This is a genomic window from Escherichia sp. MOD1-EC5433 (assembly GCF_002966005.1).
Lineage (GTDB): Bacteria > Pseudomonadota > Gammaproteobacteria > Enterobacterales > Enterobacteriaceae > Escherichia > Escherichia ruysiae.
In genome coordinates this window covers 576,715-633,600 of record NZ_PTRL01000001.1, presented here as the reverse complement: position 1 = coordinate 633,600, position 56,886 = coordinate 576,715, and the positions used below count along the sequence as shown (strand labels likewise).

Sequence of the window (56,886 nt, the reverse complement as noted above, 5' to 3'; positions counted from 1 at the left end):
AAAGAGGTGATTGCCAGCAACGGCGAGAAGCTTTGATTAGATGACATGACGGATGCGACGCCGATTGCGTTGCATCCGCCCAGACCACTTTCTCATCTTATTTTCCACCCGCCAAATCGATAAAACTTCCCGTGACATAAGAGGCTTTATCGCTTAACAGCCAGACAATGGCCTGCGCGACCTCTTCCGCCTGTCCGCCGCGCTGCATGGGGATGTTCGACTTAACGCGATCGACGCGTCCAGGTTCGCCACCGCTGGCGTGCATTTCGGTATAAATAAACCCTGGTCGCACGCCGTTAACGCGGATCCCCTGCGCGGCGACTTCCAGCGATAGTCCGGTGGTTAACGTATCAACCGCCCCTTTCGATGCCGCATAATCAACATATTCCCCCGGAGATCCCAGCCGTGAGGCTACCGAAGAAACATTGACGATAGCGCCGCCGCTACCGCCGTTTTTAAGCGCCATGCGTTTTACCGCCTCGCGGCAGCAGAGAAAATATCCCGTCACATTGGTGGAAAGCACCCGGTTGATTCGCTCTGCGGTAAGGTTTTCTACAGTGCACTGGGTAAACAAGATCCCGGCGTTATTGACCAGCGCAGCTAGCGGTTCATCGTGCTGGTCGATTGCTGTAAACATCGCGACAACCTGGTTTTCGTCGCTAATATCCGCAAGGAGCACAAATGCCTTGCCACCCGCTTTAGTTATTAAGTTCACCACTTCCTGCGCCGCATGAAGGTTTTGCTGATAATTAACCGCCACCGTATACCCTTCTTTTGCCAACAGCAGCGCAGTTGCCCGCCCGATGCCGCGACTGCCACCAGTCACAAGTGCTATAGCCATTTGTTTTTCCGAGAAAAATTAAGTCGTTGACGTATCTTTGAGATTGCTAACAAACTGGCTCAATCTTCAATGTTGGCACGCTTTTCCCCCTCACCCTAACCCTCTCCCCGAAGGGGCGAGGGGACTGTCTGAGCACTTTTGTACTTTGTCATCTGACTAAAAAGGCGCCGAAGCGCCTTTAGAAGATAGTCGAATCAGTAAATTACTGGTATTCGCTAATCGGTACGCAGGAGCAGTACAGGTTACGGTCGCCGTACACATCATCCAGACGTTTCACCGTCGGCCAGTATTTGTCTGCCACACCTGCCGGGAATACCGCAACTTCGCGGCTGTACGGATGCACCCACTCGGCAACCAGTTCGCTCTGAATGTGCGGCGCGTTCACCAGCGGGTTATCTTCCAGCGGCCAGACACCGGCTTTCACCTGGTCGATTTCTGCGCGGATAGCCAGCATCGCGTCGATAAAGCGATCCAGCTCTACTTTGCTTTCAGATTCAGTCGGTTCAACCATCAGCGTACCCGCCACCGGGAACGACATGGTCGGCGCGTGGAAACCGTAGTCGATCAGACGCTTGGCAATATCCAGCTCGCTGATGCCGGTTTCTTCTTTCAACGGACGAATATCGAGAATACATTCGTGCGCCACGCGACCGTCGCGACCGGTATACAGCACCGGGAAGGCATCCTGCAGGCGGCTGGCAATATAGTTGGCGTTAAGAATTGCCACCTGACTTGCTTTTTTCAGCCCTTCTGCGCCCATCATGCGGATGTACATCCAGCTGATTGGCAGGATGGATGCGCTACCGAACGGTGCCGCAGAAACCGCGCCCTGACGGGTTAACATGCCTTCGATTTGCACCACGCTATGACCCGGTACAAACGGCGCCAGATGCGCTTTCACGCCGATCGGTCCCATACCTGGACCGCCACCGCCGTGCGGAATGCAGAAAGTTTTATGCAGGTTAAGGTGCGAAACGTCCGCGCCAATAAAGCCCGGCGAGGTGATGCCAACCTGGGCGTTCATGTTCGCGCCATCAAGGTAAACCTGACCGCCGAACTGGTGTACAACTTCACACACTTCACGGATCGTTTCTTCATACACGCCGTGGGTGGAAGGATAGGTCACCATGATGCAGGAGAGGTTATCGCCCGCCTGTTCCGCTTTCGCGCGCAGATCAGTCAAATCGATATTGCCGTTTTTATCACACGCCACAACCACCACTTGCATCCCCGCCATATGCGCGGAAGCGGGGTTAGTGCCGTGAGCAGAAGCCGGGATCAGGCAGATATCGCGATGCCCTTCGTTGCGGCTTTCGTGATAATGACGAATCGCCAGCAGCCCCGCATATTCGCCCTGAGCGCCAGAGTTCGGCTGCATACAGACGGCGTCGTAACCGGTCAGTTTCACCAGCCAGTCAGCCAGTTGCGCGATCATCTGCTGATAACCTTCGGCCTGTTCCGGCGGGCAGAACGGGTGCAGTTCAGCAAATTCCGGCCAGGTGATTGGGATCATCTCAGCGGCGGCGTTCAGTTTCATGGTGCAGGAACCCAGCGGGATCATCGCCTGATTCAGCGCCAGATCTTTACGCTCCAGCGAGTGCATATAGCGCATCATTTCGGTTTCGCTGTGGTAGCGATTAAACACCGGATGGGTGAGGATTTCGTCGTCGCGCAGCATTGCAGGCTGAATAGAACGGCTGTCGTGAGCCACGTCTTTGTCCAGCGTGTCGATGTCCAGCCCATGATTATCGCCCAGCAGTACGCTGAAAAGCTGCATCACGTTTTCGCGCGTGGTGGTTTCATCAAGGGTGATCCCAACCGCGTTCAGAATATCGCTACGCAGGTTGATTTCAGCCGCTTCGGCACGCGTCAGTACGCCCGCTTTGTCTGCCACTTCCACACACAAGGTGTCGAAATAGTTCGCATGACGCAGTTTCAGACCTTTTTGTTGCAGGCCTGCCGCCAGGATATCGGTCAGACGGTGGATGCGGTTAGCGATACGTTTCAGGCCAACCGGGCCGTGATAAACGGCATACAGGCTGGCGATGTTTGCCAGCAGTACCTGGGAAGTACAAATGTTGGAGTTCGCTTTCTCACGACGAATATGTTGCTCGCGAGTCTGCATCGCCATGCGCAGCGCGGTGTTGCCAGCTGCATCTTTCGATACACCGATAATACGGCCCGGCATTGAGCGTTTGTATTCATCTTTCGCCGCAAAGAATGCCGCGTGTGGGCCACCGTAGCCCATCGGTACACCGAAGCGTTGCGCCGAACCAAAAACAATATCCGCGCCCTGTTTACCCGGCGCAGTTAACAGCACCAGCGCCATAATATCGGCGGCAACGCTGACCACGATTTTGCGTGATTTCAGTTCGCTGATAAGCGCAGTATAGTCGTGGATTTCACCGGTAGTGCCGACCTGCTGTAACAGCACGCCGAAGACGTCCTGATGATCGAGCACTTTTTGCGCGTCATCGACAATCACTTCAAAACCAAAGGTTTCGGCACGAGTACGGACCACATCCAGCGTTTGCGGATGCACATCGGAAGCCACGAAGAAGCGGTTGGCATTTTTCAGTTTGCTGACGCGTTTCGCCATCGCCATTGCTTCGGCGGCAGCGGTGGCTTCGTCAAGAAGAGAAGCCGATGCCATATCCAGCCCGGTTAAATCCAGCGTTACCTGCTGGAAGTTGAGCAGTGCTTCAAGGCGGCCCTGGGAGACTTCAGGTTGATACGGAGTATACGCGGTATACCAGCCCGGATTTTCCAGCATGTTACGCAGGATAACCGGCGGTAACTGCACGGCGGTGTACCCCATGCCGATGTAAGACGTGAAGCGTTTATTGCGACTGGCAATAGCCTTGAGTTCTGCCAGTGCGGCGTATTCGGTCGCCGGTGCGCCAACCTGCGGCGGAGTCGCAAGCTGAATATCTTTCGGCACAATCTGGCCGGTCAGCGCGTTTAATGATTGTGCACCAACGGCATTCAGCATTTCTTGCTGTTGCGCGGCATCCGGTCCGATATGGCGTTCAATAAAAGCGCCGCTATTTTCAAGCTGGCTTAACGTCTGTGTCATGAGCGATGGTTCCTGAAACGTGCAGTGAATTGTGAACCTCTCTCCTTGCGAAGAGAGTGAGGGTGAGGCGTAAATTTCCTCACCCTGATCCTCTCCCGCAGAAGAGGAATAAAGCCGTTACTCGTCTTCTAACAATGCTTCGTATGCGGTCGCATCCAGCAGTGATTCCAGTTCGCTTTCATCGCTGGCTTTGATTTTGAAAATCCAGCCGCCTGCATACGGTTCGCTGTTCACCAGTTCCGGAGAATCGCTCAGTGCGTCGTTTACCGCCACGATTTCACCGCTTACTGGCGCATAAATGTCTGACGCCGCTTTTACCGATTCGGCAACCGCGCAGTCATCGCCCGCGCTAACCGTCGCGCCCACTTCCGGCAGGTCAACAAACACCATATCGCCTAACAGCTCCTGGGCATGTTCGGTAATACCAACGGTGTAAGTGCCGTCGGCTTCTTTACGCAGCCATTCGTGTTCTTTGCTGTATTTCAGTTCTGCTGGTACGTTGCTCATCAATCAATCTCCAAAAAAGTAAATCACGCGACGGCTTTGCCGTTACGCACAAAAACAGGTTTAGTCACTTTTACCGGCATTTCACGGTTGCGAATTTGCACAATCGCCGTTTCGCCAATGCCTTCCGGCACACGCGCCAGTGCAATGCTGTAACCCAGCGTCGGGGAGAAAGTGCCGCTGGTGATAATGCCTTCATGCTGGTTGCCCTGCGCGTCGGTAAAACGTACCGGTAGTTCATTACGTAGCACGCCTTTTTCGATCATCACCAGACCAACCAGTTTTTCTGTGCCATGTTCACGCTGCGCTTCCAGAGCTTCACGACCGATAAAGTCACGATCTGCCGGTTCCCAGGAAATGGTCCAGCCCATGTTGGCGGCTAAAGGAGAAATGGTTTCGTCCATCTCCTGACCATAAAGATTCATGCCCGCTTCCAGACGCAGTGTGTCACGCGCGCCCAGGCCGCATGGCTTAACGCCCGCTTCCACCAGCGCGCGCCAGAAATCCGCCGCTTTTTCATTGGGCAGCGCAATTTCGTAGCCCGCTTCACCGGTATAACCAGTGGTGGCAATAAACAGATCGCCCGCCTGCACGCCAAAGAACGGTTTCATCCCTTCCACCGCCTGACGCTGGGCGTCATTAAACAGTGTGGCAGCTTTTGCCTGCGCATTCGGCCCTTGCACGGCAATCATGGAAAGGTCATCACGAACGGTAATTTCGATGCCGAAAGGTTCAGCGTGTTGGGTAATCCAGGAGAGGTCTTTTTCGCGGGTGGCGGAGTTAACAACGAGGCGGAAGAAATCTTCAGTAAAGTAGTAGACGATGAGATCATCTATCACACCGCCAGAGGCATTCAACATCCCCGAGTAAAGGGCTTTGCCGCTTTTGGTGAGCTTCGCCACATCGTTCGCCAGCAGATAACGCAGAAACTCCCGGGTGCGGCAGCCGCGAAGATCGACGATGGTCATATGTGACACATCAAACATTCCGGCATCGGTACGTACCGCATGATGTTCGTCGATTTGCGAACCGTAATGCAGCGGCATCATCCAGCCGTGGAAGTCCACCATGCGAGCGCCGCAAAGCGTGTGTTGTTCGTACAAAGGAGTCTGTTGTGCCATCTTGTCCTCATTGAATAAGCGGGGCTGACAACTTTTCATGGCGAAATTATCACCACGAAACCCAGCATCGGAGCCACTCCCGGTCCCCAACGCAATCGTTCTCTTTTCCCTGAACTTACCACCGAAACAGACGGTTAACCATAAGGTAAAATTGATCATCACATTAGCTTATGGTTAAAAAATACAAAAATCTCAACAGAATAAAAAACCAAAAATTTATTTTATTTTTATACAAATATGATGCTTTCAGGAAACAGATTTGGATAAACCAATATTAAGAACTGAAAATATGTCAAAAATCACTCAATGAAAAAATCGTAACATTAGAAAATATAATGCGAAATTGATGGTGAAATTAGTTTATTTCAAATGAGGAAAATCTCCCGGCGAAAAAACCGGGAGATGAAAGTGTGATGGGTATCAAATAAACAGTTGAGGAGAAATTTTTAACGCAGCCATTCAGGCAAATCGTTTAATCCCATTGCCTGGCGGATAAGTTGCGGCTTAACGCCAGGAAGCGTGTCGGCCAGTTTCAAACCAATATCACGCAGCAGTTTTTTCGCCGGATTGGTACCGGAAAACAGATCGCGGAATCCCTGCATACCAGCCAGCATCAGCGCAGCACTGTGCTTGCGGCTACGCTCATAGCGACGCAGGTAAATATACTGCCCGATGTCTTTACCCTGACGATGCAACCGTTTCAGTTCAGCAATCAACTCTGCGGCGTCCATAAAGCCGAGATTAACGCCCTGCCCCGCCAGCGGATGAATGGTATGCGCGGCGTCGCCCACCAGCGCCAGACGGTGCGCGGCAAACTGGCGCGCATAACGCCCCGTCAGTGGAAACACAAGGCGCTCACTCTCAACCTTGCATAAGCCCAGGCGATTATCAAAAGCGATATTTAACGCGCGATTAAATTCGTCTTCCCCTGCCTGCTGCATCCGCTGCGCTTCCTCTGGCGACAGTGACCAGACAATCGAGCAAAGATGCGGATCGCTAAGCGGTAAAAAGGCCAGAATGCCTTCGCCATGGAAAACCTGGCGCGCCACCGCATCATGCGGTTCTTCCGTGCGAATGGTCGCTACCAGCGCGTGATGCTGATAATCCCAGAAAGTCAGCGGGATATCGGCTTTGTTGCGCAACCAGGAATTAGCGCCGTCCGCACCAATCACCAGACGCGCCGTTAACATACTGCCGTCTTTCAGCGTCAGGAAGGTTTCGTTCTCTCCCCAGGCGACCTGCTGTAATTCTGCGGGAGCCAGCAGGGTGATATCTGACGACTGCTGCGCTTTGTTCCACAGCGCGTAGTGAACTACTGAATTTTCAACAATATGCCCAAGATGGCTATAGCCCATGCTTTGATCGTCAAACGAGATGTGACCAAAGCTGTCTTTGTCCCACACGTCCATGCCGTGATAGCAACTGGCTCGGCGAGAGAGAATGTCCTGCCAGACACCAAGACGGGTAAGTAATTTTTCGCTGGCGGCATTGATAGCCGAAACGCGCAGTTGTGGTGGTGCATCCGCCGCCAGAGGTTCCGGTACGCGCTGCTCCAGTACGGCGACGCGTAAGCCGCTACCCTGTAAGCCGCAGGCAACCGCCAGCCCCACCATGCCGCCGCCAACAATGGCTACATCAACACTTTGCATTGTTTATTCCTTAAAACCGCCTTCAACGCGCCACCCAACCGAGGGTGCGCTGCGCCAGCACATCGCGTGCCGGGGTGAATAATTCCATCGTCATCAGCCCGATGTTACGCCCAACAACCAGCGGCGCCCAACGGTTGGCAAAAAGATGTACAAGGCTGTCCGTGACACCGATAGTTGCTTCGCGATCGCTCTGCCGACGCTGCTGATAACGGCACAAAATGCCATAATCACCGATATCCTCTCCGCGTTCCTGCGCCTGAGTCAGGGTTTCGGCAAGGCTCATAACATCACGCATACCGAGGTTAAATCCTTGCCCGGCAATCGGGTGCAGGGTTTGCGCCGCATTGCCCACCAGCACGGTGCGATGGGTAATAGGTTTGGCGGCGCGGGTTAACGCCAGCGGATAAGCACTGCGTTTTCCGGCGTGGGTAATTTGCCCCAGCCGCCAGCCAAACGCAGCCTGGAGTTCACAGCAAAACTTCTCGTCGCTCCACGCCAGTACCTCTTCGCGCCGTTCCAGTGGATGACACCAGACCAGCGAACAACGTCCGTCAGACATCGGCAACATCGCCAACGGACCGTATTGCGTGAAACGTTCAAAAGCACGGCCTTCGTGCGCAACGGAGGTCGCAACGTTGGCAATTACCGCCAGTTGTTCGTAAGGCTCCTGCTGCCAGTCAACGCCGCAGGCGCTGGCTAATGCTGAATGGGTGCCGTCAGCGGCTACCAGCACGCGCCCCGTCAGCGTCCCGCCGCTCTCCAGCGTCACTTCAACGGTATCCTGTGTACGGGCAACGTTAGCAACGCGATCCGGGCAATGCAGCGTTACGCCTGGCGCTTTGCGCAACAGCGCAAACAGCCGTTGCCCGACATTATGCAACTCGACAACCTGCCCCAGCGCCGCCAGTTGGTAATCTTCTGCGGCGAGGGTGACGAATCCGGCATGACCGCGATCGCTGACATGCACGGTAGTGATGGCGGTTGCGCAATCAGCCAGAGATTGCCAGACGCCGATACGTGCCAGCTGCTGGCAGGTGCCCGCCGCCAGCGCAATAGCTCGTCCATCAAAGCCCGGATGTGCATGAGACTCTGGCGCGGTCGCTTCAATCAGATGTACCGGCAGCGCCCCATGACTTAAACGGGAAATAGCCAGCGCCAGCGTCGCGCCCGCCATGCCGCCACCGACGATGATTACGCTCATTGCTTTCTCGCAGCTGCCATCAACGCTTCGATTTCTTCCGGCTTTTTCACCACGCTGGCGGTGAGGTTTTCGTTGCCAGTTTCGGTAATCACAATATCGTCTTCAATACGAATGCCGATACCGCGATATTGTTCTGGCACATCTGCATCCGGCGCAATATACAGCCCTGGCTCTACGGTTAACACCATACCAGGTTCAAGAATGCGCGAGCGATCCTGGCCATAAACGCCAACGTCATGAACATCCAGACCTAACCAGTGGCTAAGGCCATGCATAAAGAAAGGACGATGTGCGTTCTGGGTGATCAGTTCATCGACTTCACCTTTCAGGATCCCCAGTTTTACCAGGCCGCTAATCATGATGCGCACCACTTCACCGGTGACTTCCTGAATGGAAGTTCCCGGACGATACAGGCGCAGGCTGGTTTCGAGAGACTCAAGCACAATGTCGTAGATTTCACGCTGAGCCTGGGTGAATTTGCCGTTGACCGGGAAGGTGCGGGTAATATCGCCAGCGTAACCTTTGTATTCACAACCCGCATCAATCAACACCAGATCGCCGTCACGCAGTTCACACTCGTTTTCGGTGTAGTGCAGAATGCAGCCGTTTTCACCGCTGCCGACAATAGTGTTATAGGAAGGATAGCGCGCGCCGTGGCGGTTAAATTCGTGGTGAATTTCGCCTTCCAGATGGTACTCGAACATCCCAGGACGGCATTTTTCCATCGCACGTGTGTGCGCCAGGGCGGTGATTTCCCCCGCGCGGCGAAGTACGGCAATCTCTTCTGCCGATTTGAACAGGCGCATTTCATGAACAATGGGACGCCAGTCGATCATCGTTGCCGGAGCGGTGAGATTTTGCCGTGAGCCTTTACGCAGTTTTTCCAACGCGCTGTTCACGATTTCATCAGCATAGGTATATTCGCCCTGAGCGTGGTAAACCACATCCAGACCGTTGAGCAGTTGATAAAGTTGCTGATTGATTTCGCTGAACGCCAGGGCGCGGTCAACGCCTAGTTTCTCTGGCGCGGCATCCTGACCTAAGCGACGGCCAAACCAGATCTCCGCCGTCAGGTCGCGAACGCGGTTAAACAGAACGCTATGGTTATGAGTGTCATCGCTTTTAATCAGCACCAGCACCGCTTCCGGTTCGTTAAAGCCGGTGAAGTACCAGAAGTCACTGTTTTGACGATACGGGTATTCGCTGTCGGCGCTACGGGTCACTTCCGGGGCGGCAAAAATCAGCGCGGCGCTGCCGGGTTGCATTTGCTCCACCAGAGCCTGACGGCGACGCTGAAATTCTTGCGGGGATATATCACTCATAACACTCTCCTTACGTTTTTTGTTTTTAGTGTAGAGTCGGTTTTTGTACTTCTGGCGCGGTCGGTTGCGGATGAGTAAAAGTGTCGTGGCATAACAGCGCGGCAACACGGACGTACTCGATGATCTCTTCAAGCGACATTTCCAGCTCTTCCTGATCTTCGTCTTCGTCATATCCCAGTTGCGCAATGTTACGCAGATCGTCGATGGCTTCACCGGTTTCGCCAGTCACTTTATCCAGCTTCGGCTGAGTCACACCAAGACCAAGCAGGAAGTGATTTACCCAGCCTGCCAGCGCATCAGCGCGATCGAAAACGCTGACATCATCGCCATCAGGCAGATAAAGCTGAAAAAGGAAGCCGTCATCCTGCAGGGCATCGCTGGTGGCTGAGTGCATTTTGCGCAATGCCTGTGCCAGCTCATGACCGAAAGCCATGCCTTCGTTCGTCAGGTCGTGAAGCAGCGGCAGCCATGAACTGTCATCATTGCCACCGCAAATCATCCCGCTGATTAAACCGTGCATCTCAGCAGGGGTCAGACCCGTCCCTTGTTGGTTCAGATACTGGTTCATTTCGTTGTAACCAGGCATTTCGTTCTGTATAGACATAAGCATTCGTCATCAAAGGGAGGAAGATTCATGATATGCTACCACTTTGGACCCTGGTGAACCAGAAAAGGGCTTGTCTCTTCTCATCAGGGTAGCTATAGTTCGCCCCTTCGCAGACCATGGGTCTGAAGACGAAGGAAGCGCAGTCAATCAGCAGGAAGGTGGCATGTCTGCACAACCCGTCGATATCCAAATTTTTGGCCGTTCACTGCGTGTGAACTGCCCGCCTGACCAAAGGGATGCGTTGAATCAGGCCGCAGACGATCTGAATCAGCGGTTGCAAGATCTGAAAGAACGCACTAGAGTCACAAATACTGAACAGTTGGTCTTCATTGCTGCATTGAATATCAGCTATGAGTTAGCGCAAGAAAAAGCGAAGACCCGTGACTACGCGGCAAGTATGGAACAACGTATTCGGATGCTGCAACAGACCATAGAACAAGCGTTACTTGAACAAGGTCGCATCACCGAAAAAACGAACCAAAACTTTGAATGACACTTTTCGGTTTACTGTGGTAGAGTAACCGTGAAGACAAAATTTCTCTGAGATGTTCGCAAGCGGGCCAGTCCCCTGAGCCGATATTTCATACCACAAGAATGTGGCGCTCCGTGGTTGGTGAGCATGCTCGGTTCGTCCGAGAAGCCTTAAAACTGCGACGGCACATTCACCTTGAACCAAGGGTTCAAGGGTTACAGCCTGCGGCGGCATCTCGGAGATTCCCTTCTTATCTGGCACCAGCCATGACGCAACTACCAGAACTCCCACAGACATTATCCCGACAAGAAATCCGTAAAATGATTCGGCAACGTCGTCGTGCGTTAACGCCGGAACAACAGAAAGAAATGGGTCAACAAGCCGCTACCCGGATGATGACTTATCCCCCGGTGGTGATGGCGCATACGGTCGCTGTATTCCTCTCTTTTGATGGCGAGCTCGACACCCAACCGCTCATAGAACAACTCTGGCGTGCCGGTAAGCGCGTGTATCTTCCAGTTTTGCATCCCTTTAGTGTCGGTAACTTACTATTCCTGAATTACCATCCGCAAAGTGAACTGATAGTGAACAGGTTAAAGATCCACGAGCCGAAACTGGACGTGCGCGATGTGCTTCCTCTTTCCCGGTTAGATGTGCTGGTCACACCGCTGGTCGCCTTTGATGAGTACGGTCAACGCCTGGGAATGGGCGGCGGTTTTTATGATCGGACATTGCAAAACTGGCAGCACTACAAAATGCAGCCAGTAGGTTATGCGCATGATTGTCAGTTAGTAGAAAAACTGCCGGTTGAAGAGTGGGATATCCCACTGCCTGCGGTGGTTACACCGTCGAAAGTCTGGGAGTGGTGAGGGCGATACTCCCGCATCGCCCTGATTGACATCGTTGATTCTTTAACCTAATTTAGTGAGTAAGGGTAAGGGAGGATTACTCCTCCCCTGAGACTGACTGTTAATAAGCTGGCAAACTTATCAGTAACAGTACAATCAGTATGATGACAAGTCGCATCATAACCCTTCTCCTTCAAGCCCTCGCTTCGGTGAGGGCTTTACCGTTACAGCCCTGTGCTGCCCCGCCATCGTAAACTCTCTTTAAATAAGCACAACGCTTTGATCTGGCTTTAAATCTTTTCTTCGAGCGCGCTCGTAAAACGTCATGCAAGGTATGAATACATTGTGGGCAAAAGAGATTTATTACGGCAGTAAACGAGGACAGTGATGTGACTATCAAAAAGATCGGTTCAGGCGACGCCTCCCGCATCGCCCTGATTGACATCGTTGATTCTTTGACCTAATTTAGTGAGTAAGGGTAAGGGAGGATTGCTCCTCCCCTGTGACTGACTGTTAATAAGCTCCGAAACTTATCAGTAACAGTACAATCAGTATGATGACAAGTCGCATCATAACCCTTCTCCTTCAAGCCCTCGCTTCGGTGAGGGCTTTACCGTTACAGCCCTGTGCTGTCCCGCCATCGTAAATCCTCTTCGAATAAAGGCAACGCATTGATCTGGCTTTGATTTATTTCTTCGAGCAGACTCGCAAAGCCGATTGCAGCACACTGCAAATGCAGTGATAAGCGCGGGAAAAGGGATAAAAAAACGGGCAAGTCAGCGACCTGCCCGTTGTTTGTCAGAGAAGGGAATCAGTACAGCAGACGGGCGCGAATGGTGCCCGGAATCGCTTTCATTGCCTGTAATGCTTTTTCAGCAACGTCTTCATCTGCTTCAATATCAATAACTACGTAGCCCATCTGAGCAGATGTTTGCAAATACTGCGCGGCGATGTTAACGCCCTGCTCTGCAAAGATTTTGTTCAGCGCAGTCAGCACGCCCGGACGATTTTCGTGGATGTGCATCAGACGGCGGCCACCGTGCAGCGGCAGCGAGACTTCCGGGAAGTTCACCGCAGAGAGCGTGGAGCCATTGTCAGAGTACTTGATCAATTTACCCGCAACTTCCAGGCCGATATTCTCCTGCGCTTCCTGAGTCGAACCGCCAATGTGCGGCGTCAGCAGGACGTTGTCGAATTCGCACAGTGGTGAGGTAAACGGATCGCTGTTGGTCGCTGGTTCTGTTGGGAATACATCGATTGCCGCACCAGCCAGATGTTTGCTCGCCAGTGCGTCACACAGCGCCGGAATATCAACCACAGTACCGCGCGAGGCGTTAATCAGCAGCGAGCCGGGCTTCATCAGCGAGATCTCTTTCGCGCCCATCATGTTTTTGGTGGACGGGTTTTCAGGCACATGCAGGCTCACCACGTCACTCATATTCAGCAGGTCGGAAAGATGTTGCACCTGCGTCGCGTTGCCCAGCGGCAGTTTGTTTTCAATATCATAGAAGTAAACATACATCCCCAGCGACTCCGCCAGAATGCCAAGCTGCGTACCGATATGACCATAACCAATGATACCCAGCTTTTTGCCGCGCGCTTCAAAAGACCCCGCTGCCAGTTTGTTCCATACGCCACGGTGCGCTTTGGCGTTGGCTTCCGGCACTCCGCGCAATAGCAGCAGAAGTTCGCCAATCACCAGCTCGGCGACAGAACGCGTATTCGAAAACGGTGCGTTAAATACCGGAATCCCGCGTTTTGCCGCAGCATTTAAATCAACCTGGTTTGTGCCTATGCAGAAACAGCCAATAGCGACCAGCTTTTCTGCGGCATTAATCACTTCTTCGGTCAGATGGGTACGGGATCGCAGGCCGATGAAGTGGGCATCGCGGATGGATTCTTTTAATTGTTCATCATCCAGCGCGCCTTTATGAAATTCGATGTTGGTGTAACCTGCCGCGCGAAGACTTTCCAGCGCCTTTTGGTGCACGCCTTCTACCAGCAGAAACTTAATCTTGTCTTTCTCCAGCGATACCTTTGCCATTTACCCAATCCTGTCTTTGAAATGTTGTGTGTGGATTTACATCCGCCTTTCAACATATCAAAAAATAATAATGCGGCAATATGAACGTTTGCGTCGCGATGTTGAGGAAATATCACGAGAGGTTGATTAACAGAAGAAAATGCTGAAGATGAGACTTTCTTTAGCGTGTTAGGCAAAAGTGAGTTAAAAACGTGATAGATGTCACCAAATTTAACAATGCAAAAAATTTTTAACGGGGGAACGAACTCCCCCGTCAGATCATTTCACAATGGTTTTAACGCCGTCAGGCGTGCCAATCAGCGCGACGTCCGCGCCACGGTTGGCAAACAGACCAACAGTAACTACACCCGGAATTGCGTTAATCGCATTTTCCATCGCCACCGGATCAAGGATTTCCATACCGTGGACGTCGAGGATTACGTTGCCGTTATCAGTCACCACGCCCTGACGATATTCCGGACGACCGCCAAGTTTCACCAGTTGACGAGCCACTGCACTACGCGCCATCGGAATCACTTCCACCGGCAACGGGAATTTGCCCAGAATATCGACCTGCTTGGAGGCGTCCGCGATGCAGATAAATTTCTCTGCAACCGAGGCGATGATTTTTTCACGCGTCAGCGCCGCACCGCCGCCTTTGATCATCTGCATATGACCGTTGATTTCATCTGCACCGTCAACGTAGATGCCGAGGCTGTCAACTTCATTGAGGTCAAATACATGAATGCCAAGACTTTTTAGTTTTTCAGTGGATGCATCCGAGCTGGAAACTGCCCCTTCAATCTGACCTTTCATCGTGCCGAGTGCATCAATAAAGTGTGCGGCGGTGGAACCTGTACCAACACCAACAATGGTTCCGGGCTGAACATACTGAAGTGCCGCCCATCCTACTGCTTTTTTCAATTCATCCTGCGTCATGATCGTTTCGCCTGTGGTATGAAATTTCAGACGCATTATATACAAAAAAAGCGATTCAGACCCCGTCAGCAAGTCGTACGGATAACTCATCCATGAAATAACAGACAATGGCGGGCATCCCCTTTCACCCCGGCAAATCTGGGTATCAGGAGGCATCAGAATTACCCTTCTATCCCCCAGTCTGCATATCTGAAACTACGCCGATAAAGGTGAAGCTCTGTAATACAATTAATTGATAATATTACCAATAAAAATCACATCCAGTGCCAGTAACTCGCCCACAGAACCTTGCCTGTACGCTCCACAAAGCCTAAAAAAACACGGTGTTGTCAGTCAAAATTTCCATTATGGCTGCTTTTGTATACGTTAAATGCTCTGTACCCAAAGCAAAATTATGTCATAGTTCGGCATAAGAAAATTTGAGGAGCAGGTTAAAGCAATGAAACGCCCGGACTACAGAACATTACAGGCACTGGATGCGGTAATACGTGAACGAGGATTTGAGCGCGCGGCACAGAAATTGTGCATTACGCAATCAGCCGTCTCACAGCGCATTAAGCAGCTGGAAAATATGTTCGGGCAGCCGTTATTAGTGCGTACTGTCCCGCCGCGACCTACAGAACAAGGGCAAAAACTGCTGGCACTGCTTCGCCAGGTCGAATTGCTGGAAGAAGAGTGGCTGGGGGATGAACAAACCGGTTCAACCCCGCTACTGCTTTCACTGGCGGTCAACGCTGACAGTCTGGCAACCTGGCTGCTACCGGCGCTGGCTCCGGTGCTGGCTGATTCCCCTATTCGTCTGAACTTGCAGGTGGAAGATGAAACCCGCACCCAGGAACGTCTGCGTCGCGGTGAAGTGGTTGGCGCGGTGAGTATTCAACATCAGGCGCTGCCCAGTTGTCTTGTCGATAAACTTGGCGCGCTCGACTATCTGTTCGTCAGCTCCAGACCATTTGCTGAAAAATACTTTCCCAATGGAGTAAGCCGCTCCGCGCTGCTCAAGGCTCCGGTGGTGGCGTTTGACCATCTCGACGATATGCACCAGGCCTTTTTACAGCAAAACTTCGATCTGCCGCCAGGTAGCGTGCCGTGCCATATCGTTAACTCGTCTGAAGCCTTCGTTCAACTCGCTCGCCAGGGAACAACCTGCTGTATGATCCCACACCTGCAAATTGAGAAAGAACTGGCGAGCGGCGAGCTGATCGACCTTACGCCAGGGCTGTTTCAACGGCGAATGCTCTACTGGCACCGCTTTGCCCCAGAAAGCCGCATGATGCGTAAAGTCACCGATGCTTTGCTCGACTATGGTCACAAAGTGCTTCGTCAGGATTAATCAATCACTTAATGCCTGGTAGCACATATCAGGCATTTTCCTTTTTTCTTTTTACCTTCTTTGAACAACGTCACGAAACAGACAAATCTCACGCGGCAAAAAACGACGTCCCAATGCATTTTTTTTGCTGGCGACAACCCCGTGTAAAAAGCTCACCGTAAGCGCATCCCACCATTTTGATTGCGTTTTATGGAGCAAATAATGTCTAACGTGCAGGAATGGCAACAACTTGCCAACAAGGAATTGAGCCGTCGGGGGAAAAACGTCGACTCACTGGTACGGCAAACGGCGGAAGGGATAACCATCAAGCCGCTGTATACCGAAACCGATCTCGACAATCTGGAAGTAACCGGCACCCTTCCAGGCTTGCCCCCCTACGTTCGTGGTCCACGTGCCACCATGTATACCGCTCAACCGTGGACCATTCGTCAGTATGCTGGTTTCTCCACGGCAAAAGAATCTAACGCCTTTTATCGCCGTAACCTCGCTGCCGGGCAAAAGGGCCTTTCCGTTGCCTTTGACCTCGCCACCCACCGTGGTTACGACTCTGACAATCCGCGCGTTTCAGGCGACGTCGGTAAAGCAGGCGTCGCTATCGACACCGTTGAAGATATGAAGGTGCTATTCGACCAGATCCCGCTGGATCAAATGTCGGTATCGATGACTATGAACGGGGCGGTGTTGCCAGTACTGGCGTTTTATATCGTGGCCGCTGAAGAGCAAGGCGTTACACCCGATAAACTCACAGGCACCATCCAGAACGACATTCTGAAAGAGTACCTCTGCCGCAATACCTATATTTATCCGCCAAAACCGTCTATGCGTATTATCGCTGACATCATCGCCTGGTGTTCCGGCAATATGCCGCGCTTTAATACCATCAGTATTAGCGGTTACCACATGGGCGAAGCGGGAGCCAACTGCGTGCAGCAGGTGGCATTTACTCTCGCTGATGGAATTGAGTACATCAAAGCTGCACTTTCTGCTGGCCTGAAAATTGACGACTTTGCCCCGCGCCTGTCGTTTTTCTTTGGCATCGGTATGGATCTTTTCATGAACGTCGCCATGCTGCGCGCCGCACGTTATCTCTGGAGTGAGGCGGTAAGCGGATTTGGAGCCAAAGATCCAAAATCACTGGCACTGCGCACCCACTGTCAGACCTCAGGCTGGAGTCTCACCGAGCAAGATCCCTATAACAACGTTATCCGCACCACCATTGAAGCGTTGGGCGCCACACTTGGCGGTACACAATCACTGCATACCAACGCTTTTGATGAGGCACTTGGACTGCCAACCGACTTCTCGGCACGTATAGCCCGTAATACTCAGATAATCATTCAGGAAGAGTCAGAAATCTGCCGCACCGTCGATCCACTGGCCGGATCTTATTACGTTGAGTCGTTGACCGATCAGATCGTTAAACAAGCCAGAGCTATTATCCAACAGATCGATGAGGCTGGTGGCATGGCGAAAGCGATCGAAGCGGGTTTGCCAAAACGAATGATCGAAGAGGCGTCTGCGCGTGAGCAGTCACTGATCGATCAGGGCAAACGCGTGATTGTTGGTGTTAACAAGTACAAGCTGGATCACGAAGACGAAACCGATGTCCTTGAGATAGACAACGTGATGGTACGTAACGAGCAGATTGCTTCACTGGAGCATATTCGCGCCACCCGCGATGATGCTGCCGTAACCACCGCACTGAATGCTCTGACTAATGCGGCACTGCAAAACGAAAACCTGCTGGCTGCTGCTATTAATGCGGCACGCGTTCGCGCGACATTGGGTGAAATCTCCGATGCGCTGGAAGCCGCTTTTGACCGTTATCTGGTGCCGAGCCAGTGTGTTACTGGCGTGATTGCGCAAAGCTATCATCAGTCGGAAAAATCAGCTTGCGAATTTGATGCGATTGTTGCGCAAACGGAACAGTTCCTCGCGGATAACGGCCGTCGCCCGCGCATTCTGATCGCCAAAATGGGGCAGGATGGACACGATCGCGGGGCCAAAGTCATTGCCAGCGCCTATTCCGATCTTGGATTTGACGTTGATTTAAGTCCGATGTTCTCGACACCAGAAGAGATCTCCCGCCTGGCGGTGGAAAACGACGTTCATGTGGTGGGCGCGTCCTCACTCGCTGCCGGGCATAAAACACTGATCCCGGAACTGGTAGAAGCCCTCAAAAAATGGGGACGCGAAGATATCTACGTAGTCGCTGGCGGCGTTATTCCACCGCAGGATTATGCCTTCCTGCAAGAACGTGGCGTGGCAGCAATTTATGGTCCGGGTACTCCCATGCTCGACAGCGTACGTGATGTACTGAATCGGATTAGCCAGCGTCATGATTAACGAAGCCACGCTGACAGACAACATTCGGCGCTTACGTCAGGGTGAGCGTGCCACGCTCGCCCAGGCGATGACGCTGGTAGAAAGCCGTCATCCACGTCATCAGGAACTAAGTACTCAGTTGCTCGACGCCATCATGCCGTTTTGTGGAAATGCACTGCGCCTGGGCGTTACCGGCACACCTGGCGCGGGGAAAAGCACCTTTCTTGAAGCTTTCGGTATGTTGCTGATTCGCCAGGGGCTGAAAGTCGCGGTAATTGCCGTCGATCCCAGCAGCCCAGTGACCGGTGGCAGCATTCTTGGCGATAAGACCCGGATGACCGAACTGGCGCGTGCCGATACGGCATTTATTCGCCCGGTTCCATCATCCGGTCATCTGGGCGGCGCCAGCCAGCGGGCGCGGGAGTTAATGCTGTTATGCGAAGCGGCGGGTTATGACGTGGTGATCGTTGAAACCGTCGGCGTCGGGCAGTCGGAAACCGAAGTAGCCCGCATGGTGGACTGTTTTATCTCACTGCAAATCGCCGGTGGTGGTGATGATCTCCAGGGCATTAAAAAGGGGCTGATGGAGATGGCAGATCTGATTGTCATAAACAAAGACGATGGCGATAACCACGCGAATGTCGCCATTGCCCGCCATATGTACGAGGGCGCTCTGCATATTCTGCGTCGCAAATATGACGAATGGCAGCCGCAGGTTCTTACCTGTAGCGCGCTGGAAAAATGCGGTATTGATGAGATTTGGCACGCAATTATCGATTTCAAAACCGCACTTACCGCCAGCGGTCGTTTGCAACAAATGCGGCAACAACAATCGGTGGAATGGCTGCGTAAACAAACCGAAGAAGAGGTGCTGCACCACCTGTTCGCGAATGAAGATTTCGATCGCTATTACCGCCAGACGCTATTAGCAATCAAAAACAATACGCTCTCGCCGCGCACCGGCTTGCGGCAGCTCAGTGAATTTATCCAGACTCAATATTTTGATTAAAGGAATTTTTATGTCTTATCAGTATGTTAATGTCATTATCATCAACAAAGTGGCGGTCATTGAGTTTAACTATGGCCGCAAACTCAATGCATTGAGTAAAGTCTTTATTGACGACCTGATCCAGGCGCTAAGCGATCTCAACCGACCCGAAATTCGCTGTATCATCCTGCGTGCCCCGAGTGGTTCCAAAGTTTTCTCCGCAGGCCACGACATCCATGAACTGCCATCAGGCGGTCGCGATCCTCTCTCTTACGATGATCCGCTACGGCAAATTACCCGTATGATCCAAAAATGCCCGAAACCGATTATCTCAATGGTCGAAGGTAGCGTCTGGGGAGGTGCTTTTGAAATGATCATGAGTTCCGATCTGATCATCGCCGCCAGCACATCGACCTTCTCAATGACCCCAGTTAACCTTGGCGTACCGTATAACCTGGTGGGCATCCACAACCTGACCCGCGACGCGGGCTTCCACATCGTCAAAGAACTGATATTTACTGCTTCGCCAGTCACCGCCCAACGCGCGCTGGCTGTTGGCATTCTCAACCACGTTGTTGACATCAGCGAGCTGGAAGATTTCACCCTGCAAATGGCGCACCACATTTCCGAAAAAGCACCGCTGGCGATCGCGGTAATCAAGGAAGAACTGCGCGTGCTGGGCGAGGCGCACACGATGAATTCAGACGAATTTGAACGTATTCAGGGGATGCGCCGAGCAGTTTATGACAGCGAGGATTATCAGGAAGGTATGAACGCTTTCCTGGAAAAACGTAAACCTACTTTCGTCGGGCATTAATGCTCAGCGAATGAAGGAGCAAAAGATGAATATGATCTGGGCAAGGATGACCGCCGATGAAGCGGCGGAAATTATCCAGCACAATGATATGGTAGCATTCAGCGGCTTTACCCCTGCGGGTTCACCTAAAGCTCTACCTGTCGCTATTGCTCATCGTGCCAACGAACAACATGAGGCGAAAAAACCGTACCAGATTCGCCTGCTAACCGGAGCGTCAATTAGCGCCGCCGCCGATGACGTGCTCTCTGAAGCTAACGCCGTTTCATGGCGCGCTCCGTATCAAACATCATCTGGGTTACGCCAAAAGATCAATCAGGGGGCAGTCAGTTTTGTTGATCTACACTTGAGCGAAGTCGCGCAAATGGTTAACTACGGCTTCTTCGGCGACATTGATGTTGCGGTAATTGAAGCCTCAGCCATCGAGCCGGATGGACGTGTCTGGTTAACCAGTGGGATCGGTAACGCTCCGACCTGGTTACTGCGGGCCAAGAAAGTAATCATTGAACTCAATCACTATCATGATCCGCGCGTTGCGGAACTGGCGGATATTGTGATTCCTGGCGCACCACCGCGACGCAATAGCGTTTCGATCTTCCATGCGATGGATCGCGTCGGTACTCGTTATGTGCAAATTGATCCGAAAAAGATTGTCGCGGTCGTGGAAACCAACTTACCTGATGCAGGTAAGCTGCTGGATAAGCAAAATCCCATGTGCCAACAGATCGCCGACAATGTGGTTACCTTCTTATTACGTGAAATGGCACAGGGGCGCATTCCGCCGGAATTTCTGCCACTGCAAAGTGGGGTAGGCAACATCAATAATGCGGTAATGGCGCGTCTCGGGGATAACCCGGATATTCCACCGTTTATGATGTATTCGGAAGTGCTACAGGAATCAGTAGTTCATCTTCTGGAAACTGGAAAAATCACCGGAGCCAGCGCCTCCAGTCTGACTATCTCTGCCGATTCATTGCGTAAGATTTATGACAATATGGACTATTTCTCCTGTCGCATTGTGTTACGTCCGCAGGAGATTTCCAATAACCCGGAAATTATCCGCCGCCTTGGCGTTATCGCTCTGAACGTCGGCCTGGAGTTTGATATTTACGGGCACGCCAACTCAACGCATGTTGCCGGTGTTAATTTAATGAACGGTATCGGCGGCAGCGGTGATTTTGAACGCAATGCTTATCTGTCGATCTTTATGGCGCCGTCGATCGCCAAAGAAGGAAAAATATCAACCATCGTGCCGATGTGTAGTCATGTTGATCACAGCGAGCACAGCGTGAAAGTGATCATCACTGAACAAGGGATCGCCGATCTGCGCGGCCTCTCTCCACTTCAGCGCGCACGCGCTATCATCGATAACTGCGCCCATCCCATGTACCGTGACTATCTGCATCGCTATCTGGAAAATGCCCCTGGCGGGCATATTCACCACGATCTTAGCCACGTTTTCGATCTGCATCGTAACTTGATCGAAACGGGTTCAATGCTGGGTTAATTGCTCGTACCATCACGATCTTCAGCAATTTGCTGTAGCATCGTGGCGGTATAGCGATGATTTTTCAGTGAATAGAGATATTCCTGCATATACATTGGCGTATGCGGCGCATCAAAATATTTCAGCGTTGCCGGATTCACCAGTCGCCAGGCAAAATGTGGAATGACTGTCAGAAAATGTCCGCGCTCAACGGCGCTGATTTTGGCCATAAAACTGTAGGGGCGATAAATGATTGTTGGATTGATCCCACAAGGGCGCATGTTCGCATCAATCATCGCTTCATAGTTAGCGCGGTTCTGAAAGCGCATCTGTAACCACGGTAGCTCCTGTAATAACTCCTGCTCCTGACGTTCTTCAAAACGGCGGGAAACAAGAAACCCTAGCCGCAGCGGCGACAGTTCGCTGATAGTTAGATTTTCCAGCCCCTTTACTCGGGCGGATACATGCTGCGGAGAGATAATAAAATCAAACTGACGGTAGAAGAGATTATCGATAACCCCATTTTCGCTAAACTCAACCGGCTGAGCAGTCACCCCTTCATATTTATCACCAAGACTGATTAGCTGATCAAAAATAATCGTCGGATAAGTATTATCGATGCCAATGACAATTTCATGAGAATGACGCCCGGAATTATGAATTTCATTATCAATAGCAGAAAGTCGTTGGTAAACCGGGAATAGTTTTTGATAAAGTTCCTGCCCGGCTTTATTAAGGCTAATGTTGTTATCTTTACGGGTAAACAGCGTATAACCAATTTGCTCCTCCAGCGCGGCAATACTTTTGCCAAACGGTGAAGCCGTCATATGAATCTTTTCTGCTGCCCGAGCAATATTATTGGTTTGCGCTAATAAAATAAAATTGCGCATCTTTTTCGAAATAAAAATATCCATACCCTCTCCCAAACATCACTGTCCGCTTAACCGTTTCAGTTATTCAATCTTTGATGAAATCGCGAGCAAAGATAGGTAATTGCATCATGGTTTTACAGAAAATTACAGAAAAAGGAGACGATATAAGGTGAAGACATTAGCCCGACAAATGAGTCGGGCTAAATGTATTATTGTGCGGTAGGTGTTTTTGCAGGTTGCTGATCAACGGGTTCTAACTGGAAGACCACATCCACCTGATCATCAAACTGAATAGCGGCCTGCTCGTAAGTTTCCTGAGCAGAAACCGGCGCGGCATCAGCTTTCATCATCCGAACCATCGGGCTGGGCTGATAGTTGGAAACATGGTAGCGCACGCTATACACCGGTCCCAGTTTGCGATTAAAGCCATTTGCCAGCTCCTGCGCCTGATGAATCGCGTTATCTATCGCTGCCTTACGCGCTTTATCTTTATAGGTATCCGGTTGCGCTACGCCCAACGAAACAGAACGAATTTCGTTAAGACCGGCCTTCAGCGCACCATCCAGCAACGAATTCAGTTTGTCTAACTGACGAACTGTTACTTCTACCGTTCTCACTGCCCGATAGCCTTTCAGAATACTTTTGCCATCCTGGTAATCGTAATCTGGCTGGGTACGTAAATTCGCAGAACTGATATCTTTTTTCGCGATCTGATTGAGTTCAAGGAAAGAGATATATTGCGCCACGCGCTCATCCGCTTGTTTCTTGGCGGTAGCAGCATCCTTCGCTGCCACATTAACTTCAATAGCAAGAGTGGCAATGTCTGGCACTGCATCTACGCTTGCCGTTCCTGAAGTGACAATGTGCGGACCATCCGGTAGTTCATTGGCCTGTACTGCCATCCCGCTGAAACCCATCAATGCCGCCAGGGCGATAACTTTGAACTTCACGTTAGTCTCTCCGTGTTAATTTACTTGCCCAAAATTCAAAACCTCTGTAGGCAAGCTTAGCGTCTCTGTTTTTATTTTCCATAAGATAGCGCCTAACTGAACAAGGCTTGTGCATGGGCAATACCATCTCTCGCCAGCTGTAGGGCGATAAACCACATTACGCTACCAACAATAATATTAATAATACGCTGCGCTTTGGCGGTACGCAGACGCGGTGCCAACCAGGCTGCGAGAAGAGCCAGACCAAAGAACCACAAGAAAGAGGCGCTAATCGTCCCAAGCGCAAACCAGCGTTTTGGTTCGACGTCGAGCTGCCCGCCGAGGCTCCCCAATACCACAAAGGTATCCAGATAAACATGGGGATTCAGCCAGGTCACTGCCAGCATGGTGGCAATAATTTTCCAGCGTCCCTGTTTCATGACTTCAGCACTAACCAGCTCAATATTACTGCTCATCGCCGTTTTAAAAGCGCCAAAGCCATACCACAGCAAGAAGGCAACGCCGCCCCAGGTCACTAAGGCCAATAACCACGGTGACTGCATCAGTAACGCGCTACCGCCAAAAATCCCGGCGCAAATCAGAACCAAATCGCTGATTGCACAAAGTAAGGCAATCATAATGTGGTACTGGCGGCGAATACCCTGATTCATCACAAAAGCATTTTGTGGACCGAGCGGCAGGATCATAGCCGCACCAAGTGCAAGACCTTGAAAATAATAAGAAAACACGTTAAACATTCCGAATTAATTATCTGATGCAGAGACTATAGCGCGGGATTGTTATTAGCGGAAATTGATAATATTAATTGGCAATCAGAATAACTAATAAGAGAGAGGCCAGATAGTATTATCTGGCCTCAGCGTTGATTATGCAGCTTTGTCCTCTTTCACCCGCTTAAAATTCACATCCATTTGCGGGTACGGGAAGCTGATACCAGCAGCATCAAATTCGCGTTTAATACGCTCCAGCACATCCCAGTAAACGTTTTGCAGATCGCCGCTGTTGCTCCAGACGCGGACCACGAAATTAATCGAGGATGCGCCAAGCTCGTTCAGACGCACGGTCATTTCGCGATCTTTTAAAATGCGATCGTCAGACTGGATAATATCGGTCAGGATCTGCTTCACCTGATCGATATCGGAATCATACGCCACACCAATGATAAATTCGTTACGGCGCGCAGGCTCGCGAGAGAAGTTAATAATATTACCGGCAATAATTTTACCGTTCGGGATAACGATAATTTTACCGTCTGCGGTGCGCATAGTCGTAGAGAAAATCTGCACGCTCTGCACTGTACCGGCAACACCGCCGAGGTCGACATATTCACCGGCACGGAACGGGCGGAACAGTACCAGCAACACGCCAGCGGCCAGGTTAGACAGAGAACCCTGCAACGCCAAACCTACAGCTAAACCTGCGGCACCCAGCACGGCGATAACCGATGCGGTTTGAACGCCCACGCGACCTAACGCTGCGATCAGCGTAAAGGCAATAATCGCATATCGGGCTAATGCAGAGATAAAATCAGCTACGGTGGCATCTATGTTACGGGAGATCATCAGGCGATTCACCGCGTTGGAGATCATCCGCGCGACAATCAAACCGATAATGATAATCGCGAGAGCCGCCACGATGTTTACAGCATAACTCAGCAACAGCGCCTGGTTGTTCACCAACCAGGAACCTGCACCGTGTATGCTATCGACAACATTCAAATCTTCCATTCAATATTCCTTTTTAACTGACTCAAAATGGAGAAATACACTCCGCCGCCTTATGACGGGCGGTCTGACAAGGGTAAACAATAAAGTATAATTTTGCCAAATAGATCACAAAATTCTCATCTGCATCACCTTGCTTTTGGCGAAAAAAAAGCCCGCTATGCTGGCCTCCTCAGATTGTTGGCAAGGTGCGCTTTGTTCATGCCGGATGCGGCGTAAACGCTTTATCGGTCCTATGAAAGCATTTAAGTTCACGTAGGCCTGATAAGCGTAGCGCATCAGGCAATTTTTCTTTTGGCGAAAAAAAGACCCGCAAAGCGGGTCTTGAGATAAGCAAAAAGGAATATCTTACAGAACGTCGATCGCGTTCAGTTCCTTGAATGCTTTTTCCAGACGAGCGATCATCGAAGTCTGACCGGCACGCAGCCATACGCGCGGATCGTAGTATTTCTTGTTCGGCTGATCTTCGCCTTTCGGGTTGCCCAGCTGACCCTGCAGGTAAGCTTCATTTTCTTTGTAGTAGTTCAGAACACCTTCCCAGGTTGCCCATTGGGTATCGGTATCGATGTTCATTTTCACTACACCGTAGCTTACGGAGTCTTTGATTTCTTGAGCAGTAGAACCGGAACCGCCGTGGAATACGAAGTTCAGGCTGTTGTGCGGCAGGTTGTGTTTCTTAGAAACATATTCCTGAGAATCGCGCAGGATAGTCGGGGTCAGAACCACGTTACCCGGCTTGTAAACGCCGTGTACGTTACCGAAGGAAGCAGCGATGGTGAAACGCGGGCTGATTTTGCTCAGCTCGGTGTATGCGTAATCAACGTCTTCCGGCTGGGTGTACAGTGCAGAAGCGTCCATGTGGCTGTTGTCCACGCCGTCTTCTTCACCACCGGTGCAACCCAGTTCGATTTCCAGAGTCATACCGATTTTGGACATGCGCTCCAGGTATTTAGAGCAGATTTCAATGTTCTCTTGCAGAGATTCTTCAGACAGGTCGATCATGTGAGAAGAGAACAGCGGCTTACCGGTAGCAGCGAAGTGTTTTTCACCTGCGTCCAGCAGACCGTCGATCCACGGCAGCAGTTTCTTCGCGCAGTGGTCAGTGTGCAGGATAACCGGAACACCGTAGTGTTCCGCCATCTGGTGTACGTGATGTGCACCAGAGATCGCGCCCAGGATAGCTGCACCCTGCGGAACGTCAGATTTCACGCCTTTACCAGCGATAAAAGAAGCACCACCGTTGGAGAACTGAACGATAACCGGCGCTTTAACTTTAGCAGCGGTTTCCAGTACGGCGTTGATGGAGTCAGTACCGACACAGTTTACTGCTGGCAGTGCGAAGTTGTTTTCTTTTGCTACCTGGAAAACTTTCTGTACGTCATCACCAGTGATTACGCCAGGTTTTACGAAATCAAAAATCTTAGACATGTTTCTTTGTCCTGTATCGTCGGGCTGTAGAAAAAGTGCGTGCTTTAAAAGCGCGCTGAAACAAGGGCAGGTTTCCCTGCCCTGTGATTTTTTTACTTCTTAGCGCGCTCTTCGAGCATCGCTACTGCAGGCAGTACTTTACCTTCCACGAATTCGAGGAATGCGCCGCCGCCAGTGGAGATGTAGGAGATTTTGTCAGCAATACCGAACAGGTCGATTGCTGCCAGAGTGTCGCCGCCACCAGCGATGGAGAACGCTTCGCTGTCTGCGATAGCGTTAGCCACGATTTCAGTACCTTTACGGAAGTTCGGGAATTCGAACACACCAACCGGGCCGTTCCACAGAATGGTTTTCGCATTCTTCAGGATTTCAGCCAGTTCTTGCGCAGAAGCGTCGCCGATATCCAGGATCTGCTCGTCAGCTTTCACGTCGTTAACAGATTTCAGAGTAGCCGGAGCAGTTTCAGAGAACTCAGTTGCTACGCGAACATCAGACGGAACCGGGATGTTGCAGGTGGTCAGCAGACGTTTTGCTTCGTCAACCAGGTCTGCTTCGTACAGAGATTTACCCACATCGTGGCCTTGTGCCGCGATAAAGGTGTTAGCAATACCACCACCAACGATCAGCTGGTCAGCGATTTTAGACAGGGAGTCCAGAACGGTCAGTTTGGTAGAAACTTTAGAACCACCAACGATAGCCACCATCGGACGAGCTGGTTCTTTCAGTGCTTTACCCAGCGCGTCCAGTTCAGCCGCCAGCAGCGGGCCTGCGCACGCAACGTCAGCGAATTTACCGATACCGTGAGTAGAAGCCTGCGCGCGGTGAGCAGTACCGAATGCATCCATTACGAACACGTCGCACAGTGCAGCGTATTTCTTGGACAGAGTTTCGTCGTCTTTCTTCTCGCCTTTGTTGAAGCGAACGTTTTCCAGAACAACCAGTTCACCTTCAGCAACGTCAACGCCGTCGAGGTAATCTTTAACCAGGCGAACCGGGTTAGACAGTTTGTCTTTCAGGTAGTTAACAACCGGCAGCAGAGAGAATTCTTCATTGTACTCGCCTTCGGTAGGACGACCCAGGTGGGAAGTTACCATCACTTTAGCGCCTTGTTTCAGAGCCAGTTCGATGGTCGGCAGAGAAGCACGGATGCGTGCGTCGCTGGTTACTTTCCCGTCTTTTACTGGTACGTTCAGATCCGCACGGATAAATACACGTTTCCCAGCAAGATCCAGATCGGTCATCTTAATTACAGACATGGTGAATCCTCTCGTTGATTCTAAAAGTTTTGCAGACGCTGCTTGCGTCTTACCTGAAAGCAACAGTAGCCATCGCTAACGTCGTGTCGAGCATTCGGTTAGCAAAGCCCCATTCGTTATCGCACCAGACCAACGTTTTGATCAGGTGTGCGCCACTGACCCGGGTTTGGGTGCCATCGACAATGGCACTGTGCGGATCGTGGTTAAAATCTACAGAGACCAACGGTAATTCCGTATAGTCAACTATACCATGAAATGCACCTTGTGCCGCCTTTTGCAGCAACTGGTTGACTTCATTGGCTTTTACAGGTTTCTTCACCGTCACGCTTAAATCAATTGCCGTCACATTTATGGTTGGCACACGTACCGCAATCGCTTCAAAACGATCGTTAAACTGCGGGAAAAAACGCGTGATACCAGCGGCCAGTTTTGTATCGACCGGAATAATCGACTGACTGGCTGCCCGGGTGCGACGCAGGTCAGGATGGTATGCATCAATAACCTGTTGATCGTGCATGGCGGAGTGAATTGTGGTCACAGTGCCGGACTCAATACCGTACGCATCATCTAACAATTTGATGACGGGAATTATGCAATTCGTGGTACAGGAAGCGTTAGAAACGATGCGGTGTTCCGCACGAAGTTGATCCTGATTGACGCCGTAAACAACGGTCGCGTCGAGATCGTTACTGCCAGGATGTGAAAAGAGCACTTTTTTGGCCCCGGCGGCAATATGCGCTTCGCCATGCTCGCGAGTGCCGTATACGCCAGTGCAGTCGAGAACCACATCGACGCCAAGTTCACGCCAGGGAAGCGATTGCAGTGAACGTTCATGCAATACGCGGATGGCGTCATCACCAACAAAGAGTTGATCGCGTTCCTGACGTACTTCCCATGCAAAACGGCCATGGCTGGTGTCATATTTCAACAAATGCGCCATGCCCGCAGCATCAGCCAGTTCGTTGATTGCCACCACGGTGATTTCCGCCCGGCGTCCGGATTCATACACAGCACGAACCACATTACGCCCGATGCGACCGAAGCCATTTATCGCTACGCGTACGGTCATAGGTCTCCTGCAAGGCTTTCTCTAAGCAAATTTGCCAGACAGAGTAGTCCAGCAAATCGTTCGGGAAAACCTTACCTGTCGCAAATCGCGACTGATTGGTTAATTGTCGAACATTTAATCGACTGAAACGCTTCAGCTAGGATAAGCGAAACGCGGAATAAAAGGAATGATTGTCCAGTCAAAGAAGACAATTATCTGACTTACGTCACGTTTTTCGCCCTGATTCGCCAGGAATTATTCCACCTCGCAGAATCACGAATAAGCGTAGCAAAATCTTTTCGTTATGCCGTCATAAACCCTGACTTATATCAGAATATGACTGATGCAGCGTCGATATCATCCGCAATACGTCCGAGTTTCGGAGTACTTCAATGATGACATTGCCTCACCCTTATTCTTCAACTGCACGCTTTTACGCGCTGCGCCTGCTTCCCGATCAGGAAGTTTTCTCTCAATTACGCGCCTTCGCACAGCAGCAACAGCTTCACGCTGCGTGGATTGCTGGTTGTACCGGCAGTCTGACTGATGTTGCTTTGCGCTATGCCGGGCAAGAAAACACCACCCTTCTAAGCGGTAAGTTTGAAGTGATCTCACTGAACGGCACGCTGGAACAGACGGGCGAACATCTTCATCTCTGCGTTTCTGACCAACACGGTGCGATGCTTGGCGGTCATATGATGCCCGGCTGTACCGTGCGCACCACGCTTGAACTGGTGATCGGCTGCCTGGAAGAACTGGCATTTAGTCGCCAACCTTGTGCACTTTCTGGTTACGACGAGTTGCATATTTCCCCCGTTAACTAACTATTTTCAGAGAGGTTTTCTTATGGCGCGTCGCCACTTTTCCAGTCAGGCTCTGGTGCTGATCGTTATCTCTATCGCCATCAATATGATCGGCGGGCAACTGGCCAGCATGGTCAAACTACCTATTTTTCTCGACTCCATCGGCACGCTTATTAGCGCGGTACTGCTTGGGCCGGTGGTCGGTATGCTGACCGGCTTGCTGACCAATTTACTTTGGGGATTATTGACCGACCCGATCGCCGCCGCTTTTGCTCCCGTAGCGATGATCATTGGTCTGGTCGCGGGCTGGCTGGCGCGGGTGGGTTGGTTTCGCACCCTACCGAAAGTCGTTGTCAGCGGCGTGATTATTACCCTGGCGGTCACAGTCGTTGCTGTACCGTTACGTACTGCGCTGTTCGGCGGCGTAACCGGTAGTGGAGCCGATTTGTTCGTTGCCTGGATGCACTCTATGGGGCAAAACCTGGTGGAATCGGTGGCGATTACGGTGATAGGCGCGAACCTGGTCGATAAAATTCTCACGGCGGTGATTGTCTGGCTTTTACTGCGACGACTGCCGATTCGCACTACGCGCCATTTTCCAACGATGGCAGCCGTGCGCTAAATGCATCCGTTTACCTCATTAACGCTGTGGGCGCTGGCGGCCTGCACCACGCTAGTCCTGCCCGCGCAGACCATTTTGCCGGTCTATAGCGCGGCGACCTTTCTCTGTCTCATTGCGTTAAAAGCCACGCGGCGACGGGCAAAATATGTCGCCTGGCTGATGTTTTCGCTGGGGGTCGGGCTGTGGCTAGTGCACGGTGGCTGGCTGACAGAATGGATAAGCGGAACGCCGCGCAATCCAGAACGTTGGGCATTTGCTATTACGCTCTGGCTGCGCATTCTGGCTATTGTTTCCACTTCGCAGTTGTGGATGCAGTACGTACCCGTGCAATGTTTTATCCGCGCTTTGTTTGCTTCTCGCCTGCCGCCGGGCGTCGCTTATCTGTTTGCCGGACCGCTGCTGGTCGTTGAGCAGTTAAAACGGCAATTAGCGATTATTCATGAAGCACAGCGTGCGCGTGGCGTGCCGCTGGATGAAGGCTGGTATCAGCGTTTACGTGCGATGCCGGCGTTAATTATTCCGCTAACACACAATGCGCTTAACGATCTGGCGATCCGTGGTGCGGCGCTGGATATGCGGGCATTTCGCTTACATAACCGGCGCACTACGCTATGGGCACCACCTGACAGTAAATTACAAAAAGTGTCTCGTTACACCATGATATTGCTGATACTGGCAGAACCCGGAGTGTGGCTATGGTTACGTTAGAACAGTTTCGCTATTGTCCGACGCACTCAACGCACTCTCCGTTCTGTTATGACTTTCACTATGACAAACCGGGGATGGTCGCCATCTTTGGGGACAACGGCAGCGGCAAAAGCACGCTGGCGCAGCTGATGGCGGGTTGGTATCCGGACTTCCTGCCGGGTGATATCGCTGGCATGGGAATGCTCCTCAATACGCCTATTGGGCAACTCTCACTAAACGAACAAGCCGCTACCATTCAACTCATCCAGCAATCTCCCTATTTGCAGCTTTCTGGCTGTACCTTCAGCGTGGAAGAGGAAATTGCGTTTGGACCAGAAAATCTGTGTCTGGAAGAAGCCGAGGTTATGGCGCGCATTGACGCAGCCCTGACCCTGACCGAGTGCCAGTCGTTGCGCCATCGTCACCCAGCAACGCTCTCCGGCGGAGAGACCCAACGTGTGGTCATCGCCTGCGCTATCGCCATGCAACCAAAACTATTAATTCTTGATGAAGCCTTTAGCCGACTGACGTCGCAAGCCAGCGAAATGCTGTTGCAACGTTTACAACACTGGGCGCTGGAATGTGATTCGCTGATTATTCTTTTTGAACGTCATCGCACACCTTTCCTGAACTATTGCCAGCAAGCGTGGCAACTGCAAAACGGAGTGCTCCGGTCATTATGTTAACGTTAAATCAGGTGACTTATCGCTGGCCAGGTGCGGCAACGGATTGTCTTTGCGACATTTCTCTGCAACTCAAACAAGGTGAATGGCTGGCGCTGACCGGCGACAACGGCGCGGGTAAATCGACACTGTTACGCATCATGGCGGGTCTTCTTCCCCCATCTTCCGGTACAGTAATATTGCAACAACAGGCATTACATACGCTTAAGAACCGCCAACGCGCGGCAAAGATTGGCGTGCTGTTTCAGGAAGTGGAAAACCAGCTGTTTCATAGCACCGTCGCTGAAGAGGTCGCGTTTGGCCTGAAATTACAAAAATACTCACCCGCAGACATCGCGAAACGCACCGAATACGCCCTGCAATGTTGTTAGTTAGCAGACGTTGCCAGCGCGCATCCATTGGATCTGCATAGCGCACAGCGAAGGATGGTCGCCGTCGCCAGTCTGGAAGCTCTCGCCCCGCCGCTGTTATTACTTGACGAACCGAGCCGAGATTTTGATGCCCAATGGCTGGCGGTATTTGAAAGCTGGCTGGAAAAGTGCCGCCAGCGAGGTGCAAGCGTGGTGGCAATCAGCCATGACGCCGCGTTTACCCGGCGTCATTTTTCTCGCGTTGTGAGACTGGAAGGCGGTGTAGTGAGAGACGTCAATCCGCCAGACGATATTCACCGCTAGCCGTCATCATTAAGGTCAAATTTGCCGGCAGACTCTGTTCCAGCACCCGGCGAACATTTGGGCCGTCGGTACGTTCATAAAAGGCTTCAGCGTCTGCCAGCGATAACCCTCCCGCCAGCTTGCGCCCCACCAGCCGTTCCCGTAACGCAGCTGCGGGCGCGTTGATAAAGATCGAGAAATCACAAAATTGCGCAAGCGTGCGCCACTTCTCGTCATCCAACAACAGCCAGTTTCCTTCTACGATAATGATCGGTGCAGTAACGTGTAACGCATCTTCTACGGGATCATGCTTTTGTCGATCGTACTGCGGCCACGTACAATCCCCTTCCACTGCCCGGCGCAGATTTTCCGCCAGTTTCGCCACGTCAAACGTCTGCGGTGCGCCTTTATAAGGGCGAAGCTGATACTCATCCAGCCAGCTATTGTAATGGTGAAAACCATCCATCGGGAGCGTCTGAATAGCGGGTAATTCGGGATCTTGTTGTGCAAGATATTCCCAGAAGGTCGTTAGCGTAGATTTGCCCGTCCCCGGTGGAGCGCAAAGAAATACCACCGTGCGCCGCTGCGGATTTACCGCCTGCAAGGCGGCCAACATGTGCAGCAATGGTTTATGCACGTGTTTTATCTCTTCATCATGGTACTGCGCTTGCACGTTCAGCCCATTCACCGTTAATTCAATTTTCACGGCGTTAATTCCTTTAAGGTTGTCGTTACTGCCAGCGTCAACGCCGTTTTGACCATCCCGGTAAAACGCCCCTCTGACCAGACGGCGAAATCGGCGAACTTCATCGCCTTTAACGCATCATAGAGAGTCGCATTGCGGGTTATACTATTGACGTTGCTGATAAAATCCCAGGTTATGTCATCGGCAAATCCTGGGGGGGAATCCTGTTCGTTCAGGTAATGCCAGAACTGAGAAAAATGCGTGATATCGGCGTACAGCCATTTATCCATTTTCCCCAGCGCATAAATTAAACGCAGCGCAACATCAATATCGTCAAGCGGGCCGCTTTGGGCGAGTAACGGTTTCACTGCATATTCCACGATCTCTTCATCGTTATCGACAAACAGCGACGGCAGAAACTGGCGTATTCCCTGGAGCAAAATGGTATGCGCAGTTTTCATAAATGAAAATAAATTGTCCTGTGCGTCCAGTTGCTCAAGCACATCATCTTCTGTCAGCGTCGCCATTCGTCTTCCGATAGATCACCATCAATGCAGGGAATCTATTATATTACACGTTTGGTCCGCGCCGCCGATCAGTAATGTCTGCGTCCGCACCCCATTCGCCGTCTGTTGTATACCGTTCACCAGCTCTCCGCCCGTGACGCCCGTGGCACTAAAGAGGATATCTTTTCCCCTCACCAGTTCGTCGAGTGAGTACACACGGTTAACGTCAACACCCATTTCCTTACACCGCTTGCGCTCTTGCTCTGCAATTTGCCGATTTTCGGTGTAGTCACCTTTGGCCTGACAAAAATCAATCAGCTCGGCCTGCATATCCCCGCCCAATGCTTTAACAGCGCAGGCAGAAATAACGCCCTCTGGCGCACCGCCGATGGTGTACATCACGTCGTAAGGATTATCCTGCCAGCAGGTCAGCACGCTGGCGGCAACATCGCCATCCGGCAGAGCAAAAACCTTCACGCCAAGCTGCGTCGCTTCCTCAATCGCGGCACTCAGGCGCGGTTTATCAAGCGTAACCATACGTAACCGATCCAGTGGTTTACCTAACGCTTTCGCTACGTTGCGCAAGTTTTCTGTAAGGGGCAAAGACAGATCGATTGCCCCGGCAGCCAGTCGATTAACGACCAGTTTTTTCATATACATATCGGGCGCGTGTAACAGGCTGTCTCGTGGGGCGAAAGCCATGACCGCCAGCGCATTGCTCTGCCCCATCGCCACCATCCGGGTGCCTTCAATCGGGTCAACCGCGATATCGACTTCTGGCCCATCGCCTTTGCCCACATCTTCGCCAATCCACAGCATCGGCGCGTGGTCAATTTCTCCCTCGCCGATAACCACTCGCCCACGAAAAGCGACGTCGTTTAATGCCTGGCGCATCGCGGTGACCGCCAGGCCATCAATTTTATTTTTGTCGCCACATCCGGTTTGCGGCCAGGCAGCCAACGCTGCCTGCTCCGTAACGCGAAATAATGGCCACGCCAGGGACATCATTGCGCGGCCTCCCCGATATCAACGCCAAATTGCGCCAGCAGATATTTCTCGGCCTGCTCATTCCAGATACCGTGCGTTTCCTCAACCAGCCGCGCCAGCTCTTTAAACAGCGGATCTGTTTTGCCTTTTTCGGCAAAATCGCTAATGGCGGTGAGCGGCATGGTGACGCCGTTGTAGATGAGTTTTTTACCGCCGGGGATATCCGGCAAATTGAGCACGGTTTCTGGCACCGCATCCAGCCCACCGATATGGGTAACCATAAACGACGGCTGCAACTGCCCCGTGGCGCTAAGGGCTATCGCCTCTTTCATATCGTCCGTTGAACCGCCGGATGTACCGACGACGTGGGTACTGTTGTAATGGACGTTGTAGAAATTAAATGGCACTTTGAAGTTTTTATCCGTCGGGCCGGCAAAGAAGTTCAGGCAGCCATCTTCCGCCAGTAATTCATCAGCCATCTCGACGACTGAAGGCACCGCTGCATAGACAAACACGTCATCGAACCCGGCATCTCCTGTCAGCGTCCGTAGCGTCTGGACTGGATCGCTCATCCCTTTGGTATTCACATACACCAGCTCAATGCCCTTGCTTGCAGCCAGTTCCACCGGCAACAACTTCTGCACCTGCGCCAGGCGTTTTTCGTCGATATCGACCACCACTACCCGCGACGGTTGTACGCCGCCGTTAATGGCGTAATCTATAGCGCCAATTCCCATCGGGCCAGCACACGCCAGCAGCGCAATATTGCCACCAGGTTTGACGCCCATGCGATGCTCATAAACATATTGCGTGGTGTGATAATTGGCATGATAAGCGCCAATAATGCAGCACATCGGCTCCGCCAGCGACGCCGCTGCAAAATAAGAACCGTGATACGGTAATACACAGCCCAGGTTAATGGCGATTTCGGGAATAATCATATAGGTGGCATTACCGCCGAAATATTCGTAGCTGTATCCGGCTGAATATCCAGTGGGTAATCCCATTGCCGGTTGCAGTACAAAACGTTGGCCTTTTTTATATTTGTCGGTGAGATTTTTACCCACTTCGACAATAACCCCGGCACATTCATGCCCGGTAATTACCGGATGATTTTCTAAATCGTCAGGCACCCGTTTATGTTCGCTACCGAGTAACGCCGCTTTCCAGGTCGATAAACAAATGCTGTCAGAAATTACACTCACCAACAGTTCATTATCGGTAATTTCTGGCAGTTCAAATTCGCGCAGACGGACATCCCGCTTGCCATAAATAGCAGCAACTTTGGTTTTCATTTTTACCTCTGTAATCAGTGTTTATGTTCGGCGGTTAATTGATTAAATAAAGTGTCGAGCTTTGGATCACCAATATAGTTATTAATCAATATCAGCGGTTTATCCGTCACACGTTTCACGCGTCCTTCCAGACTGGCGTGTGTGACCACAATATCGGCATCCGCAGGCACGTTTTCTATCGCGTAATGTTTTACTTCTATTGCCAGCCCCGCTTTTTCCAGGCGCTTACGGAAGGTGGTTGCGCCCATCGCGCTGGAGCCCATCCCCGCATCGCAAACAAAGGCAATGCGTTTCACACGGCTTAACGAAAATGCGCCTTCCTGCTTCATTGCTTTAACCGCATTGGCTGACTCGGTAAATTCATCTTCACTCTCAGTCTCCACCGTTTTTTCCATCTTCAGAATCAGAGAAGTGATGACAAAGGAGACCAGGGTGCCGACCGTAACACCGGCAATTGTCGCAAGGAACGAGCCTTTCGGCGTCAGTGCCAGGTAGGCAAAGATAGACCCCGGACTTGGGCCTGCAACCAAACCGCCATCCAGTAAGTTAAACATCCAGGTGCCAGACATACCGCCCGCAATCATGGCAATAATGGTCAGTGGCTTCATCAGCACATACGGGAAATACAGTTCGTGGATGCCGCCAAGAAAGTGAATAATCATCGCACCCGGCGCAGAACGTTTACTCATTCCTTTACCAAACAGACTAAACGCCAGCAGCAACCCCAACCCAGGCCCCGGATTCGACGCCACCATAAAGAAGATGGATTTGCCGTTAACCGAAGCCTGTTGCATACCCAACGGGTAATAAACACCCTGATCGATCGCGTTATTGAGGAAAAGCACTTTCGCAGGTTCATTGATAACAGACAGCAGGGGCAGATAGCCCGCATGTACCAGCGCCTCAATACACTCTTTGACGAAAGTATTGGCTATTAACACCGCTGGACCGATAACTTCAAAACCTAACAGGCAGAGAGCCATGCCGGCGATACCTAATGAGAAGTTATTGATAACCATCTCAAAACCAGCGGGGATGCGTTTTTCCAGTGCCTTATCGACATATTTAATCATCAGGCCGCCAAGCGGTCCCATAATCATCGACCCCAGGAACATGGGGATCTCAGCACCAACAATTACGCCAATCGTCCCTATGCCCCCCATCACCGCGCCGCGTTTACCGCCGACAAGGTGGCCACCGGTAGAACCAATCATCACCGGTAATAAATAGGTAATCATTGGGCCGACAATTTTGGCGAAATGTTCATTCGGCAGCCAGCCGGTAGGAATAAATAATGCAGTAATAAAACCCCAGGCAATAAAAGCTCCGATATTGGGAATGACCATAGCGGTCAAAAAGCCCCCAAAAGCCTGAACCTTTGCACGAGCAGACTTGTTTTCCATAATATTATCCTGTAGAGGAGAGAGTCCATTATTCGCGGCTGATAATGTCCGCTAATTGTTTTTCTGATGATGCTGTTAAGAGTTGTTCAAGTATTTCTTCTTCGCACAGTAATTCACTTAACGCCTGAATAGCGCCAATGTGCGAATCGGCATCGGCAGCAGAAAGCCCGATGAGTAATTTAATCGGTTCGTCATTCCCGGAAAAATAAACACCTTGTTTAAGTAACGTCAAAGACATCCCGGTTTTGAGCGCCCCACATTCCGGTCGCGCATGAGGCATTGCCACGCCTGGTGCGAGAATATAATAAGGGCCATTGCTAATGGTGGAATCTTTAATAGCCTGAATGTAATTCTCGCTGATATAGTCTTTTGTTAATAATGATGCCATCGAAAAATCAATAGCCTCCTTCCAGTCTTTAGCTGCATGTATCACTGAGATTGATGATTCTGGAAAATAATCAATAAGCCGCATAAATTATCCCTATTTTTAGAGTACCGACTGTCGGTGAAAATAAAATACGCGCGCAAAAAATTGAAAGCAATTGGGCTAAAAAGGCGAAACACCTGAAGAGGAAAAATAAACAAGCCATAAATAACAACAGGTTGCGATTAGTAATTATAAAGTCAACTTTCTGTTTGTGAGTTGAATTGCAAATAAGACAAATTTATTATTATTGTGTTTGTGATCATGCTCACCATTTATAGCTTGAAAGTACGAAAACAGATAAAATTAAATCTTACAGCCCCTTCTTTATAGATTCTTAATATTCGGGGTTGACTGTTATCCTCACATCAGAGGGGGCATATTCCTTGCTTTGCTCAATTTCTGACGCTTATGAGAAGTCGATTGAAGATCGAATGAAAGCGGAAGTCGCCATTGCCACACGTAAGCAAAATCTGGAAACGGAGAAAATCCAGGCGCAAATTGCGGTAACTCAGGCTCAGGCAGAAGCAGACAGCAGCTAAAGCGGAGACTATTGCGTAAGAGGTGCGGCTAAAGCTGAAGCTATCCGCCTGCGCGGTGAGGCTCTGCGGGACAATCCGGGTCTTGTTGCCCTTACCACTGCTGAGCGTTGGGACGGCAAATTACCCGATACCATGCTCCCCGGCAGTACCGTTCCGTTTATCTCAACCAAGTAAAAAGAGCCGCGTTTGCGGCTCTTGAGACTGATGGCAAGGGCTAAACTGCCTGATGCGCTACGCTTATCAGGCCTACACAGTCCGTGCAATATATTGAATTTGCATGATTTCGTAGGCCGGATAAGGCGTTCACGCCGCATCCGGCATGAACAACGCGCACTTTGCCAACAATATAAAGGGCCGCTTTCGCGGCCCTTCTCACAAAGCATCTTACCGATTACAGCAACGCTTTTGCTTTCGCAACAACGTTTTCAACGGTGAAGCCGAACTCTTCAAACAGTTGCTCTGCCGGTGCAGACTCACCGAAGGTGGTCATGCCGACGATAGCACCGTTCAGGCCAACATACTTGTACCAGTAGTCAGCAATGCCCGCTTCCACAGCTACGCGTGCAGTAACCGCTTTCGGCAGTACGGATTCACGGTAAGCCGCATCCTGCTTGTCGAATGCGTCGGTAGAAGGCATGGAAACCACGCGCGCTTTCACGCCTTCAGCAGTCAGTTTTTCGTAGGCAGCGACAGCCAGCTCAACTTCAGAACCGGTAGCGATGAAAATCAGTTCCGGCTGACCGGCACAGTCTTTCAGCACATAACCACCGCGCGCGATGTTTGCCAGCTGCTCTTCAGTACGTTCCTGCTGCGCCAGGTTCTGACGGGAGAGGATAAGCGCAGTCGGGCCGTCCTGACGCTCAACGCCGTATTTCCACGCTACAGCGGATTCAACCTGGTCACACGGACGCCATGTAGACATGTTCGGGGTCACGCGCAGAGAAGCGACCTGCTCTACCGGCTGGTGAGTCGGGCCATCTTCGCCCAGACCGATGGAGTCGTGGGTGTAAACCATCACCTGACGCTGTTTCATCAGCGCAGCCATACGTACCGCATTACGTGCGTATTCTACGAACATCAGGAAGGTGGAGGTGTACGGCAGGAAGCCACCATGCAGAGAGATACCGTTAGCAATCGCGGTCATACCGAACTCGCGAACACCGTAGTGGATGTAGTTACCGGCAGCATCTTCGTTGATTGCTTTAGAACCAGACCACAGGGTCAGGTTAGACGGAGCCAGGTCAGCGGAGCCGCCGAGGAATTCCGGCAACAGCGGACCAAACGCTTCGATAGCATTCTGAGACGCTTTACGGCTGGCGATTTTCGCCGGATTAGCCTGCAACTTCGCGATGAACTCTTTCGCTTTCGCGTCGAAGTCAGACGGCATTTCGCCTTTCATACGACGGGTAAATTCAGCCGCTTCCTGCGGATAAGCTTTCGCGTAAGCCGCAAACTTCTCATTCCATGCAGATTCTTTCGCCTGGCCTGCTTCTTTCGCATCCCACTGAGCATAGATTTCAGACGGGATTTCGAACGGTGCGTATTTCCAGCCCAGCTGTTCGCGGGTCAACGCGATTTCAGCGTCGCCCAGCGGCGCACCGTGGGAATCGTGCGTACCAGCTTTGTTCGGCGAACCGAAACCGATGATGGTTTTGCACATCAGCAGGGACGGTTTGTCAGTCACTGCGCGCGCTTCTTCAACTGCGCGTTTGATGGATGCCGCGTCATGACCGTCGATGTCGCGAATAACGTGCCAGCCATAGGCTTCGAAACGCATTGCGGTGTCGTCGGTGAACCAGCCTTCAACGTGACCATCAATAGAAATACCGTTGTCATCGTAGAATGCAATCAGTTTACCCAGCTTCAGCGTACCCGCCAGAGAGCAAACTTCGTGGGAGATGCCTTCCATCATGCAGCCGTCGCCCATGAAGGCGTAGGTGTAGTGGTCGACAATGTCGTGGCCCGGACGGTTAAACTGCGCCGCCAGCGTTTTTTCGGCAATCGCCATACCGACTGCGTTGGCAATACCCTGCCCCAGCGGACCGGTGGTGGTTTCCACACCAGCGGTATAACCTACTTCCGGGTGGCCCGGAGTTTTAGAGTGCAGCTGACGGAAGTTTTTCAGTTCTTCCATCGGCAGATCGTAACCGGTGAGGTGCAGCAGGCTGTAGATCAGCATGGAGCCGTGGCCGTTGGACAGCACGAAGCGGTCACGGTCAGCCCAGGACGGATTCTGCGGGTTGTGTTTCAGGAAATCACGCCACAGGACTTCGGCAATGTCAGCCATACCCATAGGGGCACCCGGGTGACCGGATTTGGCTTTCTGTACTGCGTCCATGCTCAGCGCACGAATAGCATTGGCAAGCTCTTTACGTGAGGACATTTTGACTCCAGATCGGATGATGAAGGGCACGCCCTTAACGACTTGACGACAGCGCGTTTTGGGCTACGCCGGAAAATTTGCCAACAATTTACCGCAAGCCGCGCGTCATGTACATGGAACATCCTTTTGCCGCTTCAGAAATCTCTGGATCATGCTCGCATGTTGCGCAATCTGCTCGCCCGTCCGCTGCGCTTTTCCTTATACTCAGGATGAGCGTCGATTCACCTGCAAACGGCGCATTTTTAGAATAATCCTGACCTTGTGCGGAAGAGAAAACATGAAAATTCGCGCCTTATTGGTAGCAATGAGCGTGGCAACGGTACTGACCGGTTGCCAGAATATGGACTCCAGTGGACTGCTCTCATCAGGAGCGGAAGCTTTTCAGGCCTACAGTTTGAGTGATGCGCAGGTGAAAGCCCTGAGCGATCAGGCCTGTCCGGAGATGGACAGCAAGGCGACGATTGCGCCAGCCAATAGCGAATATGCTAAGCGACTGACCACCATTGCTAACGCGCTAGGCGACAATATCAACGGTCAGCCGGTGAACTACAAAGTATATATGGCGAAGGATGTGAATGCGTTTGCGATGGCGAACGGCTGTATCCGCGTTTATAGCGGCCTGATGGATATGATGACCGATAACGAAGTCGAGGCGGTGATCGGTCACGAAATGGGGCACGTGGCGTTAGGCCATGTGAAGAAAGGGATGCAGGTGGCACTTGGTACAAATGCCGTGCGAGTAGCTGCGGCCTCTGCGGGCGGGATTGTCGGCAGTTTGTCACAATCACAACTCGGTGATCTGGGCGAGAAGTTAGTCAATTCGCAATTCTCCCAGCGCCAAGAAGCAGAAGCGGATGATTATTCCTACGATTTGTTGCGCCAACGCGGCATCAGCCCGGCAGGTCTCGCCACCAGCTTTGAAAAACTGGCGAAACTGGAAGAAGGTCGCCAAAGCTCAATGTTTGACGACCATCCGGCATCCGCCGAACGCGCCCAGCATATTCGCGATCGTATGAGCGCGGATGGGGTTAAGTAAGGTTCGGGGGTGCCTAACGTAGGTCAGATAAGGCGTTCACGCCGCATCCGACATGAATGGCACATGCGTTACACCGTGCGCATTGCCGGATGCGATGCTGACGCATCTTATCCGGCCTACGGGTGATGAGCGTAAGCAGGATAAGGTGCTTACTCGCCCTTTTTCGCCGCCTGAATATAGAGCATCTCCAGCGCCAGCGTTGCCGCAGCCAGCGCGGTGATTTCCGACTGATCGTATGCCGGAGCCACTTCCACAACGTCCATCCCAACAATGTTGAGATCTTTCAGGCCGCGTACCAGTTTAATGGCGCGATCGGAGGTCAGGCCGCCAATTACCGGGGTACCGGTGCCTGGTGCAAAAGCAGGGTCCAGGCAGTCGATATCAAAAGTCAGATAAACCGGCATATCACCCACAATCTGTTTCACCTGGGCGATAACATCATCCACGCTGCGATCGTTCACCTGGCAGGCGTCCAGCACGGTAAAGCCGTTGTCTTTATCAAACTCGGTACGAATACCAATTTGCACGGAATGATTCGGGTCAATCAGACCTTCTTTCGGCGCGGTATAGAACATCGTGCCGTGGTCAAATTCACAACCGTTAGCGTAGGTATCGGTGTGGGCGTCAAAGTGTACCAGCGCCATTTTGCCGAAATGTTTCGCATGAGCGCGCAGCAGCGGCAGCGTGACAAAGTGGTCACCACCGAAGGAGAGCATACGTTTACCGGCAGCCAGCAGTTTCTCTGCGTGCGCCTGCAATTTCTCGCTCATCTCACGGGCATCGCCGAAGGCATATACCAGATCGCCGCAGTCCACGACGTTCAGGCGCTCGCGCATGTCGAAATTCCACGGGAAACGGTTGTGTTCCCAGGCCAGGTTAGTTGATACCTGACGGATAGCCGCCGGACCGTGACGACCACCCGCACGACCAGAAGTGGCCATATCGAACGGCACGCCGGTAATCACCCAGTCAGCATCGCTGTCATACGGCTGGAAGTTCATCGGCAGGCGTAAAAAACCAAAGGCGTTGGAAACCAGTGAGTTATCGTATTGATGCCCTAAGGTGCTCATGGATGGACTCCTCTTACAAAGTCGATATAAAAAAACCCTTCCGCGTCGTTAGGCCCGACGAGGAAGGGTTGGATTTGCGAAACACAAGTTTACGCTAATTATCGCCTTAAATGGGCGAGGCATCAAGCGAGGTTGCTATTTACGACACGGTGGCGGCGCATAGCCATTGTTGTCAGCCGGAAAGGCTTGTCCAGAGCACGGCGGCAGCGCGCTTTTCGCCGAGCCTTGCAATTCAAAGGCGGCAAAGCCGATCACCCCGGTATTACGCACATCGCCTTGCGCCGAATTGGCGGCGTAGGAATCTGCAACATTGGCGAACTGAAAAGCCGCTTCGGTATGTTTATCTTTGCGGAATCCTTTAATCGCTAACGAATCACCAGCGTTCACAATATAGCCATTGTTATTCAACGAACCTTGTTTACCATTCAGAACATCCAGGCCATCAACCGTAGCAACGATCTCGTAGTTAGTGTTCCGGCTGTAGTTACGGACATATAATTGATAATTCATCCCCACTCTGGCATGAACAATATATCGCGGTTCATTATTTGATGAATCATAAACTCGCGTAATAGGTAGAGAATTAAAATTCGCATCACGAATAGCATATTCCAGTTCGTTAATACGAATGCTATAAACACGGTCGTAGCCGGAAGGAATATTTGTCGAATAATTAATAACGATCATCTCTGCCGGATCGCGCCAGGCTCGCTCAGCAGATACGCCCTGAACCGTTGAGTGCACATCCCCACCCCAGGCGGTGCCGACATTGCCCGATGCACTGCTATTATACTGCGCATTACTGGAACAACCGGCCAGCAGCACGACTAATGCTATCAACGCGCTACGTACTTTCCATTTTTTCATAACCGTTCCCTCTATTTAATTAATACAGCGATTGTAGGGAGATTATTTAATAAGAAAAGCAGCTAAATTATTTTTAAGAATATATAAAAAGAAAGCGGACCGATTTACGTAAATAAATCGACCCGCCAGCAGAATAATCTTAATTATTCATCTTCAAGATAGGTATAACCGTACAAACCTGCCTCGAACTCTTCAAGGAACTGTTGTTGCAGTTCAGCATCAAGATCGGTTTTCTTCACCTGATCGCGGAACTGAGTTAACAGCGTTTTCGGATCGAGCTGCACATATTGCAGCATATCCGCAACGGTATCGCCTTCGTCAGACAGTTCCACTTCTACACTACCGTCAGGGAAGACGAACACGTCAACCGCTTCGGTATCACCGAACAGGTTGTGCATGTTGCCGAGGATCTCCTGATAGGCACCGACCATAAAGAAACCGAGCATCGGCGGATTCTCTGGATCGTACTCCGGCATTGGCATTGTCGTGGCAATACCGTCACCATCGATATAGTGGTCGATAGCACCGTCAGAGTCACAGGTGATATCCAGCAGCACAGCGCGACGTTCCGGCACTTGATCCAACCCTTCAAGCGGCAGAACCGGGAACAACTGGTCGATCCCCCAGGCATCCGGCATTGACTGGAACAGCGAGAAGTTGACGTACATTTTGTCCGCCATACGTTCCTGCAATTCGTCGATAATCGGACGATGAGCGCGGTTTTGCGGATCCAGCTGCTTCTGCACTTCATGGCACATGCTCAGATAGAGCTGTTCCGCCCATGCACGTTCTTGCAGGCTAAAGGTGCCGGAAGAGTATCCAATATGAATATCGTGCAGATCCATCTGGCTGTCGTGCAACCATTCACGCAGAGAACGGCGAGTCCCCGGTTCGTGCATTTCCTGCCAGGTTTCCCACATGCTTTGCAGTGCGCGCGGCGCATCTTCTGCGGGCGCGGTCGGCACCGTGTATTCATTACGTTCCACGCCGATGATATTAGACACCAGCACGGTGTGATGCGCAGTCACCGCACGACCCGATTCGGTGATCACCGTCGGATGCGGCAGGCCGTTTTCTTCACAAGCATCGCCAATCGCCCAAATGATGTTGTTGGCGTATTCATTGAGGCCATAGTTCACCGAACAATCGGACTGCGAACGGGTGCCTTCATAATCCACGCCCAGGCCGCCGCCGACGTCAAAGCACTGAATATTGACGCCGAGCTTGTGAAGCTCAACATAGAAGCGTGCAGATTCCCGAACGCCGGTGGCGATATCGCGAATATTCGCCATCTGCGAACCGAGGTGGAAGTGCAGCAGTTGCAGGCTGTCGAGACGTCCGGCTTCACGTAGCGTTTCAACCAGTTGCAGTACCTGAGTTGCTGCCAGACCGAACTTCGATTTTTCCCCGCCAGAAGACTGCCATTTGCCAGAACCTTGTGAGGCCAGACGCGCACGCACACCCAGACGCGGAACAACGTTCAGGCGTTCAGCTTCATCCAGCACAATGGCGATTTCCGACATCTTCTCAATAACCAGATAGACCTTATGGCCCATCTTCTCGCCAATTAGCGCCAGGCGGATATATTCGCGGTCTTTATAACCGTTACAGACGATGACGCTACGGGTCATGCCCGCATGAGCCAGCACCGCCATCAACTCGGCTTTGGAACCTGCTTCCAGTCCCAGCGGTTCACCAGAATGAATCAGAGACTCAATCACGCGGCGATGCTGGTTAACTTTAATCGGATAAACGAGGAAGTAGTCACCGTTATAACCGTAGGATTCCCGCGCACGTTTAAACGCAGCATTAATGGAACGCAAACGGTGCTGGAGGATCTGCGGGAAGCAGAACAGTGCTGGCAGGCGCTGCCCCTGCGCTTCGCGGGTTTTCACCAACTGCGCGAGATCGACGCGAGCTTCCGGGACGTCCGGGTCCGGGCACACGCTGATGTGACCCAGCTCGTTAACGTCATAGTAGTTATTGCCCCACCAGGCAATATTGTAAGTACGCAGCATCTTGCTGGCTTCCTGGGAGCTCATTGCAACCTCCTGCATGGAGCGTAGTACACCGTGTTCGCCCGCTGACGAAGGCAAACTCATAGACATGTCGTCAGACATAGCGAACCTCAAATTATTTTATTAAGTGTAAAACAGTTAACCACTATCGCAGCCTGAAACTGCGATAACAACCCATAAGCACACGGATTTTCCAGCAGCGTATGCTGACGCTCCGACTGCGCAACCGGTTTCTTTTTCATAACATTATTAAACACATAACCGAACGTAAGTGTGACAGTTCGGCGAAACCACGAGAAAACTCTTGTTTTTTACAAGAGCGCCCTTGTTCAGTCTTCAGTAACTGTTGCCAGCTCTTGAATCCTGAGAAGCGCCGAGATGGGTATAACATCGGCAGGTATGCAATGCAGAGATGCAGAATGCGGGGAACGAATCTACACCAGAACGGTGCGACAGATTAAGCAGCAGACAACGATTCATTATTTCGTATCACCTCCACGGCCGCCTGCGAAGACGAACCAACAAGCTAAAACACTGATTTCAACCCGGCTGGAAGTGGCAACACGAAAGAAACGTCGTGTGCTTTTTATTTAAGCCGCGCGCCGCGTTTTATACCCCACAATGGCAGAAAATTGCAAAAGATAAATGCGCAGAATGCCAGCATTGTCAGGAAAAATTTCCAGCTACGTTTTTAGCAGAATGAGACACGATTCAAAAAAAAGTGGAAATTGGGTGAAGAAGTGACCTAAAATAGCCGTCCAGATGTTAATCCATCCATACTGATTAACACTCAGACTGCCAGTGTTTTTAATCTGCAGAGTCGTGGTAGGATCCGCTACCACAGAAAATCCACACAACAGTTTGAGCTAACTAAATTCTCTTTTGGTGATATTAAATATGGCAAAACACCTTTTTACGTCCGAGTCCGTCTCTGAAGGGCATCCTGACAAAATTGCTGACCAAATCTCTGATGCTGTTTTAGATGCGATCCTCGAACAGGATCCGAAAGCACGCGTTGCTTGCGAAACCTACGTAAAAACCGGCATGGTCTTAGTTGGCGGTGAAATCACCACCAGCGCCTGGGTAGACATCGAAGAGATCACCCGTAACACCGTTCGCGAAATTGGCTATGTGCATTCCGACATGGGCTTTGACGCTAACTCCTGTGCGGTTCTGAGCGCCATCGGCAAACAGTCTCCTGACATCAACCAGGGTGTTGACCGTGCCGATCCGCTGGAACAGGGCGCGGGCGACCAGGGTCTGATGTTTGGTTACGCAACCAATGAAACCGACGTGCTGATGCCAGCACCAATCACCTATGCACACCGTCTGGTACAGCGCCAGGCTGAAGTGCGTAAAAACGGCACTCTGCCGTGGCTGCGCCCGGACGCGAAAAGCCAGGTTACTTTCCAGTATGACGACGGCAAAATCGTCGGCATCGATGCTGTAGTGCTTTCCACCCAGCATTCTGAAGAGATCGACCAGAAATCCCTGCAAGAAGCGGTGATGGAAGAGATCATCAAGCCGATTCTGCCCGCTGAATGGCTGACTTCCGCAACCAAATTCTTCATCAACCCGACCGGACGTTTTGTTATCGGCGGCCCGATGGGTGACTGCGGTCTGACTGGTCGCAAAATCATCGTCGATACTTACGGCGGCATGGCACGTCACGGTGGCGGCGCATTCTCTGGTAAAGATCCATCAAAAGTGGACCGCTCCGCAGCCTACGCAGCACGTTATGTAGCGAAAAACATCGTTGCTGCAGGTCTGGCCGATCGTTGTGAAATTCAGGTTTCCTACGCGATCGGCGTGGCAGAACCGACCTCCATCATGGTCGAAACTTTCGGTACTGAGAAAGTACCTTCTGAACAGCTGACCCTGCTGGTACGTGAGTTCTTCGACCTGCGTCCATACGGTCTGATTCAGATGCTGGATCTGCTGCATCCAATCTACAAAGAAACCGCAGCATACGGTCACTTTGGTCGCGAACATTTCCCATGGGAAAAAACCGACAAAGCGCAACTGCTGCGCGATGCAGCCGGTCTGAAATAATCTTTTATCCCTGCTTTCAAAGGCCAGCCTCGTGCTGGCCTTTTTCTTTTCTAAAAAAATGCCCGATGCACTACGCTTATCAGTCCTACAAACTCCAAACGTAGTTATTCACGCCGCATCCGGCAAAAAGCCGCCACACGATAGTAACTTTCCATTGCTGAACACGTTTACCCGCAAATTATCACCATTACTGAAACCGATTACACCAACCACGAAGAGCAAACATTCACAGTATTTTCATCTTGTGATTCATTTTTCATAACTGTTACATTTCTTTTCAGCAAAGTCTTAATTGCAGATAACTATGTTTAATCTATGATGATATAAATCAATTGTTTTCATGCACTTAAATTATAACCACTATAAATGCCAGTGTAAGCGATTACACTGATGTGATTTGCCTCACATCTTTTTACGTCGTACTCACCTATCTTAATTCACAATAAAAAATAACATATTGGAGGGCATCATGCCTGACGCTAAAAAACAGGGGCGGTCAAACAAGGCAATGACGTTTTTCGTCTGCTTCCTTGCCGCTCTGGCAGGATTACTCTTTGGCCTGGATATCGGTGTAATTGCTGGCGCACTGCCGTTTATTGCAGATGAATTCCAGATTACCTCGCACACGCAAGAATGGGTCGTAAGCTCCATGATGTTTGGTGCGGCAGTCGGTGCGGTAGGCAGTGGCTGGCTCTCTTTTAAACTCGGGCGCAAAAAGAGCCTGATGATCGGCGCAATCCTGTTTGTTGCCGGTTCGCTGTTTTCTGCGGCTGCGCCGAACGTTGAAGTATTGATTCTTTCCCGCGTTCTGCTGGGGCTGGCGGTGGGTGTTGCCTCTTATACCGCGCCGCTTTACCTCTCTGAAATTGCACCGGAAAAAATTCGCGGCAGTATGATCTCGATGTATCAGCTGATGATTACCATCGGCATCCTCGGTGCTTATCTTTCTGATACCGCCTTCAGCTACACCGGCGCATGGCGCTGGATGCTGGGTGTGATTATCATCCCGGCAATTCTGCTGCTGATTGGTGTCTTCTTCCTGCCAGACAGCCCACGCTGGTTTGCCGCCAAACGTCGCTTTGTTGATGCCGAACGCGTGCTGCTGCGCCTGCGCGACACCAGCGCAGAAGCGAAACGCGAACTGGATGAAATCCGTGAAAGTTTGCAGGTTAAACAGAGTGGTTGGGCGCTGTTTAAAGAGAACAGCAACTTCCGTCGCGCGGTGTTCCTTGGCGTACTGTTGCAGGTGATGCAGCAATTCACCGGGATGAACGTCATCATGTATTACGCACCGAAAATATTCGAACTGGCAGGTTATACCAACACCACCGAGCAAATGTGGGGGACGGTGATCGTCGGCCTGACCAACGTACTCGCCACCTTTATCGCTATCGGCCTTGTTGACCGCTGGGGACGTAAACCAACGCTGACGCTGGGTTTCCTCGTCATGGCTGCGGGCATGGGCGTACTCGGCACAATGATGCATATCGGTATTCACTCACCGTCGGCGCAGTATTTCGCTATCGCCATGTTGCTGATGTTTATTGTCGGTTTTGCGATGAGCGCCGGTCCGCTGATTTGGGTACTGTGCTCCGAAATTCAGCCGTTGAAAGGCCGCGATTTTGGCATCACCTGCTCCACCGCCACCAACTGGATTGCCAACATGATCGTCGGCGCAACGTTCCTGACCATGCTCAACACGCTAGGCAACGCCAACACCTTCTGGGTGTATGCGGCTCTGAACGTGCTGTTTATCCTGCTGACGCTGTGGCTGGTGCCGGAAACCAAACACGTTTCGCTGGAACATATTGAACGTAATCTGATGAAAGGTCGTAAACTGCGCGAAATCGGCGCTCACGATTAATCTCCTCAGGCTTCCTCCCGTCGCGGAGGAAGCCGCCTCTTGCAGTCATCTTTTCTTCGCTTTATCCTCAGCCGCTATGAAAACTTCCCGTCTCCCTATCGCCATCCAACAGGCCGTTATGCGTCGCCTGCGGGAAAAACTCGCCCAGGCCAACCTGAAGCTGGGGCGTAATTACCCGGAGCCAAAAATTTCGTACACCCAGCGTGGTACATCCGCCGGAACGGCATGGCTGGACAGCTATGAAATTCGCCTCAATCCGGTTTTGCTGATGGAAAACAGCGAGGCTTTTATAGAAGAAGTCGTACCGCACGAGCTGGCGCATTTACTGGTCTGGAAACACTTCGGTCGCGTGGCGCCGCATGGAAAAGAGTGGAAGTGGATGATGGAAAACGTGCTGGGCGTTCCCGCCCGCCGCACGCATCAGTTTGAGCTACAATCCGTGCGCCGCAACACCTTCCCTTACCGCTGTAAATGCCAGGAGCATCAGCTTACCGTACGCCGCCATAATCGCGTGGTGCGTGGAGAGGCCGTCTATCGCTGCGTTCACTGCGGTGAACAACTGGTTGCCCAATAACCAGTAGAACTATCAGGAATTTTACTGATCTGGCTGATTGCATACCAAAACAACTTTCGCTACGTTGCTCGCTCGTTTTAACACGGAGTAAGTGATGTACCGTAATTTGTCTGTGGCTGCGGTGGTACTGAGCGCAGCATTATCCGGCACGGCGTTAGCCGAAGGCATCAATAGTTTTTCCCAGGCGAAAACAGCAGCGGTAAAAGTCTACGCTGATGTGCCGGGAACATTTTACTGCGGATGTAAAATCAACTGGCAGGGTAAAAAAGGCGTCGTGGATCTGGAGTCGTGCGGATACCAGGTGCGCAAAAATGAAAACCGCGCCAGCCGCGTAGAGTGGGAACATGTGGTTCCTGCCTGGCAGTTCGGCCACCAGCGTCAGTGCTGGCAGGAAGGCGGTCGTAAAAACTGCGCCAAAGATCCGGTTTATCGCCAAATGGAAAGCGATATGCATAACCTTCAGCCCGCGATAGGCGAAGTGAACGGCGATCGCGGCAATTTTATGTATAGTCAGTGGAACGGCGGCGAAGGGCAGTACGGGCAGTGCGCCATGAAGGTGGATTTCAAAGAAAAAGTGGCTGAACCGCCAGCTCATGCCCGTGGTTCCATTGCGCGGATTTACTTCTACATGCGCGACCAGTACAACCTGACACTCTCACGCCAACAAACGCAGTTGTTTAACGCCTGGAACAAAATGTATCCGGTCACCGACTGGGAGTGTGAGCGTGACGAACGTATTGCGAAGATGCAAGGCAATCATAACCCGTATGTGCAACGCGCTTGCCAGGCGCGAAAGAGCTAACCTACACTAGCGGGATTCTTTTTGTTAACCCCTACCCCACGCGGACAACCGCGTGGGGAGACGACGCGGATTTTTAACCATGCGTATCCCCCGCATTTATCATCCAGAACCACTTATCAGCAACTCTCACATTGCGCTTTGCGAAGATGCAGCCAACCATATCGGACGTGTGCTGCGTATGGGACCTGGACAGGCGTTGCAATTGTTTGACGGCAGCAACCAAGTCTTTGACGCAGAAATTACCAGCGCCAGCAAAAAAAGTGTCGAAGTAAAAGTGCTGGAAGGTCAGCTCGACGATCGTGAATCCCCGTTGCATATTCATCTCGGTCAGGTGATGTCGCGCGGTGAAAAAATGGAATTTACTATCCAGAAATCGATCGAACTTGGAGTAAGCCTCATTACGCCACTTTTTTCTGAACGCTGCGGCGTTAAACTGGATAGCGAACGTCTGAACAAGAAGCTCCAGCAGTGGCAGAAAATTGCAATTGCCGCCTGCGAGCAGTGTGGTCGTAATCGGGTGCCGGAAATCCGTCCGGCGATGGATCTGGAAGCCTGGTGTGCAGAGCAGGATGAAGGGCTGAAACTGAATCTTCACCCGCGCGCCAGTAACAGTATCAACACGTTGCCGTTGCCGGTCGAACGCGTCCGCCTGCTGATTGGCCCGGAAGGCGGTTTGTCGGCAGATGAAATTGCCATGACTGCCCGCTATCAATTTACTGATATCCTGTTGGGACCTCGCGTTTTGCGTACAGAGACAACTGCGCTCACCGCCATAACTGCGCTACAAGTACGTTTTGGCGATCTGGGCTAACGGAGAAGAATAATGATCAAGCTCGGCATCGTGATGGACCCCATCGCAAGCATCAACATCAAGAAAGATTCCAGCTTCGCTATGTTGCTGGAAGCACAACGTCGTGGTTACGAACTTCACTATATGGAGATGGCCGATCTCTATTTGATTAACGGTGAAGCCCGTGCTCATACGCGTACTCTGAGCGTTGAACAAAACTACGATAAATGGTACGAGTTTACGGGAGAGCAGGATCTGCCACTGGCCGATCTCGACGTGATCCTGATGCGTAAAGATCCGCCGTTTGATACCGAGTTTATCTACGCCACTTACATTCTGGAACGTGCCGAAGAGAAAGGTACGCTGATCGTTAACAAGCCGCAGAGCTTGCGCGACTGTAACGAAAAACTGTTTACCGCCTGGTTCTCTGACTTAACACCGGAAACGCTGGTCACGCGCAATAAAGCACAGTTGAAAGCGTTCTGGGAAAAACATACCGACATCATCCTTAAGCCGCTGGACGGTATGGGCGGTGCGTCTATTTTCCGGGTGAAAGAGGGCGATCCGAACCTCGGCGTAATAGCCGAAACCCTGACTGAACACGGCACGCGCTACTGCATGGCGCAGAATTATCTGCCTGCCATTAAAGATGGCGACAAGCGCGTGCTGGTCGTCGATGGCGAGCCAGTGCCGTACTGTCTGGCACGTATTCCACAAGGTGGCGAAACCCGTGGCAATCTGGCTGCCGGTGGTCGTGGCGAACCTCGTCCGCTAACTGAAAGTGACTGGAAAATCGCACGCCAGGTCGGGCCGACGCTGAAAGAAAAAGGGCTTATCTTTGTTGGCCTGGATATTATCGGCGACCGTCTGACTGAAATTAACGTCACCAGCCCAACCTGTATTCGTGAGATTGAAGCAGAGTTTCCGGTCTCGATCACCGGAATGTTAATGGATGCCATCGAAGCACGTTTACAGCAGCAATAACCCCGCTTAACGAGAGGGAACTCGTTGAGACTCTGAGTGACAGCGCCCTTCTTTCCACGCATACTGGGCGCTGTTGCTTTTTTGAACCAGGAAACAGAACCTCTGACAATGAATTTACAGCATCACTTTCTTATTGCCATGCCTGCTCTCCAGGATCCGATTTTTCGTCGTTCCGTGGTCTACATTTGCGAACATAATACCAATGGCGCAATGGGGATCATCGTCAACAAGCCACTGGAAAATCTCAAAATTGAAGGGATTCTGGAAAAGCTGAAGATCACGCCGGAGCCGCGTGATGAATCAATCCGTCTGGACAAACCGGTTATGCTTGGCGGCCCGCTGGCTGAAGATCGCGGGTTTATTTTGCATACTCCACCATCAAATTTTGCTTCCAGTATTCGCATTTCAGACAACACGGTGATGACCACCTCCCGTGATGTACTTGAAACGCTCGGCACCGATAAACAACCGTCTGACGTATTGGTGGCGCTGGGTTACGCCTCCTGGGATAAAGGCCAGCTGGAACAAGAGATTCTCGACAACGCCTGGCTAACCGCCCCGGCAGATCTGAATATTCTGTTCAAAACGCCGATTGCCGACCGCTGGCGCGATGCGGCAAGACTGATTGGTGTTGATATTCTCACTATGCCTGGTGTGGCGGGGCACGCCTGATGAGCGGAACCTTACTCGCCTTCGATTTCGGCACTAAAAGCATTGGCGTGGCGGTAGGTCAACGCATTACCGGCACCGCTCGCCCTTTGCCTGCAATTAAAGCGCAGGACGGTACGCCGGACTGGAACCTTATTGAACGTTTACTGAAAGAGTGGCAGCCGGACGAAATCATCGTCGGTTTGCCGCTGAATATGGACGGCACCGAACAGCCATTAACCGCCAGGGCGCGTAAATTCGCCAACCGTATTCATGGTCGTTTCGGTGTTGAAGTAAAGCTACATGACGAGCGCCTTAGCACCGTAGAAGCGCGTTCCGGGCTTTTTGAACAAGGTGGTTACCGGGCGCTCAACAAAGGTAAAGTCGACTCTGCCTCTGCGGTTATCATTCTCGAAAGTTATTTCGAGCAGGGTTATTAAGGCGATTTATAAGCCTGGCGAATTGTCATTACCGTCATCTTGCCGGATGCGGCGTAAACGCCTTATCCAGCCTACATGTGGCAACGTCTGTAGGTCTGATAAGACGCGTTAGCGTCGCATCAGACGTTTATTACCGGATGCAGCGTGAACGCCTTATTCAGCCTACATGTGGCAACGTCTGTAGGTCTGATAAGCGTAGCGCATCAGGCATATTTACGATGCTAATCAGACACTATAACGTCACAGGCGCCCTTCCCCCACCCGCTGCTGACAACTCTGCTGAAAAGTTAACATCCCCACCTGCTGCCCGGTTTGAATAACATGTGGCAACTGGTGGGTTTTCCCTTCGCGAATCAAATTCCCCACCGCAGGCGTGTTAATCAATAATTCAAACAGCGCCACGCGCCCTTCCTGCTTATCCACTTCCAGCTTTTGTGACAACACCGCCCGTAAACTCCCCGCCAGTTGATTACGCACGGGATCTTTTTCCTGCGCCGGAAATGAATCCACCAGCCGCTCAACGGCCTGCGCCGCACCGCGCGTATGTAAGGTCGCCAGCACCAGATGTCCGGTTTCTGCCGCCGTCAGCGCCAGACGTATTGTCTCGCTGTCACGCAGCTCTCCGAGCAATATCACATCGGGATCTTCCCGCAATGCGGCACGCAATCCCGATGCGAACGTCATACAGTGCAAACCGATTTCTCGCTGCTGGATCAAACATCGCTGGCTGGCATAGAGATATTCAACAGGATCTTCCAGCGTCAGAATATGCGCATCGACATTTTGATTGAGATAGCCAACCATCGCCGCCAGCGTGGTAGATTTGCCACTCCCCGTCGCCCCCGTCACCAGAATCAGGCCATTCTCGCTCTTGAGTAATTCCGGCAATACCGGTGGTGCGCCAAGCTGTTCGAGCTGCGGGCAGTGCGAAGGCAACAGCCGTAACGCCAGCGAAATGCCTTGCCGTTGCGCGAATGCGCTGCCGCGCAATCGCTGGTTTTCCGCCAGCGACACGGCAAAATCCAGCTGACCATTTTCCAGCAATATTGCCCGCTGATCGTCATCCAGCCACTCCCGCAGTAGCCCTTCGACGTCCGGCGCGTCAAACGGTGCAGCTTCCATTCTGCCGCGAATGCGCCATCGTGCGGGCCAGGCGCTGCACAGGTGTAGATCCGAGACGTTATGCTTTACACTAAGGGCCACAATTTCTTCCATATTCATACTAAGATCCTCGGAAAATGAACGATATTGCGCATAACCTGGCACAGGTCCGGGACAAAATCTCAGCGGCTGCAACGCGTTGCGGCCGTTCTCCAGAAGAAATTACGCTGCTTGCAGTCAGTAAAACAAAACCTGCGAGCGCCATCGCAGAAGCCATCGATGCCGGGCAGCGTCAATTTGGTGAAAACTACGTTCAGGAAGGGGTAGATAAAATTCGCCACTTTCAGGAACTGGGCGTAACAGGATTAGAATGGCATTTTATTGGCCCGTTGCAGTCTAATAAAAGCCGCCTGGTGGCAGAGCATTTCGACTGGTGTCATACCATCGACCGTTTACGTATCGCTACCCGCCTGAACGACCAGCGACCGGCAGAACTCCCCCCTCTTAACGTACTGATTCAAATTAATATTAGTGATGAAAACAGTAAGTCCGGGATTCAACTGGCAGAACTGGACGAACTGGCGGCTGCGGTCGCTGAACTACCGCGTCTACGCCTGCGCGGGCTGATGGCTATCCCGGCGCCTGAGTCAGAATATGTAAGGCAGTTTGAAGTTGCACGCCAAATGGCTGTAGCATTTGCCGGACTGAAAACGCGCTACCCGCATGTCGATACGCTCTCTCTGGGGATGTCGGACGATATGGAAGCCGCCATTGCGGCAGGTAGCACAATGGTTCGCATCGGCACAGCCATCTTTGGTGCGCGTGATTACTCTAAAAAATAAGGAATTAAAGGAACGCCATGAATACGTTGACTTTCCTGCTTTCAACGGTCATTGAGCTGTATACCATGGTGCTGTTATTACGCATCTGGATGCAGTGGGCTCATTGTGATTTTTACAACCCTTTCTCACAGTTTGTGGTGAAAGTGACACAGCCAATTATCGGGCCACTGCGCCGCGTTATTCCGGCAATGGGGCCAATTGACAGCGCCTCGCTGCTGGTTGCCTATATTCTCAGTTTCATCAAAGCCATTGTGCTGTTTAAAGTGGTGACCTTCCTGCCAATCATCTGGATTGCCGGTTTATTAATTCTGCTGAAAACCATTGGCCTGCTGATTTTCTGGGTACTGCTGGTGATGGCGATTATGAGCTGGGTAAGCCAGGGTCGTAGCCCGATTGAATACGTGCTGATTCAGCTTGCCGATCCGCTGCTGCGCCCGATTCGCCGCCTGCTGCCGGCAATGGGTGGGATTGATTTCTCGCCGATGATCCTCGTTCTGCTGCTGTATGTCATCAATATGGGTGTCGCAGAAGTATTGCAGGCGACCGGAAACATGCTGCTACCGGGGCTGTGGATGGCGTTATGAGTGCCGTAACAGTTAACGATGACGGCCTGGTTTTGCGGCTCTATATTCAGCCGAAAGCCAGCCGTGATTCTATTGTCGGTTTACATGGCGACGAGGTAAAAGTCGCCATTACCGCGCCGCCGGTTGACGGTCAGGCCAACAGCCATCTGGTGAAGTTTCTCGGCAAGCAATTCCGGGTAGCCAAAAGTCAGGTGGTGATTGAAAAAGGCGAACTTGGTCGCCACAAACAAATTAAAATCATTAATCCGCAACAAATCCCGCCAGAAATCGCGGCGTTAATTAATTAGGTATCCTATGCAAAAAGTTGTCCTCGCAACCGGCAATGCCGGTAAAGTGCGTGAGCTGGCGTCGCTGCTTAGCGACTTCGGTCTTGATATTGTGGCTCAGACGGAACTTGGCGTTGATTCCGCTGAAGAAACCGGCCTGACCTTTATCGAAAACGCGATTCTGAAAGCGCGCCACGCGGCAAAAGCGACCGGTTTACCAGCGATTGCCGACGACTCCGGTCTGGCGGTAGATGTACTTGGCGGCGCGCCAGGGATTTACTCCGCGCGTTATTCTGGTGAAGACGCAACCGATCAAAAGAATCTGCAAAAACTGCTGGAAACACTGAAAGACGTACCGGACAACCAACGTCAGGCTCGCTTCCACTGTGTGCTGGTGTATCTGCGTCATGCGGAAGATCCAACTCCGCTGGTGTGCCACGGCAGCTGG

Annotated in this window: 57 protein-coding genes, 1 other RNA gene and 4 pseudogenes (2 of these 62 cut by a window edge); 29 read left to right on the top strand and 33 right to left on the bottom strand. The window is 51.7% G+C overall.

The window, feature by feature from the left end; translation table 11 throughout:
• On the top strand, positions 1-36 hold the 3' end of the coding sequence (bglA, locus tag C3D30_RS03230) for a 6-phospho-beta-glucosidase BglA (RefSeq protein ID WP_016159668.1). 1,398 nt of this gene lie to the left of the window's left edge; the window shows 36 of its 1,434 coding nt (coding positions 1,399-1,434); its start codon lies off the left edge, out of view; it ends in the stop codon at positions 34-36.
• A gap of 61 nt (positions 37-97) precedes the next feature.
• On the opposite strand, the gene C3D30_RS03225 is transcribed toward bglA, so the two are convergent.
• From C3D30_RS03225 to gcvT, 4 genes are all read right to left on the bottom strand, one after another.
• On the bottom strand, positions 98-841 hold the full coding sequence (locus C3D30_RS03225; RefSeq protein ID WP_105286456.1) for an SDR family oxidoreductase: 744 nt from the start codon (positions 839-841) through the stop codon (positions 98-100).
• A gap of 202 nt (positions 842-1,043) precedes the next feature.
• Complete coding sequence (gene gcvP, locus C3D30_RS03220; RefSeq protein WP_105286455.1) at positions 1,044-3,917, bottom strand: aminomethyl-transferring glycine dehydrogenase; 2,874 nt, start codon at positions 3,915-3,917, stop codon at positions 1,044-1,046.
• Between the two features lie 117 nt (positions 3,918-4,034).
• Positions 4,035-4,424 carry a glycine cleavage system protein GcvH gene (gene gcvH, locus C3D30_RS03215; protein ID WP_001295377.1) on the bottom strand — a complete coding sequence of 130 codons (390 nt, stop codon included), beginning with the start codon at positions 4,422-4,424 and terminating at the stop codon, positions 4,035-4,037.
• Between the two features lie 23 nt (positions 4,425-4,447).
• The gene (gene gcvT / locus C3D30_RS03210) at positions 4,448-5,542 is read right to left on the bottom strand and encodes a glycine cleavage system aminomethyltransferase GcvT (RefSeq protein ID WP_105286454.1); all 1,095 of its coding nucleotides are present in this window, start codon (positions 5,540-5,542) and stop codon (positions 4,448-4,450) included.
• 313 nt (positions 5,543-5,855) lie between these two features.
• Between gcvT and C3D30_RS20800 the strand changes: the two are divergent.
• Positions 5,856-5,915 (top strand): annotated as a pseudogene (locus C3D30_RS20800) (hypothetical protein); the annotation flags it as partial.
• Positions 5,916-5,988: 73 nt separating this feature from the next.
• On the opposite strand, the gene ubiI reads toward C3D30_RS20800, so the two are convergent.
• The 4 genes from ubiI to ygfB are packed head-to-tail and all read right to left on the bottom strand — an operon-like array spanning position 5,989 to position 10,318.
• A complete protein-coding gene (gene ubiI / locus C3D30_RS03205) occupies positions 5,989-7,191 on the bottom strand; it encodes an FAD-dependent 2-octaprenylphenol hydroxylase (RefSeq protein WP_105286453.1) in 1,203 nt (400 codons plus the stop codon).
• A gap of 22 nt (positions 7,192-7,213) precedes the next feature.
• Positions 7,214-8,392: a 2-octaprenyl-6-methoxyphenyl hydroxylase gene (gene ubiH, locus C3D30_RS03200; RefSeq protein ID WP_000111178.1), complete on the bottom strand. Its 1,179-nt coding sequence runs from the start codon at positions 8,390-8,392 to the stop codon at positions 7,214-7,216.
• A complete protein-coding gene (gene pepP / locus C3D30_RS03195) occupies positions 8,389-9,714 on the bottom strand; it encodes a Xaa-Pro aminopeptidase (RefSeq protein WP_105286452.1) in 1,326 nt (441 codons plus the stop codon). Before pepP ends, ubiH begins: the two co-directional genes overlap by 4 nt.
• Positions 9,715-9,739: 25 nt before the next feature.
• Positions 9,740-10,318: a UPF0149 family protein YgfB gene (gene ygfB, locus C3D30_RS03190; RefSeq protein WP_001295378.1), complete on the bottom strand. Its 579-nt coding sequence runs from the start codon at positions 10,316-10,318 to the stop codon at positions 9,740-9,742.
• A 166-nt stretch (positions 10,319-10,484) separates the two neighbouring features.
• On the opposite strand from ygfB, the gene zapA reads away from it, so the two are divergent.
• The 3 genes from zapA (at position 10,485) to C3D30_RS03170 (ending at position 11,662) form a co-directional block, all read left to right on the top strand.
• Entirely contained in the window at positions 10,485-10,814 is a 330-nt protein-coding gene (gene zapA, locus C3D30_RS03180) for a cell division protein ZapA (RefSeq protein ID WP_001276008.1), read from the top strand.
• Between the two features lie 41 nt (positions 10,815-10,855).
• Positions 10,856-11,039: non-coding RNA, 6S RNA (ssrS, locus tag C3D30_RS03175), on the top strand.
• Positions 11,040-11,059: 20 nt separating this feature from the next.
• Positions 11,060-11,662, top strand: a complete 603-nt coding sequence (locus C3D30_RS03170; protein WP_105285489.1) for a 5-formyltetrahydrofolate cyclo-ligase — start codon at positions 11,060-11,062, stop codon at positions 11,660-11,662.
• A gap of 100 nt (positions 11,663-11,762) precedes the next feature.
• Here the strand turns inward: C3D30_RS03170 and C3D30_RS03165 are convergent, their stop codons facing one another.
• The 4 genes from C3D30_RS03165 to rpiA all read right to left on the bottom strand — a co-directional run bounded on the left by C3D30_RS03165 (position 11,763) and on the right by rpiA (position 14,603).
• Positions 11,763-11,822: a type I toxin-antitoxin system Ibs family toxin gene (locus C3D30_RS03165; protein WP_100635201.1), complete on the bottom strand. Its 60-nt coding sequence runs from the start codon at positions 11,820-11,822 to the stop codon at positions 11,763-11,765.
• Positions 11,823-12,154: 332 nt separating this feature from the next.
• On the bottom strand, positions 12,155-12,214 hold the full coding sequence (gene ibsC, locus C3D30_RS03155) for a type I toxin-antitoxin system toxin IbsC (protein ID WP_071524576.1): 60 nt from the start codon (positions 12,212-12,214) through the stop codon (positions 12,155-12,157).
• Between the two features lie 238 nt (positions 12,215-12,452).
• Positions 12,453-13,685, bottom strand: coding sequence for a phosphoglycerate dehydrogenase (gene serA / locus C3D30_RS03150; protein ID WP_001151617.1), 1,233 nt, complete (start codon positions 13,683-13,685; stop codon positions 12,453-12,455).
• 258 nt (positions 13,686-13,943) lie between these two features.
• Complete coding sequence (gene rpiA, locus C3D30_RS03145) at positions 13,944-14,603, bottom strand: ribose-5-phosphate isomerase RpiA (RefSeq protein ID WP_024191163.1); 660 nt, start codon at positions 14,601-14,603, stop codon at positions 13,944-13,946.
• A 439-nt stretch (positions 14,604-15,042) separates the two neighbouring features.
• Between rpiA and argP the strand changes: the two genes are divergently transcribed.
• From argP to scpC, 5 genes are all read left to right on the top strand, one after another.
• Entirely contained in the window at positions 15,043-15,936 is an 894-nt protein-coding gene (gene argP / locus C3D30_RS03140; RefSeq protein ID WP_000828352.1) for a DNA-binding transcriptional regulator ArgP, read from the top strand.
• Positions 15,937-16,137: 201 nt separating this feature from the next.
• Entirely contained in the window at positions 16,138-18,282 is a 2,145-nt protein-coding gene (gene scpA / locus C3D30_RS03135; RefSeq protein ID WP_105286451.1) for a methylmalonyl-CoA mutase, read from the top strand.
• A complete protein-coding gene (gene meaB, locus C3D30_RS03130; protein WP_000606538.1) occupies positions 18,275-19,270 on the top strand; it encodes a methylmalonyl Co-A mutase-associated GTPase MeaB in 996 nt (331 codons plus the stop codon). The genes scpA and meaB overlap by 8 nt, the downstream gene beginning before the upstream one ends.
• A 10-nt stretch (positions 19,271-19,280) precedes the next feature.
• Positions 19,281-20,066, top strand: a complete 786-nt coding sequence (gene scpB / locus C3D30_RS03125) for a methylmalonyl-CoA decarboxylase (protein WP_000122067.1) — start codon at positions 19,281-19,283, stop codon at positions 20,064-20,066.
• A gap of 10 nt (positions 20,067-20,076) precedes the next feature.
• Positions 20,077-21,570, top strand: a complete 1,494-nt coding sequence (gene scpC, locus C3D30_RS03120; RefSeq protein ID WP_491625045.1) for a propionyl-CoA:succinate CoA transferase — start codon at positions 20,077-20,079, stop codon at positions 21,568-21,570.
• Here scpC and srsR read toward each other — a convergent pair.
• The 7 genes from srsR to epd form a co-directional block, all read right to left on the bottom strand.
• A complete protein-coding gene (srsR, locus tag C3D30_RS03115) occupies positions 21,567-22,463 on the bottom strand; it encodes a LysR family transcriptional regulator SrsR (protein WP_000350789.1) in 897 nt (298 codons plus the stop codon). The genes scpC and srsR overlap by 4 nt on opposite strands.
• A 167-nt stretch (positions 22,464-22,630) precedes the next feature.
• The gene (locus tag C3D30_RS03110) at positions 22,631-23,371 is read right to left on the bottom strand and encodes an oxidative stress defense protein (RefSeq protein ID WP_000669826.1); all 741 of its coding nucleotides are present in this window, start codon (positions 23,369-23,371) and stop codon (positions 22,631-22,633) included.
• A gap of 92 nt (positions 23,372-23,463) precedes the next feature.
• Positions 23,464-24,099 (bottom strand): arginine exporter ArgO, encoded by a 636-nt coding sequence (gene argO, locus C3D30_RS03105; protein ID WP_105286525.1) that lies wholly within the window; start codon positions 24,097-24,099, stop codon positions 23,464-23,466.
• A gap of 138 nt (positions 24,100-24,237) precedes the next feature.
• Entirely contained in the window at positions 24,238-25,098 is an 861-nt protein-coding gene (gene mscS, locus C3D30_RS03100; protein WP_000389808.1) for a small-conductance mechanosensitive channel MscS, read from the bottom strand.
• A 345-nt stretch (positions 25,099-25,443) separates the two neighbouring features.
• Positions 25,444-26,523 carry a class II fructose-bisphosphate aldolase gene (gene fbaA, locus C3D30_RS03095; protein ID WP_000034374.1) on the bottom strand — a complete coding sequence of 360 codons (1,080 nt, stop codon included), beginning with the start codon at positions 26,521-26,523 and terminating at the stop codon, positions 25,444-25,446.
• 92 nt (positions 26,524-26,615) lie between these two features.
• Positions 26,616-27,779, bottom strand: a complete 1,164-nt coding sequence (gene pgk / locus C3D30_RS03090; RefSeq protein WP_000111269.1) for a phosphoglycerate kinase — start codon at positions 27,777-27,779, stop codon at positions 26,616-26,618.
• 49 nt (positions 27,780-27,828) lie between these two features.
• Positions 27,829-28,848 carry an erythrose-4-phosphate dehydrogenase gene (gene epd, locus C3D30_RS03085; RefSeq protein WP_105286450.1) on the bottom strand — a complete coding sequence of 340 codons (1,020 nt, stop codon included), beginning with the start codon at positions 28,846-28,848 and terminating at the stop codon, positions 27,829-27,831.
• Between the two features lie 371 nt (positions 28,849-29,219).
• Here epd and C3D30_RS03075 point away from each other — a divergent pair, with 371 nt between their 5' ends.
• From C3D30_RS03075 to C3D30_RS03055, 5 genes and pseudogenes are all read left to right on the top strand, one after another.
• Positions 29,220-29,651 (top strand): PPC domain-containing DNA-binding protein, encoded by a 432-nt coding sequence (locus C3D30_RS03075; protein WP_000988685.1) that lies wholly within the window; start codon positions 29,220-29,222, stop codon positions 29,649-29,651.
• Between the two features lie 22 nt (positions 29,652-29,673).
• A complete protein-coding gene (locus tag C3D30_RS03070; protein WP_016231422.1) occupies positions 29,674-30,252 on the top strand; it encodes an ECF transporter S component in 579 nt (192 codons plus the stop codon).
• Complete coding sequence (locus tag C3D30_RS03065; protein WP_105285483.1) at positions 30,253-30,960, top strand: energy-coupling factor transporter transmembrane component T; 708 nt, start codon at positions 30,253-30,255, stop codon at positions 30,958-30,960. It begins immediately after the preceding gene.
• A complete protein-coding gene (locus C3D30_RS03060) occupies positions 30,948-31,625 on the top strand; it encodes an ABC transporter ATP-binding protein (RefSeq protein WP_105286449.1) in 678 nt (225 codons plus the stop codon). Before C3D30_RS03065 ends, C3D30_RS03060 begins: the two co-directional genes overlap by 13 nt.
• Positions 31,619-32,296 (top strand): annotated as a pseudogene (locus C3D30_RS03055) (ABC transporter ATP-binding protein). Before C3D30_RS03060 ends, C3D30_RS03055 begins: the two are co-directional and overlap by 7 nt.
• Here the strand turns inward: C3D30_RS03055 and C3D30_RS03050 are convergent.
• The 6 genes from C3D30_RS03050 to cmtB are packed head-to-tail and all read right to left on the bottom strand — an operon-like array spanning position 32,268 to position 37,623.
• The gene (locus C3D30_RS03050; protein WP_105286448.1) at positions 32,268-32,981 is read right to left on the bottom strand and encodes a nucleoside/nucleotide kinase family protein; all 714 of its coding nucleotides are present in this window, start codon (positions 32,979-32,981) and stop codon (positions 32,268-32,270) included. The pseudogene C3D30_RS03055 and the gene C3D30_RS03050 sit on opposite strands and share 29 nt — an antisense overlap.
• Positions 32,978-33,487 carry a fumarase E gene (gene fumE / locus C3D30_RS03045; RefSeq protein WP_016159696.1) on the bottom strand — a complete coding sequence of 170 codons (510 nt, stop codon included), beginning with the start codon at positions 33,485-33,487 and terminating at the stop codon, positions 32,978-32,980. The genes C3D30_RS03050 and fumE overlap by 4 nt, the downstream gene beginning before the upstream one ends.
• A gap of 21 nt (positions 33,488-33,508) precedes the next feature.
• Positions 33,509-34,474, bottom strand: a complete 966-nt coding sequence (gene glpX, locus C3D30_RS03040) for a class II fructose-bisphosphatase (RefSeq protein ID WP_016159697.1) — start codon at positions 34,472-34,474, stop codon at positions 33,509-33,511.
• Entirely contained in the window at positions 34,471-35,748 is a 1,278-nt protein-coding gene (locus C3D30_RS03035) for a zinc-binding dehydrogenase (RefSeq protein ID WP_105286447.1), read from the bottom strand. The genes glpX and C3D30_RS03035 overlap by 4 nt, the downstream gene beginning before the upstream one ends.
• A 14-nt stretch (positions 35,749-35,762) precedes the next feature.
• Entirely contained in the window at positions 35,763-37,151 is a 1,389-nt protein-coding gene (gene cmtA, locus C3D30_RS03030) for a PTS mannitol transporter subunit IICB (protein WP_000428776.1), read from the bottom strand.
• A gap of 28 nt (positions 37,152-37,179) precedes the next feature.
• Positions 37,180-37,623, bottom strand: coding sequence for a PTS mannitol transporter subunit IIA (gene cmtB / locus C3D30_RS03025; protein ID WP_016159700.1), 444 nt, complete (start codon positions 37,621-37,623; stop codon positions 37,180-37,182).
• Between the two features lie 353 nt (positions 37,624-37,976).
• Between cmtB and C3D30_RS03020 the strand changes: the two are divergent.
• Positions 37,977-38,291: pseudogene (locus tag C3D30_RS03020) on the top strand (SPFH domain-containing protein); the annotation flags it as partial.
• A gap of 217 nt (positions 38,292-38,508) precedes the next feature.
• Here the strand turns inward: C3D30_RS03020 and tkt are convergent.
• Positions 38,509-40,500: a transketolase gene (gene tkt, locus C3D30_RS03015; protein WP_000098617.1), complete on the bottom strand. Its 1,992-nt coding sequence runs from the start codon at positions 40,498-40,500 to the stop codon at positions 38,509-38,511.
• 277 nt (positions 40,501-40,777) lie between these two features.
• On the opposite strand from tkt, the gene loiP reads away from it, so the two are divergent.
• Positions 40,778-41,536, top strand: coding sequence for a metalloprotease LoiP (loiP, locus tag C3D30_RS03010; RefSeq protein WP_105286446.1), 759 nt, complete (start codon positions 40,778-40,780; stop codon positions 41,534-41,536).
• Positions 41,537-41,685: 149 nt separating this feature from the next.
• On the opposite strand, the gene speB is transcribed toward loiP, so the two are convergent.
• From speB to C3D30_RS20695, 6 genes and pseudogenes are all read right to left on the bottom strand, one after another.
• Positions 41,686-42,606, bottom strand: a complete 921-nt coding sequence (gene speB, locus C3D30_RS03005) for an agmatinase (protein WP_000105566.1) — start codon at positions 42,604-42,606, stop codon at positions 41,686-41,688.
• A 135-nt stretch (positions 42,607-42,741) separates the two neighbouring features.
• Positions 42,742-43,473 (bottom strand): hypothetical protein, encoded by a 732-nt coding sequence (locus C3D30_RS03000; RefSeq protein ID WP_105286445.1) that lies wholly within the window; start codon positions 43,471-43,473, stop codon positions 42,742-42,744.
• A gap of 143 nt (positions 43,474-43,616) precedes the next feature.
• Positions 43,617-45,593 carry a biosynthetic arginine decarboxylase gene (gene speA / locus C3D30_RS02995; protein WP_010347927.1) on the bottom strand — a complete coding sequence of 659 codons (1,977 nt, stop codon included), beginning with the start codon at positions 45,591-45,593 and terminating at the stop codon, positions 43,617-43,619.
• Positions 45,594-45,601: 8 nt separating this feature from the next.
• A complete protein-coding gene (gene yqgB / locus C3D30_RS02990; protein WP_001338822.1) occupies positions 45,602-45,733 on the bottom strand; it encodes an acid stress response protein YqgB in 132 nt (43 codons plus the stop codon).
• 94 nt (positions 45,734-45,827) lie between these two features.
• Positions 45,828-45,971: a small protein YqgG gene (gene yqgG / locus C3D30_RS20700; RefSeq protein WP_272941840.1), complete on the bottom strand. Its 144-nt coding sequence runs from the start codon at positions 45,969-45,971 to the stop codon at positions 45,828-45,830.
• Between the two features lie 110 nt (positions 45,972-46,081).
• A pseudogene (locus C3D30_RS20695) lies at positions 46,082-46,333 on the bottom strand (hypothetical protein).
• Positions 46,334-46,388: 55 nt separating this feature from the next.
• Between C3D30_RS20695 and metK the strand changes: the two are divergent.
• The 8 genes from metK to ruvX all read left to right on the top strand — a co-directional run bounded on the left by metK (position 46,389) and on the right by ruvX (position 53,645).
• On the top strand, positions 46,389-47,543 hold the full coding sequence (metK, locus tag C3D30_RS02975; RefSeq protein ID WP_001062128.1) for a methionine adenosyltransferase: 1,155 nt from the start codon (positions 46,389-46,391) through the stop codon (positions 47,541-47,543).
• A gap of 469 nt (positions 47,544-48,012) precedes the next feature.
• A complete protein-coding gene (gene galP / locus C3D30_RS02970) occupies positions 48,013-49,407 on the top strand; it encodes a galactose/proton symporter (protein ID WP_001112301.1) in 1,395 nt (464 codons plus the stop codon).
• A 76-nt stretch (positions 49,408-49,483) separates the two neighbouring features.
• Entirely contained in the window at positions 49,484-49,981 is a 498-nt protein-coding gene (locus tag C3D30_RS02965) for a SprT family zinc-dependent metalloprotease (protein WP_000858392.1), read from the top strand.
• A 94-nt stretch (positions 49,982-50,075) separates the two neighbouring features.
• Entirely contained in the window at positions 50,076-50,783 is a 708-nt protein-coding gene (gene endA / locus C3D30_RS02960; RefSeq protein WP_000286197.1) for a deoxyribonuclease I, read from the top strand.
• Positions 50,784-50,862: 79 nt separating this feature from the next.
• A complete protein-coding gene (rsmE, locus tag C3D30_RS02955; protein ID WP_010350368.1) occupies positions 50,863-51,594 on the top strand; it encodes a 16S rRNA (uracil(1498)-N(3))-methyltransferase in 732 nt (243 codons plus the stop codon).
• Positions 51,595-51,606: 12 nt separating this feature from the next.
• Entirely contained in the window at positions 51,607-52,557 is a 951-nt protein-coding gene (gene gshB / locus C3D30_RS02950) for a glutathione synthase (protein ID WP_000593295.1), read from the top strand.
• Between the two features lie 108 nt (positions 52,558-52,665).
• Complete coding sequence (locus tag C3D30_RS02945; protein ID WP_010354528.1) at positions 52,666-53,229, top strand: YqgE/AlgH family protein; 564 nt, start codon at positions 52,666-52,668, stop codon at positions 53,227-53,229.
• Entirely contained in the window at positions 53,229-53,645 is a 417-nt protein-coding gene (gene ruvX, locus C3D30_RS02940; RefSeq protein WP_000017111.1) for a Holliday junction resolvase RuvX, read from the top strand. Before C3D30_RS02945 ends, ruvX begins: the two co-directional genes overlap by 1 nt.
• Positions 53,646-53,885: 240 nt before the next feature.
• Here ruvX and C3D30_RS02935 read toward each other — a convergent pair whose 3' ends face one another.
• Positions 53,886-54,866 (bottom strand): PilT/PilU family type 4a pilus ATPase, encoded by a 981-nt coding sequence (locus C3D30_RS02935; RefSeq protein WP_105286444.1) that lies wholly within the window; start codon positions 54,864-54,866, stop codon positions 53,886-53,888.
• Between the two features lie 17 nt (positions 54,867-54,883).
• On the opposite strand from C3D30_RS02935, the gene yggS reads away from it, so the two are divergent.
• The 4 genes in view from yggS to C3D30_RS02915 are tightly spaced (at most 17 nt apart) and all read left to right on the top strand, a layout consistent with a single transcriptional unit that may run on beyond the window.
• Positions 54,884-55,588, top strand: coding sequence for a pyridoxal phosphate homeostasis protein (gene yggS, locus C3D30_RS02930; protein WP_010347747.1), 705 nt, complete (start codon positions 54,884-54,886; stop codon positions 55,586-55,588).
• Positions 55,589-55,605: 17 nt separating this feature from the next.
• A complete protein-coding gene (gene yggT, locus C3D30_RS02925; RefSeq protein WP_001094831.1) occupies positions 55,606-56,172 on the top strand; it encodes an osmotic shock tolerance protein YggT in 567 nt (188 codons plus the stop codon).
• Positions 56,169-56,459: a DUF167 family protein YggU gene (gene yggU / locus C3D30_RS02920; protein ID WP_001277222.1), complete on the top strand. Its 291-nt coding sequence runs from the start codon at positions 56,169-56,171 to the stop codon at positions 56,457-56,459. Before yggT ends, yggU begins: the two co-directional genes overlap by 4 nt.
• Before the next feature lie 7 nt (positions 56,460-56,466).
• Positions 56,467-56,886, top strand: the 5' portion of a protein-coding gene (locus C3D30_RS02915) for an XTP/dITP diphosphatase (RefSeq protein ID WP_001174760.1). 174 nt of this gene lie beyond the right edge of the window; 420 of the gene's 594 nt are visible here — the first part of the coding sequence; its start codon is at positions 56,467-56,469; the stop codon falls past the right edge of the window.

Excerpts from the sequence above, each read along its gene's own strand:
- ubiI (WP_105286453.1), bottom strand. The coding sequence starts at position 7,191 with ATGCAAAGTGTTGATGTAGCCATTGTTGGCGGCGGCATGGTGGGGCTG.
- C3D30_RS03075 (WP_000988685.1), top strand. The coding sequence starts at position 29,220 with ATGATGACATTGCCTCACCCTTATTCTTCAACTGCACGCTTTTACGCG.
- gcvP (WP_105286455.1), bottom strand. The coding sequence starts at position 3,917 with ATGACACAGACGTTAAGCCAGCTTGAAAATAGCGGCGCTTTTATTGAA.
- scpA (WP_105286451.1), top strand. The coding sequence starts at position 16,138 with ATGTCTAACGTGCAGGAATGGCAACAACTTGCCAACAAGGAATTGAGC.
- C3D30_RS03225 (WP_105286456.1), bottom strand. The coding sequence starts at position 841 with ATGGCTATAGCACTTGTGACTGGTGGCAGTCGCGGCATCGGGCGGGCA.
- ygfB (WP_001295378.1), bottom strand. The coding sequence starts at position 10,318 with ATGTCTATACAGAACGAAATGCCTGGTTACAACGAAATGAACCAGTAT.
- loiP (WP_105286446.1), top strand. The coding sequence starts at position 40,778 with ATGAAAATTCGCGCCTTATTGGTAGCAATGAGCGTGGCAACGGTACTG.
- cmtA (WP_000428776.1), bottom strand. The coding sequence starts at position 37,151 with ATGGAAAACAAGTCTGCTCGTGCAAAGGTTCAGGCTTTTGGGGGCTTT.
- argP (WP_000828352.1), top strand. The coding sequence starts at position 15,043 with ATGAAACGCCCGGACTACAGAACATTACAGGCACTGGATGCGGTAATA.
- rsmE (WP_010350368.1), top strand. The coding sequence starts at position 50,863 with ATGCGTATCCCCCGCATTTATCATCCAGAACCACTTATCAGCAACTCT.
- C3D30_RS02945 (WP_010354528.1), top strand. The coding sequence starts at position 52,666 with ATGAATTTACAGCATCACTTTCTTATTGCCATGCCTGCTCTCCAGGAT.
- galP (WP_001112301.1), top strand. The coding sequence starts at position 48,013 with ATGCCTGACGCTAAAAAACAGGGGCGGTCAAACAAGGCAATGACGTTT.
- ruvX (WP_000017111.1), top strand. The coding sequence starts at position 53,229 with ATGAGCGGAACCTTACTCGCCTTCGATTTCGGCACTAAAAGCATTGGC.
- yqgG (WP_272941840.1), bottom strand. The coding sequence starts at position 45,971 with ATGAATCGTTGTCTGCTGCTTAATCTGTCGCACCGTTCTGGTGTAGAT.
- C3D30_RS03060 (WP_105286449.1), top strand. The coding sequence starts at position 30,948 with ATGGTTACGTTAGAACAGTTTCGCTATTGTCCGACGCACTCAACGCAC.
- endA (WP_000286197.1), top strand. The coding sequence starts at position 50,076 with ATGTACCGTAATTTGTCTGTGGCTGCGGTGGTACTGAGCGCAGCATTA.
- C3D30_RS03000 (WP_105286445.1), bottom strand. The coding sequence starts at position 43,473 with ATGAAAAAATGGAAAGTACGTAGCGCGTTGATAGCATTAGTCGTGCTG.
- tkt (WP_000098617.1), bottom strand. The coding sequence starts at position 40,500 with ATGTCCTCACGTAAAGAGCTTGCCAATGCTATTCGTGCGCTGAGCATG.
- scpB (WP_000122067.1), top strand. The coding sequence starts at position 19,281 with ATGTCTTATCAGTATGTTAATGTCATTATCATCAACAAAGTGGCGGTC.
- rpiA (WP_024191163.1), bottom strand. The coding sequence starts at position 14,603 with ATGACGCAGGATGAATTGAAAAAAGCAGTAGGATGGGCGGCACTTCAG.
- ubiH (WP_000111178.1), bottom strand. The coding sequence starts at position 8,392 with ATGAGCGTAATCATCGTCGGTGGCGGCATGGCGGGCGCGACGCTGGCG.
- yqgB (WP_001338822.1), bottom strand. The coding sequence starts at position 45,733 with ATGAAAAAGAAACCGGTTGCGCAGTCGGAGCGTCAGCATACGCTGCTG.
- yggU (WP_001277222.1), top strand. The coding sequence starts at position 56,169 with ATGAGTGCCGTAACAGTTAACGATGACGGCCTGGTTTTGCGGCTCTAT.
- meaB (WP_000606538.1), top strand. The coding sequence starts at position 18,275 with ATGATTAACGAAGCCACGCTGACAGACAACATTCGGCGCTTACGTCAG.
- speA (WP_010347927.1), bottom strand. The coding sequence starts at position 45,593 with ATGTCTGACGACATGTCTATGAGTTTGCCTTCGTCAGCGGGCGAACAC.
- fbaA (WP_000034374.1), bottom strand. The coding sequence starts at position 26,523 with ATGTCTAAGATTTTTGATTTCGTAAAACCTGGCGTAATCACTGGTGAT.
- cmtB (WP_016159700.1), bottom strand. The coding sequence starts at position 37,623 with ATGCGGCTTATTGATTATTTTCCAGAATCATCAATCTCAGTGATACAT.
- glpX (WP_016159697.1), bottom strand. The coding sequence starts at position 34,474 with ATGATGTCCCTGGCGTGGCCATTATTTCGCGTTACGGAGCAGGCAGCG.
- gshB (WP_000593295.1), top strand. The coding sequence starts at position 51,607 with ATGATCAAGCTCGGCATCGTGATGGACCCCATCGCAAGCATCAACATC.
- C3D30_RS02965 (WP_000858392.1), top strand. The coding sequence starts at position 49,484 with ATGAAAACTTCCCGTCTCCCTATCGCCATCCAACAGGCCGTTATGCGT.
- C3D30_RS03070 (WP_016231422.1), top strand. The coding sequence starts at position 29,674 with ATGGCGCGTCGCCACTTTTCCAGTCAGGCTCTGGTGCTGATCGTTATC.
- speB (WP_000105566.1), bottom strand. The coding sequence starts at position 42,606 with ATGAGCACCTTAGGGCATCAATACGATAACTCACTGGTTTCCAACGCC.
- pepP (WP_105286452.1), bottom strand. The coding sequence starts at position 9,714 with ATGAGTGATATATCCCCGCAAGAATTTCAGCGTCGCCGTCAGGCTCTG.
- C3D30_RS03035 (WP_105286447.1), bottom strand. The coding sequence starts at position 35,748 with ATGAAAACCAAAGTTGCTGCTATTTATGGCAAGCGGGATGTCCGTCTG.
- fumE (WP_016159696.1), bottom strand. The coding sequence starts at position 33,487 with ATGGCGACGCTGACAGAAGATGATGTGCTTGAGCAACTGGACGCACAG.
- C3D30_RS03065 (WP_105285483.1), top strand. The coding sequence starts at position 30,253 with ATGCATCCGTTTACCTCATTAACGCTGTGGGCGCTGGCGGCCTGCACC.
- yggS (WP_010347747.1), top strand. The coding sequence starts at position 54,884 with ATGAACGATATTGCGCATAACCTGGCACAGGTCCGGGACAAAATCTCA.
- zapA (WP_001276008.1), top strand. The coding sequence starts at position 10,485 with ATGTCTGCACAACCCGTCGATATCCAAATTTTTGGCCGTTCACTGCGT.
- pgk (WP_000111269.1), bottom strand. The coding sequence starts at position 27,779 with ATGTCTGTAATTAAGATGACCGATCTGGATCTTGCTGGGAAACGTGTA.
- C3D30_RS03170 (WP_105285489.1), top strand. The coding sequence starts at position 11,060 with ATGACGCAACTACCAGAACTCCCACAGACATTATCCCGACAAGAAATC.
- epd (WP_105286450.1), bottom strand. The coding sequence starts at position 28,848 with ATGACCGTACGCGTAGCGATAAATGGCTTCGGTCGCATCGGGCGTAAT.
- serA (WP_001151617.1), bottom strand. The coding sequence starts at position 13,685 with ATGGCAAAGGTATCGCTGGAGAAAGACAAGATTAAGTTTCTGCTGGTA.
- metK (WP_001062128.1), top strand. The coding sequence starts at position 46,389 with ATGGCAAAACACCTTTTTACGTCCGAGTCCGTCTCTGAAGGGCATCCT.
- mscS (WP_000389808.1), bottom strand. The coding sequence starts at position 25,098 with ATGGAAGATTTGAATGTTGTCGATAGCATACACGGTGCAGGTTCCTGG.
- gcvT (WP_105286454.1), bottom strand. The coding sequence starts at position 5,542 with ATGGCACAACAGACTCCTTTGTACGAACAACACACGCTTTGCGGCGCT.
- scpC (WP_491625045.1), top strand. The coding sequence starts at position 20,077 with ATGAAGGAGCAAAAGATGAATATGATCTGGGCAAGGATGACCGCCGAT.
- C3D30_RS02935 (WP_105286444.1), bottom strand. The coding sequence starts at position 54,866 with ATGAATATGGAAGAAATTGTGGCCCTTAGTGTAAAGCATAACGTCTCG.
- yggT (WP_001094831.1), top strand. The coding sequence starts at position 55,606 with ATGAATACGTTGACTTTCCTGCTTTCAACGGTCATTGAGCTGTATACC.
- srsR (WP_000350789.1), bottom strand. The coding sequence starts at position 22,463 with ATGGATATTTTTATTTCGAAAAAGATGCGCAATTTTATTTTATTAGCG.
- gcvH (WP_001295377.1), bottom strand. The coding sequence starts at position 4,424 with ATGAGCAACGTACCAGCAGAACTGAAATACAGCAAAGAACACGAATGG.